Genomic DNA, 57,671 nt, shown 5'->3' with positions numbered 1-57,671 from the left:
GGCGTTGGAAAACTGTTGTTTGATCAGTTATTTGAAGAAGCGAAAGCACGAAAATATGCAGGCATCTCCTGGCAGGTATTGGATTGGAATGAGCCGGCTATTAATTTTTATAAAAAGCTGGATAACGTGTTATTAGATAATGGATGGGTGAATTGTGCCATTAAATTTTAATACGGCAGCTTATCTTTACAGTAATTCATATACATATCTTTAAAAACATATTATGGCAGCAAAAATCACCATGGGCAGTAACGGCAAACTCAATGTACCCAACGATCCAATCATTCCTTTTATTGAAGGCGATGGTATTGGACCCGAAATCTGGAAAGTGGCACAAGTGGTATTTGATACCGCTGTTGAAAGAGCTTACGGCAGCAACAGAAAAATTGAATGGAAAGAAATGCTGGCCGGCGAAAAGGCATTTAACCAAACAGGCGAATGGCTTCCGGCAGAAACATTACAGGTTGCAAAAGATTATATCATTTCTATAAAAGGCCCCTTAACGACACCCATTGGCGGTGGCATCCGTTCGTTGAACGTTGCCATGCGGCAGGACCTTGATCTGTTTGCCTGCGTGAGGCCGGTAAAATGGTTCAAAGGTGTGCCTTCACCGGTGGTACATCCTGAGCTGGTTGACATGACGATTTTCAGGGAGAATACAGAAGATATCTATGCTGGTATTGAATGGAAGGCTGGCAGCGCCGAAGCACAAAAATTTGAAAAATTTTTAATTGAAGAGATGGGTGTGAAAAATATACGCTTCCCCGGCGATTCCGGTTATGGCGTAAAACCCGTTTCATCGCAGGGGACCAAGCGCCTGATGCGTGCTGCAATTGACTATGCACTGGAACACAACCTGCCCTCTGTAAGCATTGTGCACAAAGGCAATATTATGAAGTTTACCGAAGGTGCATTTAAAAACTGGGCCTATGAAGTGGCCCGCCAGGAATATGGCGATAAAACTTTTACCTGGGATGAATGGGACCAACTGAAAAAAGAGCATGGCGAAGCACACGCCAACGAGGTACAGCGAAAAGCCCTGCACGATGGAAAACTATTAGTAAAAGACATTATTGCTGATAACTTTTTACAGCAAATACTGATTGCTCCCAAAGATTATTCTGTGGTAGCAACCTTAAACCTGAACGGTGATTATATTTCCGATGCACTGGCCGCAGAAGTTGGTGGGATTGGGATTGCGCCTGGTGCCAACATCAATTACAAAACCGGTTACGCCGTATTTGAAGCCACGCATGGCACGGCACCAAAGTTTGCCGGTACAGACAGCATGAACCCGTCCTCTGTAATTTTAAGCGGATGCATGATGCTGGAATATATGGGCTGGCATGAAGCTGCTGAACTGATTACTTCTGCATTGCAGGCAGCGATTATGCGCAAAAGAGTAACCATTGATTTCTACAATTTGATGAGTGGCGCCACCCTCTTAAAAACCAGTGAATTTGGAAAAGAAATTATTGCAAACATGGGCGTGGTAACGTCGGATGTGATGTTGAAGAAAAGCAGTAGTTTGTAGCAACCTGAGAATTCGGGCAGCGGCATCCAGATTCTTTCGATTAATGTACATTTGCAAAAAAAAAATCAAATCATGGCCAAAATTAAAGTTGCCAATCCGGTGGTTGAGCTGGATGGAGATGAGATGACAAGGATCATCTGGAAATTTATTAAAGACAAACTGATTGTTCCTTACCTGGAACTGGATATTAAATATTACGACCTTGGCATGGAGTACCGCGATGAAACCAACGACCAGGTTACCATTGATGCGGCCAATGCCATTAAAGAATTTGGCGTAGGTATCAAATGCGCTACCATTACACCTGACGAAGCAAGAGTAAAGGAATTCAGCCTGAAACAAATGTGGAAATCACCCAACGGTACTATCCGCAACATACTTGATGGTACTGTTTTTCGTGAGCCTATCGTAATGCAGAATGTTCCCCGCCTGGTAACCAACTGGACGGCGCCGATTATTGTCGGCCGTCACGCTTTTGGCGACCAGTACCGTGCTACCGATACCGTAATAAAAGGAAAAGGAAAATTAACCATGACCTTTACGCCAGAAGGCGGTGGCGAGGCGCAGACTTTTGAAGTATACAATTACAAAGGCGACGGTGTAGCCATGTGTATGTACAATACCGATGAAAGTATTTATGGTTTTGCAAGAAGCTGTTTCAATATGGCACTTACAAAAAAATGGCCTTTGTACCTGTCTACAAAAAATACAATTCTTAAAAAATACGATGGCCGTTTTAAAGATATTTTTGAAGAAGTTTACCAGGCTGAATTTAAAACGCAGTACGATGCTGCTGGTATTACATACGAACATCGCCTGATTGATGACATGGTAGCAAGTGCACTAAAATGGAATGGCAACTTTGTATGGGCTTGTAAAAATTATGATGGTGACGTGCAAAGCGATACAGTAGCGCAAGGATTTGGATCATTAGGGTTAATGACTTCCGTATTGGTTGCACCTGATGGAAAAACAATGGAAGCAGAAGCAGCCCACGGCACGGTAACCCGCCACTACCGCGATCACCAGGCTGGCAAACCTACATCTACCAACCCGATTGCATCTATTTTTGCCTGGACAAGGGGACTGGAGTTTCGTGGTAAAACAGATGGCAATCAGCCCTTGATTGATTTTTGCCAGGCACTTGAAAAAGTATGTATTGAAACAGTGGAAAGCGGTAAAATGACTAAGGATCTTGCTGTGTGCATACATGGCAACAAGGTTACACACGGCGAACATTATTTATACACCGAAGAATTTTTAGATGCCATTGATGAAAATCTGAAAAAGAAAATGGGTTTATAATTTCAAACGAATCTTCTTAATAAAAAAACGCTTCTCGTTTCCGGGAAGCGTTTTTTTATTGCATTCAATATGCCTATTACAGTATAAGAATCAACAGTAAGATGATAATGATGATGGCTCCAACTGAAAGATAAACACGGCTGTTCAATCCATCAGCTTTTTGCTTCATCGCAGTCAATTCTTTTTTAAGCGCTTTCCTTTCGGACATGCTTAAATTAGATTTATCCATGTTTTGAATTTCATTTACACGGGTTACAATTTCACTTAAAATACGGGTGTCTGTTGTACTGTCAGACACGGGCGCTTTTGTTGTAGCCATCGACTGGGAAGGAACTGCGAAAGAAATAAAAAGTGTAACTGCTGCGATTTTGAAAAGGTTTTTGATTGTCATTTTTTTTTAGTTTTAAAAGTTATAAAGGAGTTTAATACCGGTTAAAATTAATAAAGTTGAAATTTAATCGGCAAAGTATATTTGGTTTTTACGTTTTTTCCTTTGATTTTGCCGGGAGTCCAGGTGGGCATTTTTGCAAATACTCTTAATGCTTCCTTTTCAATTCCGTAACCGATAGCATCACTGGTTACCTTAGGTGCATAAACCTTACCTTTTTCATCCACTGCAAAATTCAGATCAACAGTTCCCTCTACCCCATTATCTGTTGCATCAGCAGGATATTCGATATTTTTTTCAAAAAAACTTTCCAATGCTTTTTGTCCGCCCGGAAATGCCGGCAGTACTTCTGTGTTGGCATAAAAGCCCTCCTTATCGGCTTCCATACTTCCGTTATTTTTAGTTTCGATGGTAACGATACTTACTTTACCTTTTTTTCCTTTTTTAGCCGGGTCTGGTTTCGCCATACCTGTTTTCACCATCGAGTCAGTTTTTTCGGCAGTCATTGGTCCAACGGTAATAGTATCTGCTCCCGGCTTTACAGGCAATGCCATATTGGTATCTGTTTTCGACATCATGGAACTGTCTGTTCCGCCAGTTATGGTATTGCCATCACCGTTATTGTTACTTTTCATATTACATGCGCAAAAAATACCTGCGGTAATAATGCATGCTGTTATATTGTATCGTTTTGTCATAAATTTTTTATAAAATTATATTTCTGTGATTTCAAATAGAATGCCTTCTTTTAAAAACCAGCAAATCAGCATTGCATAAAGCCTTCTCCGGTTAAAAATTGTATCCAAACCAAATTATGATTGCTCAAATTGAGGAATTAACGCAACGTTGGCTATCCAATTTGGAAAATCATTTTGGTTATCTATCTGTATCTTTGCATCGAAGAATTTCGATATGAGTAAAAAAGGTAAAGTTTTGATGGCCATGAGTGGCGGAATTGACAGCACAGTTGCTGCATTGATGCTGCACAAGGAAGGGTATGAAGTGGTGGGTATTACCATGAAAACATGGGATTACGCTACAAGTGTGGGCACTACCGGTAAAAAAGAAACCGGATGCTGTAACCTGGATAGTTTTAATGATGCAAGGCAGGCGGCAGTACAGCACGGCTTTCCACATTTTATACTGGACATAAGGGAAGAATTTGGTGATTTTGTGATTGATAATTTTGTTGAAGAATACATCGCAGGACGCACTCCCAATCCATGCGTAATGTGCAATACACATATTAAATGGCGGGCGCTTTTAAAAAGAGCCGATGCGCTTGGATGCGAATTTATTGCTACTGGCCACTACGCCCAGATTCACCAGCACACCAATGGACGTTATTTTATCCGCAAGGGCATTGACGAAACCAAGGACCAGAGTTATGTTTTATGGGGTCTTCAGCAGGACCTCCTGAGCCGTACCCTGCTACCCCTGGGCACTTATCATAAAACGGCTATCCGGCAGATGGCACATGATTTTGGCTATCCCGAACTGGCCAAGAAGGCAGAAAGCTATGAAATCTGTTTTGTGCCCGACAATGATTACCGGGGCTTTTTAAAACGCAATGTAGCAGGGCTGGAGGAAAGAGTTGCGGGTGGGAATTTTACAGATAAAGCCGGTAATATTTTAGGACATCACAAAGGTTATCCTTTTTATACCATCGGGCAAAGAAAAGGTCTTGATATTGCGCTTGGCAAACCCGCCTTCGTAACAGCCATCGATCCCGATACCAATACGATTGTGCTGGGCGAAGAAGATGATTTAAAAGGCAATGAAATGCAGGTAGCGAAAATTAACTGGATCAAGTACGAAGGGGTAACGGAAGGCATGGAATTAATAACTAAAATAAGATATAAAGATAAAGGCGCAAATAGCACCCTCCACACATACCAAAACGGGGTAACTGTTCGTTTTAGTGAATACGTAAAAGGTATTACTCCCGGGCAAAGTGCTGTTTTTTATGAAAACGACGACGTAGTTGGCGGCGGGATCATTCAACGGGCGGAGCAGCCTTTTACATAAAATCAGGGTCTGATTAATAACCTATCTGTTTTATGAAAAAAAATATTTTATTAGCCGGTTTGGCACTCGCCATCATTTGCAGCGCCTGCAAAAAAACCGAAGAGTTCAAAACAGACAGCATTAGTGATTACGCTCCGCTGGAAATAGGCAAATACATTACTTACCAGCTGGACTCTCTTATACTGGCCGACAATATTACCCCCAATGATACAGTGATGACTTACCAGGTAAAACATTTGGTGCAGGATACTGTAACCGATAACCTTGGCAGAAAAGGGTTTAGCATCAGGCGCTTTATAAGAAAAAAATCTACTGACGAATGGATTGCGGACAATACCTTTTTTGCCATCAATACAGGTGATTCATATGAATTTGTGGAAAATAATTTTCGCTTTATCAAATTAAAAATGCCCATTCAAAATGGTTTTACCTGGCGCGGAAATTCGTACATCGATGCTAACTCTTCTTACTCAGATTACAATTATTATGACGGATGGGATTATGCATATGACAGCCTGAATGCACCATTGCAGCTTGGCTCTTTAACAGTTGACAGTACTTTAAAAGTATTTGAAACTGACCAGGTAATTGGTAATCCCAATGACCCTGCAGTTTTAACTGAAACAGATTTCAGCGTATCCAATTATGGTAAGGGCATCGGTTTAATATATCACCGCTTTCTTCACCAGGAGTACCAGCCCGCAAGACCCGGCGTAGCTGCCTATAAATTAGGTTATGGTATTACACTCACCATGATTGACCACAATTAGCGGCCAACCGCTTTCAATAATTCTTTTTAAATTTGATACCTGATGAACAGGTTAATCAAAGTACAAATGAAGAAACTCCCGCTTTTTTTTTACGTCGTTTTAATCGCATTCCACACCGATAGTTTCGCCCAGTTTTCCCGTTACGTTATTCGGTTAAAAGATAAAAACGGGTCTTCGTTTTCAACCAGCAATCCGTCACAGTTTTTAACTCAACGGGCTATTGACAGAAGGACTAGATACAATATCAATATAGATGAAACAGATGTACCTGTTACGCCTGCCTATATCGACAGCATCCGCTTATCCGGCACTGTAACCATTCTCAGCGTAAGTAAATGGTTTAACCAGGTGTGTATACAAACCAGTGATAATGGGGCTTTAAACAAAATCAATGCTTTTTCTTTTGTAAAAAACACCAGCCCGGTTGCAGCAAGATTTTTGAGTTTACATCGTGATAAACAACCGGATAGTGTAGCAGCAACTATACCTGCTGGTGTAACCAACAGACCTCAAAGTCCGGCCGGTTTTTACAATTATGGCGTTGCTTACCCTCAGGTGCATTTACACAATGTTGAATTCTTACACAATCATGGCTTCAGGGGCGAAGGAATGCAAATGGCGATTATGGATGCCGGGTTTTATCATTATCAAAGCTTACCTACATTTGATAGCATTCGCAACAACAACCAGGTATTGGAAACATGGGATTTTGTCGCAGGTAATGCAAGTGTAAACGAAGACTTTGCGCATGGCATGAATTGCTTAAGTACCATTGCTGCCAATATGCCTGGTGTATTTGTAGGTACGGCGCCAAAAACATCTTTCTATCTATATCGTACAGAAGACATCAGCAGCGAATATCCGGTAGAAGAAGATAACTGGGTTTCGGCGGCAGAACGGGCGGATAGTTTAGGAGCAGATGTATTTTCTGTGTCGTTGGGCTATAGCACTTTTGATAATCCCATTTTTAATTACAACTATGCTAACATGGACGGCAATACCACTACAATTGCCGGGGCGGCAGACCTTGCCGCAAAAAAAGGAATTTTAATGGTTGCTGCTGCAGGCAACGAAGGTGCAAGCAACTGGCATTACATTACCACTCCTGCGGATGCTGATAGTGTGCTGGCTGTAGGGGCAGTTGATACAAGCAGGCAGGTTGCCGGCTTCAGCAGTTATGGCCCTTCCAGTGACGGCCAGGTAAAACCCACTGTTGCTGCAGTGGGCGTTCGTGCGGTAATAGCTGACGCTAACAGTGGTAACCCGGCTTATGGCTCCGGAACATCGTTTGCCTGCCCTATCATGGCTGGTATTACAACCTGTTTGTGGCAGGCTTTTCCGGAAGTAAACAATATGCAGGTTATTGATGCGCTCGGGCGCTCGGCAGATAAATTTACTACGCCCAACGATCGCACCGGTTATGGTGTGCCAGATGTAAAAAATGCGTTTGTGTTGCTGATAAAAAAATTATACGCCCAACAAATTACGCCAGGTAGCAATTGCGATATTAAGTTGCAACTGGATATTAAAACGGCTGCGGATATGTTTGTGGATATAGAAAGAAAACTGCCGGGCGAAACATCCTACACAACACTTTCAGTTTTAAAAACCAGTAACACCGACTTTACAAAAAAAACCTTCAGTTATACCGATGATTTGAGCGCCATAAAAAACAGTCTGGCAATAGAATATCGTTTCAAAATGACCATTGCTTCCGACACCAGCTTTTACCTGGATTCGACCTCTGTGAACTATACCCCCAATTGTAATACAGTAAATCTTACAGAAAAAATAAGCATCAATCCCAACCCTGCAGTTGAAAATATTTTTATTTCTGTAACAAGAAATACTGCTGTCAATACCTCAATAGAACTATATAATGGCAGCGGGCAAAAAGTGTACAGCCTGCTGAAACAGCCTGTAAGTGGAACGAAAATTTTTTCTATACCTGTAAAGCAGTTGAGCCGGGGGGTGTATTTTGTCACCGTTCTTATCAATGATAAAAAAGTCATTACAAAAAAAGTAATTGTACCCTAATCCGCCTTGTTTTTAAATACGGCTACAAACATGCTATCAGCTCTTCTACCGAAGCCTTCCAGTATTTCCTGGTGCAGTAAATCTAAATGCAGTGTATCTTGTATAAAACCGGCAATGGCTTCGTTCTCTTCCCTGAATACGGAACAGGTTATGTAAATAAATATGCCCCCTTTTTTAAGATGCGACACCACATTGCCTGCAATTCTTTTTTGTATGCCGCTGTATTTTTTGAGATCTTCTAAATCAAAAAAAGACAATTGTTCCGGCGTTCTGCTCCAGGTGCCGCTTCCCGTACAGGGTGCATCGCAAATGATCAGTTCATAATCCCTGGCGGGTGGTGAAAAATTGGTATCGCCCACATCTGCAATAAAATAATTGTATTGCTTAACACCGGCTTTTTTAAACCGCTGATGGAGGTTCATTACAATTCCCGGACGGATATCTGAAATAGTAAGATCTAGCTTATGTTTTAATGTATCCAATAACAGAATTGACTTACCGCCGCTTGCAGCACAGCAATCCCAGGTAATGATTCCCTTATTGCCGACTATGCTTCCCAATAACCCGTCCTCATTCACCTGCAAATAATTTAACACCCGCTGCGAATTGTAATCCTGCACCACCACTTCTTTATCAATAATAAAAAAATCATCCACATTCACAGCAGCCGGAAGCTGAATACACGCGGTACCAATCAACTGGTAATCGAGTTTGGATTTTTCCAGTTTTTTTGTGGTAGTGACTTTGCATTGTGGACGAATACGCAAAAAAAGAAGTGGCTGTACCAGCATTGACAGGCAGTATTTTTCAACAGTGATACCATCACTCAATTCCGAACTAAAAGGAAAAATGTTAGCTATCAAAAACTGATCTTTTACCAGTGCCAGCTTTTTTTCTAACGGCCAACTTATTTTGTCATGCCATTCAGGAATTATTTTTTCAGCAAAATCAGTGGATTCTTTTTCACATAAAAAAACAGCCAGTTTTATTTTTTGTTCCGCTGAATAATTGCGCATGGCAAAACCAAGGCGGAAGTAATTGTAACAAAGTGAAGCAATATGTTTACGGTCTTTTGAACCATACTTTTTTTCTTTGCTAAAAAAAGATTTGATGAAAATGGCAAAAGGCTGATCGCCTTTATACAACTCCACCAATTTTATTGTTGTGTTTATATAGGAGTGAAAACGGCTCATAATATACAAAATATACACGGCTGGAAAAACCAGCCGTGCTAATAAAATGTAAAATATTTATAGTTCAAGTAAACTTTTCACAGGATCTTTTCCGAATAAAAGCAAGGCAGGATTTTCGAGCAGTTCTTTTACCCTTACCAAAAAACTTACCGATTCCCGCCCATCTATGATACGGTGATCATAGCTCAAAGCCAGGTACATCATGGGTTTTATTACTACCTGCCCGTTGATCGCCATAGGCCTGTCCTGTATTTTATGCATTCCCAAAATAGCGCTTTGTGGAATATTGATGATTGGTGTGCTCATCAAAGATCCGAAAACTCCACCATTGGTAATGGTGAAAGTACCTCCGCTCATTTCTTCAATTGTTAACTTATTCTCTTTCGCTTTTGTTGCCAGTTCCACTACCTTTTTTTCTATTTCAGCCATGCTCAAACTTTCGGCATTCCTTATAACGGGTACCACCAGGCCTTTTGGAGCAGACACAGCAATTGAGATATCGCAATAATTATGGTACTGAATACCTTCCCCGTCTATCATGGCATTTACCGCAGGCCATTCCTGTAATGCAAAGCAACAGGCTTTAGTAAAAAAACTCATAAAGCCAAGATTTACTCCATGGCTTTCTTTAAATTTATCTTTATTTTTTGCCCTTATGTCCATGATGGCACTCATATCCACTTCATTAAAAGTGGTGAGCATCGCGGTGGTATTTTTAGCTTCCACCAGTCTGCGGCTGATTGTTTTGCGCAGGTTGCTCATTTTTTCTGTACGCTTCTCCCGGCCAAACAACTCCACGCCAGGCTTTCTGCCGGGATTATTGATGGCTTCAAGCACATCCTGTTTTACAATGCGGCCATTGCTGCCGCTGGGAACCACAGTTTTAACGTCTACTTTTTTATCCGCTATGATAGCCGCTGCTACCGGCGTTGCTTTTACATCTGCTTCAATTGCTTTAGGTGCTGCTACAGGCTCTGTTGCAGCTGCTTTTATTGGTGCTGCCACAATCTCAGCCGGCGCTGCTTTTCCTTCAGGTTTGGCTGCTTCCGTATCTATACTGCAGGCTATATCACCGATCTTCAATGTATCCCCTTCCGCCGCAATTGTTTTTAACACCCCAGCCTGTTCCGCATTGATTTCAAAAGTGGCTTTTTCACTTTCCAATTCTGCAATTACTTCATCCCTGTCAACATATTCACCGTCTTTTTTTAGCCACTTAACGAGCGTAACTTCCGTTATACTTTCTCCTACAGAAGGTACCTTTATTTCTATTGCCATTGTTATTATTTAATGTTGTGCGAATTTCGGTTAATCTTGTCAATAAAAAAACAGGAGCCATTTAAATTAATCCTTCTAGAACTGCTTTAGTTTCAGGATAAAAAAACCGGCAATGAGCCGGTTTTGAATTTTGTTTTTAGAGATAATTTAAATACTGAACGCTGTATCAATTATTTCAGCCTGTTCCTTAGCATGAATTTTAGCATAACCCGTAGCAGTTGATGCGCTTTGTACCCTGCTGATGATAAAGAAATTAATGTTCTTTAAATTCATGCGCAAAAAGCTGGCAGCACCCATGTTCAGCGGCTCTTCCTGCACCCAGTGCCAGATGGCTTTGCTGTATTTGCTATATAATTCATCCAGCTGTTTTTGTGGTATGGGATAAATTTGTTCCAGTCGCACAATGGCCACATCTTTACGGTTCTCTTTCTGCTGCCTTTCAGCAAGGTCAAAATATATTTTACCTGAACAGAATAATATTTTCTTTACTTCAGCGGCATCGTTTACAAACACATCGTCTATCACCTCTTTAAATTTTCCATTAGTAAAATCACTGGCTGAACTGTAGCTGCCTGGATGACGAAGATTTGCCTTGGGCGAAAAATTAATTAAAGGCTTTCTGAACGACCAGCAAAGCTGCCTGCGCAAGGCGTGGAAAAAATTGGCGGCCGTAGTGATATTGGTGATTACTATATTCAATTCGGCACACATTTGTAAAAAACGTTCCATCCTGGCGCTGCTGTGTTCTGGTCCCTGTCCTTCATAGCCATGCGGCAGCAGCATTACCACGCCATTCATACGTTGCCACTTGGTTTCAGCTGCAACAATAAACTGGTCAATCATAGTCTGTGCGCCATTACAGAAGTCGCCAAACTGCGCCTCCCAAATTACCAGTGCATTTGGGTTGGCCATAGAATAACCATATTCAAAACCCAGCACCGCATATTCACTCAGTAATGAATTATAAATGCGGAAAGGTGCCTGCATTTCTGTGAAATGATCCAGTCGGCTATATTCATTGTTATTATTTTCATCTCTCAAAATGGCATGCCGGTGACTAAAAGTTCCCCGTTGAACATCCTGACCACTCATACGCACATCCTTGCCTTCAATTAATAAACTGCCGTAGGCCATCAGTTCTGCTGTAGCCCAGTCTACTTTATGCTCATCGTTGTACAATTTTATTTTATCCTGCAGCAGCTTCTCTACTTTGCGCAAGGGTTTAAAATCTGCAGGCCATTTCATTAACCCATCAAACAATAATTTAAAATTGGTTTCGCTGATAGCGGTTACCGGGGACGTTTCAAAATCCAACGGCGCGGCTTTGCGTAAACTTTTCCACCACAGTTCGGGTTTTTGGAAAGTATAAGGCAATGGATGTTGTTTTACCTCATCCAGTCTTTCCTGCAGGTCTGCCAAAAACTTTTTCTCCATTTCCTTAGCCAGTTCCTGGGCGTCTGCCTCGCCATTTTGTATCAGGTACTGGGTGTATACTTCCCTTGGATTAAGGTGCTTATCAATTAACGCATATAACTGAGGCTGCGTAAACTTCGGTTCGTCGCCTTCGTTGTGACCATGCTTGCGGTAGCAAACCATATCCACGAAAATATCACTGTTAAATTCCTGCCTGTATTTAGTTGCAATTTGTACTGCCTTTACCACCATTTCTGGGTCATCGCCATTTACGTGTAATACCGGCGCTTTTACCATTGCGGCAATAGAAGTACAATAATCCGAACTGCGTGCGTCCTCAAAATCTGTAGTGAAGCCTATCTGGTTATTGATTACAAAGTGAATGGTTCCCCCTGTATAATATCCTTTCAGGTTGCACATCTGCAACACTTCATATACCACACCCTGCCCTGCAACGGATGCATCTCCATGAATCAATATCGGTAAGATTTTATCAAAATCACTATTGTACAATACATCTGCTTTACTCCTGGCAAAGCCCACTACAACAGGGTCCACCGCTTCAAGATGCGACGGGTTGGGACAAAGTTTTAAATTGATTTTATTCCCCAGGTCGGTTTCTACTTCACTGCTATAGCCAAGGTGATACTTTACGTCGCCAGATCCCATGGTAGTGTCAGGTGTTGCCGTGCCTTCAAATTCATTAAAAATATTTTCGTAGGTTTTGCCCATAATGTTGGCCAGGATATTCAACCTGCCGCGGTGGGCCATACCGATTACCACTTCCTGCACATTGTTGGCAGATGCAGTATTAATGATGGCGTCCAGTGCCGCAATGGTTGTTTCACCTCCTTCCAGCGAAAATCTTTTTTGACCGATGTATTTAGTATGAAGGAATTTTTCAAACATTACCCCCTCATTCAATTTCTGTAATATCCTCTTCTTTTGCTCCAGAGATAAGGGCTCCAGCATAGTATGCTCAACCGCGTTAATAATCCAGTCCCTTTTCCTCCGGCTGTTAATGGCACTGAACTCAACACCTACGTGTGTTGTATAGCATCGTTGTAAATGGCTAACAATATTTTTAAGGGACGTTTTACCCAGGCCTACAAATTTTCCAGATTCAAATTCTGTTGACAGGTCTGCTTCAGAGAATCCAAAATTTTCCAGGCCCAGGTTAGCCTTCCGATCCTTTCTCTCTCGAATGGGATTGGTGCTGGCTATTAAATGACCTTTTCGCCGGTAGGCTAAAATTAACTGGTATACATTAAATTCCTTGTCCAGCTGAACCGTATCTGTCTGCGCTTTATCTGCTGTTACCCCATTTGTTGCTGCAGGCTTTCCGTTACCATTGCCATTGTAGTTACTTACGGCAAAATCAAAGCCTTCAAAAAAGTTGCGCATCTCTGCATCAACACTTTCCGGATTTTTTATAAAGTCATTGTATAAATTTTCGATGTAGGCGGGATGGGCATTCGTGATGTATTGAAAATCCTTCATGGTAAATTAGAAAATTATTTATTTTATCGCTGCAAATTGTGTCTGCAAATATCGGTTTTTATAAACAGATAGTAAACGCATTTTAATTAAAATTGTTATAAACATCGCCCTTAAAAAGCATCTTTAAATACTTTTGGCAGGTCTCATAAAACATGAATTGTTTTAGGCTTTTAATTTGACAGAAACAGTGCCAATAAAAAATTAAACTCGTTAGTGAAACGGATATGGCATGAAAATACGCCAATTCAGTGCCGGGTTGCATGAAGTTACGTCATATAGAAAACCGATTTTTTCAAATAAAACAAGTTGATTTGCAGACTGTAAGCGTATTTTTGAAAATTACTACCGTTATATTGTTTGTTTCTTATTATATACCCTTATCTTTGCAGCCCAAAAATAGATTTAAAAATGGCAAATCACGCAGCAACCAAAAAAGATGTCCGTCAAAGCACCAAACGCAATGAGCGTAACCGTTATTACGGTAAAACAACGCGTAATGCAATACGTGATATCAGGGCAATAGATAATAAAGAAGGAGCCGCAGAAAAATTACCATCTGTTACCGCTATGATTGATAAACTGGCAAAACGTGGTACCATTCATAAAAACAAGGCTGCCAATTTAAAAAGCAAGCTGGCCAGAAAAGTGAATGCGCTTTCTGCAGTAAAATAATTTTTACTTTTAATAATATCATTTAAAAGCCTGTTGAATATCATTCGGCAGGTTTTTTTTATGGAACTATTTCTCTCCCGAAATCTTGTGGTCAATAAATTTGATGCAGGCAGGCAATACCCGGCATACCTGTATTGTGAATGATATATATTCGCATTTCAACAATTAACTACTGCATGAGCAACGAAGTGTACTCCATTCCGATAAAATATCGTAAAATGGAAAACCTGCACATTGTATTCTGGCTTTTGAAAGATATCAGCTGGTGCATGATCTGGAAGCCGCTGGGTATTGCCATGATTTTCCCCACCCTCATCATTGCTATTGTGATCGCCTTCCGTACAAGGCAATTCATGAGTGAAGTATGTCACAATGTGGCTATTGTGGTTTGGATTACCGCCAACTCTTACTGGATGATCAGCGAATTTTTACACTTTGACGGTAATCCACTATTTGGAGAATTTACCTACAAACATTTAGCAATTATTCCTTTTATGATAGGTTTAATAATTTTGGCCTATTATTATCTATGGTGGAAGCCAAAACATCCAATGGTATTGGAAACGATGTAAACATTTGCCCCCCTTAGTTTTACTTCAAAAAGATGAAACTATTCCAATGCATCACTTTTACTTATTATGGGCATTCCCACAAAACAACCTCCCTGCGCTAAAATCATTTACCTCTACACTTTCTATTTGTATATTTGCAGCCGCTTGATAAAAGCCTTATAGCAGTACCATACCTGAACGGAGCGTCGCCCATGCAGCTTCACCAAGGCTCAACTGCTGGTTCCAAAATAAAATTAACGCCCGGTTTTGTTTCAGCAATACGGACTAAAAAAAAACATATGTACAGATCGCATACCTGCGGTGAATTAAGAATTACCGATGTAAAAAAAGAAATTACCCTCAGTGGCTGGGTGCAAACCATCCGCAAGTTTGGCAGCATTACTTTTGTTGATCTCCGCGACCGGTACGGTATTACACAATTGTTGTTTGCCGAAAACCTGAATGCACAGTTGGACGCTAATCCACTGGGCCGTGAGTTTGTATTGCAAGTGAAAGGAACTGTGAATGAACGCAGCAATAAAAATGCAAACATTGCAACAGGTGAAATTGAAATTGCAGTAAGCGAGTTTACTATTTTAAATAAGTCGGCCGTGCCACCTTTTTCAATACAGGATGATACAGATGGTGGCGATGAACTGCGGATGAAATACCGCTTTTTGGATTTACGCAGAAACATGGTGAAGAAAAACCTGGAACTGCGCTATGCGGTTGGCCGCAGCACCCGCAATTACCTGCATGAAAATAATTTCATGGATATTGAAACACCCTTCCTGATAAAATCTACTCCGGAAGGTGCAAGAGATTTTGTGGTGCCAAGCAGGATGAACCCCGGCCAGTTTTATGCTTTGCCACAAAGTCCGCAAACGTTTAAACAATTACTGATGGTGAGTGGTTACGACCGTTACTACCAGATTGTAAAATGTTTCAGGGATGAGGATCTTAGAGCTGACCGCCAGCCCGAGTTTACACAAATAGATTGTGAAATGAGTTTTGTGGAGCAGGAAGATATTTTAAACATGTTTGAAGGCCTGGTAAAACGCATTTTTAAAGATGTAAAAAATATAGATTATACTGATGTGGTTGAACGTATGACCTGGGAAGAAGCGATGTGGAATTACGGCAATGATAAACCGGACATTCGTTTCGAAATAAAAATTGCCAACCTGAAATTTCCGCAGCATACTTTTCCGTCAAAAACATCCCAGGCTGCATTAATTGATGGTGTTGGCTTTGGTGTATTTGACGATGCCGAAACAGTTTTGGCTATTGCTATACCCGGCTGCGGCGAATACACACGCAAGCAAACGGATGAACTGACGGAGTGGGTAAAACGTCCGCAAATAGGCATGAAGGGATTAGTATTTATTAAATGCAATGCCGATGGTACTTACAAGAGCAGCGTAGATAAATTTTATAGCCCCGAAAAATTAAAAGCCATTGCAGATGCGGCCAATGCAAAAGCAGGCGATTTAATTTTAATACTGGCGGGCGCAGAAGAACGCACCAGGAAAGCCGCCAGCGACCTGCGCATGTACATGGCCGATAAGCTGGGCATGCGTAAAACAGATGAATTTAAATTATTGTGGGTACTGGATTTTCCGTTGTTTGAATATGCTGAAGATGATAACCGGTGGGTGGCAAGGCATCATCCGTTTACTTCACCCAAACCGGATCATATCAACGTTATGATCAACAACAACCCGGTGATTGAAGATGCCGCCAAATACCTGGAACATCCTTACGCCAGTATCAAAGCCAATGCGTATGACATGGTATTAAATGGCAATGAAATTGGTGGCGGAAGCATCCGTATTTTTCAACGGGCTTTGCAGGAAAAAATGTTTGCAGCACTGGGTATGGATGAAGCAGAACAACACCACAAATTTGGCTTTTTACTAGGCGCCTTTGAATATGGCGCACCGCCGCATGGCGGACTGGCATTTGGTTTCGACCGCTTATGTGCTATTCTTGGCGGCAGTGAAAGCATCCGTGACTTCATTGCTTTTCCAAAAAATAACAGTGGCCGGGATGTGATGCTGGATGCACCAAGCACCATCGATGAAAAGCAGTTTGATGAGTTGCAGATAAAGTTGAACTTAAAATAAAAACTGATAAAGAACTAAAAAGCTGTCAACCTGCTGACAGCTTTTTTTATGCCCATACGTTTCGGTATAATTTTTCCTTAACAATTTTGTAGCTAACTTTCTGGTTAATATTTACCTGCATGAAGTTTTTCAAATACGCTCCGTTAATACTTTTTTTCATTGTCCTGGCTTCCTGTAAAAAAGATGCATCTACGGCAAACACCATTGCAGCAGTCAATCAAACCAATATTGCTTATGGTACTGATCCGTTGCAAAAAATGGATATATTTCTGCCGGCTGACAGAACTGCCGCAACCACCAAAGTAATAGTAACCATACATGGCGGCTCCTGGACAAGTGGCGACAAAAAAGATCTGACCGGTTACGTAGATTCGTTGAAAAGAAGATTGCCGGCATATGCTATTTTCAATATCAATTATCGTTTGTCAGCCTATCCAAACAATATTTTTCCTGCGCAGGAAAATGACGTAAAAGCGGCGCTGGATTTTATTTACAGTAAATCGGCTGAATATTTAATTTCTGATAAATACGCATTGGTAGGTGTTAGCGCCGGTGCTCATTTGGCTATGTTGCAGGGCTTTAAATATACTTCCCCGGTAAAGCCCAAAGTGGTTGCTTCATTTTCCGGACCGGCTGACTTAATTGAAATGTACAATCATCCTGCTGGCGGAAATTCAATTATTTCCCTGGCCTTGGCGCAGGCAGTCGGCAATACGCCCACACAGGATTCTTTATTATATGCGACTTCCAGCCCGGTTAATTTTATTACCAGTTCATCGCCACCAACCATCCTTTTCCAGGGTGGTATTGATCCGCTGGTAAGTACAACGCAGGCAATAGAAGTACAAACAAAACTGGTAAATGCAGGCGTAACCAATCAATATGTTTTTTACCCAGGTACGGCCCATATTGGCTTTTGGGATAACGCTACCATGTTTGATGCCTTCAATAAATTACAGGCATTTATTGAAACAAATGTTTTGTAACAAAGCATTTAATTTTGCTGCAGATCGTGGCGTCACATCTTCATTCACTTTATCTCATGAAAAAAATTTATTGGTCTGTAATACTTCTATTGTTGTTTTGTAGTGGGTTTGCACAAACAGATTCCGCCGTCTATTCAAAATTTACCACGGAGCAAAACCGGACAAAATTTTATACCAACCTTATAAAAAACTCCATCAGTAAAAATTTATCGCTCCCGCTAAATGACAGTACGGAAGAAAATTGGGAAGACGCCTTTAGTGCCATGGAATTGATTTATTATCAGCAACCCTGGACCAATTTTAAATTGAAAACAGCCGCCGACAGTCTTCTGAAACGAAGTCCGGAATTTCAAAGAAGCTATATTGAACTACTGTATGCAACCGGTCAAACAACCTATGGCAAACAGGTAAATGAATTATTCAGAACCACTGCCAACGGCAAAATAATCGCCATGTGCGCTGAGTATTTATTGATTGCCGATACATCTGCAACCAACAAAAATTATGTTACCAAAATGGTAGCCCAAAGAATGAACCAGCTAAGCCAGGATGACAATTTTATGGTGGCGATGCATTTGCATAAACGGCTGGAAGATACTTATCAAACAAAAAAAATAGTTGCTTCATCTTTTAAGCCGTTGTTTAAACAAGGGTATTTAAAAGGCAATACAGTTGTGTATAGCATTCAAAGAAAAAACCGGGATTACACCGGCATGCTGGTTATTAAAGACACGGCCGGCAATTTTGTAACTGATTCCAGCGGACAAATTCTCACGCTGCCACAACTGGCAAGAAGCCTTAGTAACATGCCGTACTATTTAACCAATGGTAATACGCCACAAGGCATTTACCGGATGCATGGCTTTGACAAGAGCCGCAGCAACTTTATTGGCCCCACTGAAAACCTTCAACTCACTATGCCCGGCGAAACTTCTATCCGCCATTTTTTAAAAGACAGCAGCATTACTGATACGGCCTGGAAACCCGCCTGGTATCAAAAACTGCTGCCACCGGCATTGGTTAACTATAGCCCTTTATACGAAAGTTATTTTGCCGGTACTGCTGGCCGGACTGAAATTATTGCACATGGAACCGCTGTTGATACTGAATTTTACAAAGGGCAAAAATATTATCCATATACACCCACGGCTGGTTGCCTGTGCACAAAAGAACGCTGGAATGTAGACGGAAAACGCATTGTAAGCGATCAGCAAAAATTAGCCGATGCAGTAAAAGCAGCAGGTGGCGCAGATGGTTACCTGGTTGTGATAGAATTGAACGATGTACAAAAGCCCGTTAGCGCAGCAGATATTTTGCCATTATTGCAATAAGAAATCGTTTAGTAATTTTTTTGTACTGACTTTTGTACTGCTATCAAGCTTCATTGGCGTCGCACACTTGTACTTTTTATTTTTCTTGAACAATCTTCACTTGCCGGCAATCATTATTATGATCGCATTGATTAAAACGTGTACTTCAATAGTGAACTACTGAAGCGTCTAAAAATCTTCCCTGTCAGCAGTAAAATAAATTTTCAAACTTTATTAAGAAGGAAGGCTGAAAAAACAATTTACCTTTAGGGTATGAGTGTAGCTCCGTTAGCAGAAAGAATGCGGCCGCAAAATTTGGATGAACTGGCAGGTCAGCAACACCTTACTGGCAAAGGAAGTATTTTACGTACGGCCATCGAGCAGGGCAAGCTTCCTTCTATGATTTTATGGGGTCCGCCCGGCGTTGGTAAAACTACCATTGCCAACATCATCGCTCACACGTTGAAAGTTCCCTTTTATACGCTCAGTGCTATCTCCTCCGGTGTTAAAGAAGTACGGGAAGTAATTGAAGACGCTAAAACAAAACCCGGTGCCATTCTTTTTATTGATGAAATTCACCGCTTTAATAAAGGTCAGCAGGATGCGTTGCTGGGCGCCGTTGAAAAAGGGATTATCAGGCTGATTGGCGCCACAACAGAAAATCCTTCTTTTGAGGTAAACAGCGCTTTGCTTAGCCGCTGCCAGGTGTATGTTTTAAAAGCGCTTGATAAAAATGAGCTTGTTGGCCTTTTGAAAGATGTGCTGAAAAAAGATGAAGTCTTAAGCAAAAAAAATATTAACCTAAAAGAAACAGAGGCGTTGCTAACCATCAGCGGCGGTGATGCACGCAAACTGCTAAACCTGCTGGAACTGATAACTGACGTGCTGGATAATAATGCTGTAATTACGGATGAGGCCGTAATGGAAATTGCCCAGCAACGAATTGCGCTGTATGATAAAAAGGGCGAACAGCACTACGACATTATTTCTGCCTTTATAAAAAGTATGCGGGGCAGCGATCCCAATGGCGCAGTTTATTGGCTGGCAAGAATGATTGAAGGCGGTGAAGATGTAAAATTTATTGCACGCCGCATGGTGATATTTGCGAGTGAAGATATTGGCAATGCCAATCCAAATGCCTTGTTGCTGGCAACAAGTACTTTCCAGGCAGTGAGTATGATTGGTTATCCTGAAAGCCGGATTATCCTGTCGCAGTGTGCCACTTATTTAGCAGGCAGTACCAAAAGCAATGCTGCATATGCGGCTATCGGCGGGGCCTTGGCGGCAGTTGCACAAACGGGCGACCTGCCGGTACCACTTCATTTGCGCAATGCACCTACCAAATTAATGAAGGAAATGAATTATGGAAAAGAATATCAATATGCTCATCAATACCAGGATAATTTTATCTTGCAGGAATACTTACCCGATAAACTAAAAGGCACACCGTTTTATGTTCCGCAAAAAAATCCCCGTGAAGAAGAAATAAGAAAGTTTTTAAAAGAAAGATGGAAAACAAAATATGGGTACTAAAAAAGATATCACCTCACGGGGAGACATTGAACAACTGGTAGCAGCATTTTATGAGCAGGTAAAAAAAGATGATACCATCGGCTTTATTTTTACTGATGTTGCAAAAATTAACTGGGATCATCATATACCATTGATAGTGAATTTTTGGGAATCCATCTTATTGGATAATCCCGTGTATACAAAAAACGCAATGGAAGTGCATTATGTACTGAACAAAAAAATGCCGTTGCAAAAGGCCCATTTTGCTAAATGGGTATTGTTGTTTTGTACTGCTGTTGATGATTTGTTCGAGGGCAAAATAGCAGCCCTTGCTAAAACACGCGCCAAATCTATCGCTGCATTAATGCAGTTTAAAATGGCTGATGCAAATAAGTAATTCAAGCTCGCAGCGTTTTCTTGCCAGATCATGAAGGGACGCATTTAACATTAACCTTCCCACCTGCATTGTCACTTTTCGTTTACATAAACTGATTGTTTATACCACTTCCCGGGCTAAATAGGAGCACTTGCTGAGTTTTCCACAATAACTTTTCTTACAAGTGCACGGGTACAATAATTAAAGCAGGCTGGCGTTTTATTCATCAGATGCATTTTTTTATAGTTTATGTAACTATTTAAACGCGTATCCAACACCAATATCCAAAAATCCGGCAAGGCATGAAAAATCGTCTACACTATTTTATTTACAGGTTTTTTATAACGATTTGTCTTACTGCAATATTCACAAGGCCAACCTACGCTCAATCATTACTGCTGGGTAACCGCGTAGAAATTGGCTTAAACTTTGGCCCCACATTTTTCCTTGGCGATCTGGGAGGCCATCGTGGCTATGGAACTACTTTCGTGAAAGATTTAAATATTCCGCTGACAAAATTGATGAAGGGCGCCTTTATAAGTGTTTCTCCAAACGAATGGCTTGGTTTTAGGTTGGCTGCTCAATACACCTACCTTGCGGGAGAAGATAAGATCATTGCTACCAATGGAAGACCTGAATCATTCCGAAAAGGCCGCAATCTTGATTTCAGAAGTGATGTATGGGAAGCATATGGCGCGATCGAATTTTTTCCACTAATGTATTTACACCGGGGTGAAGAAGATTATGAACCCAAAATAAGGCCCTATATTTTTGGCGGGGCGGGTCTTTTTCATTTTAATCCCCAGGGATCACTCACGGATCAAAACGGCAACAAAACATGGCATTATTTACAACCACTGCATACCGAAGGAGAAGGCTTTGCCGAATACCCTGAAAGGAAAAATTATAAACTTACCCAGGTGAACATACCGGTAGGTGGAGGCTTGAAATATTTGCTGACAGACAATATCAATTTAAGTGGGGAGTTATTATACAGAAAAACCTTTACAGACTATATCGATGACGTAAGTACAACTTATATTGACTACCACTTATTTAATAAATATTTATCGGCTGCGGATGCCAATATTGCTACCGCAATTTCAGATAAATCAACCGGTGTTTTAACGAGGACAGACCCTGGTTTTCAGCGGGGTAATCCAAAAAATTATGATGCCTATTTTTCATTCTTACTAAAAGTGGGGATAAGAATTGGTGGCGGAAATGGCGACGATGCAAATGCGGTGGCGCACACAAGGTGCCCGGCAAGATTTTAAAATAAAATTAAAAAATCAGACCAATTAAATATGAAAAACAATTTACACTCCAATCCCCTTATTTTTAAGATGATTGTTTTGGTGACCTGTTTTATGCTGGTGATGCTTTACAACAAATCGAAGGGAGGTTAATCACCAATTTTATTTATTGTCAAAAAAAATAACGCATACTGGCCGGTTTGCCTGGTACGTGACCAATAAAATTTTGTTTACCCTCTAATGATCAAAATGAATTAAATGGCAAAGCGATAGAACGGAGATAACAGTAGCTTCTGCATATGCGTGCAAATGCTTACCCCTGAAACCACAATTCTAATTTCCTTACTATCCTTTGTCATTTTTTCAATTCTGCTTTTAGAAACTTTCCGGTAAAACTTTCTTTTACTTTTACCAGGTCTTCCGGAACACCTTCAAATAACACCAGTCCGCCACCATCGCCACCTTCAGGGCCAATATCAATGATGTGATCGGCCACTTTTATCACATCCATATTATGCTCAATTACCAACACACTATTACCTCTGTCAACCAGTTTATTTATCACTTCCAGCAAATGCTGTATGTCCTGAAAATGTAATCCAGTTGTTGGTTCATCTAATATATAGAATGTTTTTCCGGTATCTTTTTTACCCAGTTCGGTTGATAACTTCACCCGCTGTGCTTCGCCACCACTAAGGGTTACAGCGCTCTGGCCAAGCGTTATATAGCCCAATCCAACTTCCTTAAGCACTTTTATTTTTCGGTAGATAAAAGGCACCGCCTGGAAAAATTCTACTGCTTCATCCACCGTCATATCCAGCACATCACTAATTGATTTTCCCTTGTATCTTATTTCCAGTGTTTCCCTGTTGTACCGCTTGCCATTGCATTTTTCGCAATGCACATATACATCCGGTAAAAAGTTCATTTCTATCACCCGCATACCACCGCCTTCACACACTTCACAACGTCCGCTCTTGACGTTAAATGAAAAACGCCCCGCTGTATAGCCACGGATTTTAGCTTCCGGCACTGTCGCAAACAGGGTCCTTATATCAGTAAAAAATCCGCAATAGGTAGCAGGATTACTTCTTGGTGTACGGCCTATCGGACTTTGATCAATTTCAATTACCTTATCAATTTGCTCCAGCCCTCGAATGGATTTGTATTCAAGCGGATTGGCCTTGGAATTATAGCAATATTTGTTCAGCAAAGGATACAAGGTTTCGTTGATCAGGGTCGACTTGCCACTGCCACTTACACCAGTAACCACAATCAGTTTTCCCAGCGGAAACGTTACCGAAACATTTTTTAAATTATTTCCTTTTACTCCTGTCAATTCTATAAACTTGCCGTTGCCCTTTCTTCTTTCTTTTGGAATCTCAATACTTTTTTCGCCGCTTAAATATTTGGCTGTTTCTGATTTGGATAATAATACTTCATCCGGTGTTCCCATGGCAACAATTTCACCGCCATGCGTACCCGCCTTGGGACCAATATCCACCAGGTAATCACTTGCGAGCATAATGTCCTTGTCATGCTCTACCACCAGCACACTGTTGCCAATATCACGCAGGTTCTGCAATGCTGAAATCAGCCGCTGATTATCCCGCTGGTGCAAACCAATACTCGGTTCATCCAAAATATAGGTAATGCCCTGCAACTGGCTTCCAATCTGCGTTGCCAGTCTTATACGCTGGCTTTCGCCCCCGCTCAGTGTTTTTGAAGGACGGTACAAGGTGAGGTAGGTTAATCCAACGTCCAGTAAAAATTGCAATCTTTCCCTGATCTCTTTCAGCACATCTTTGGCAATGGCATTTTGTTTATTGCTCAGCCTTTTTTCAATGCTGGCGAACCAGGTAGCCAGCTTATCCAAATTCATATTGCTCAGTTCGGCGATGTTCTTTTCATCTACTTTAAACCAAAGACTTTCTTTTCTTAGCCTGCTGCCATTACAGGTGCCGCATTCTTTCAGCTGCATAAATTTTTCCACCCAATCCCGCAACGCTTCTCCACTATTAGGCGATGCAAACCATCTTTTCAACATCGGAATTATGCCTTCGTAACTGCCGGTATATTCCAAAGGAACAGTTTCATCACTCAGGTCAAGCTCCAGCGCAGGATTGATTTGCTGGTCGCCATAAAGCAGCAAATTTAATTGCTCCGGCGGAAGGTCCTTCAGCGGTTTATCTAAATTGATCTTATATTTCCTGGCAAATATCAGCACCTGCTGAAACACACTGGCATCCCGCTCTTCACCCAATGGTACGATGGCTCCATCTTTTACACTTTTTGTTTTGTCAGGAAGCACTTCATCCATATCAATTGTATAAACCGTCCCCAGGCCTTTACAGGTAGGGCAGGCACCATACGGGCTATTAAAAGAAAAGGCATTGGGGCTGGGTTCTTCATAACTGATACCAGTTTCTTCGCACATTAACTGCTTGCTGTACTGCACCGTTTTATTATCATCGTTGATCAATAAAAACATCAGGTCTTTACCAACCTGTAAAGTCTTTTGCACACTCTGGCTCAGCCTTACCTTCATGTCATCCGTTACAGCCAGCCGGTCAACAACCACTTCTATGTCGTGAATTTTATACCGGTCGATTTGCATTTTTGCCACCAGGTCTTTTACTTCGCCATCTATGCGAACCTTTAAATATCCCTTCTTGCGAATATCTTCAAACAACTCCCTGTAATGGCCTTTGCGTCCACGCACCAATGGCGCAAGCAGACTGATCTTTTTATTTTTAAATTTTGCAAAGATGTTACTTACGATTTCTTCTTCACTAAACTTCACCATTTTTTTCCCAGTGTTGTAACTGTAAGCTTCGCCCACTCTTGCGTACAACAAGCGCAGGAAATCATAGATCTCTGTGATGGTGCCTACAGTACTCCTGGGATTTTTATTGGTGGTTTTTTGTTCAATTGAAATTACTGGAGACAGTCCGGTAATCTTATCCACATCCGGACGCTCCATATCGCCTACAAACTGCCTTGCATAAGCGCTGAAACTTTCCATGTACCTGCGCTGACCTTCATTGTAAATGGTATCAAAGGCAAGCGATGACTTACCACTTCCACTAACGCCGGTAAACACCACCAATTGATTTTTAGGGATTTTTATATCGATGTCCTTGAGGTTGTGCTCCCGGGCACCAAACACTTCAATAAATTCGTTGGGGATGATATCTTCTGAGAGCCCTTTTTTAACTTTCGCCATGTAATATTTTCCTGAGTTGCAAAGATACAAAACAAAAAGAGCAGGGCTTAGTTGACTCCCTTATTGTTTTATTAATTTGCGGCATAACAATCAGCCAATGCTATCAAACCTTTTCGGTAAAAAAGAAGGCAACGTATCCGAAGCCATATTTAAAGACAAAGTCTTTCTCAACTCAACCGGTAAAATAGTAGCCTGCCTGCAACTGGCTACCACCAATAATAATAGTATTTTTATTGCCTGGTTTGCAGAAACTGCCGCGACTTTTGAAAAGTTTTTTAACCAGTATAACATCGATGTTAAAAGATTAATCCTTGCAGCCCACCTGGATCAATCGCTGCTTCAAAATTACCAGCCGGTATTTGTAGAGCATTACCCGTTACATGCAAAAGAATTGGATTTGGTAAAAGACTGGCAGCTGACAAACATCCCGGTTTACAGCGCTATGGATGAGCCGTTGTTTAAACATTTCGGCAGCGATAAAATGGTTCCATTGATTAAGCTACTGGGTTTTAAAGAAAACGAATCCATTGAACATTCCTATGTAACAGAATCAATCATTAAAGGACAAAATAAAATTGCGGCAAAAGTATTGGTTGAACAAACGGCTGCTTCGCAGGGTGATTGGATGAAAAAAAATATGCAGGATTAATCAGGCTTCACTCATCCTTCTCAGATAATTCATTACGGCAGTAATTTCACCGTAACTAAAACCATCACCCAATTTTTGTTTAATGGGCGCTATAGCCAGGCTGCGATTATTTTCTTCAATGGTTTTGCTGATAATTTGTAGTTTTTCTGCACTTACCATTTCATTGATCTTCAGTTCACCGGAAAAAATAAAATGCGCCAGGTGGCCTTCAACAGTGCCGGTTGACAATCCTCTTTCAAAAGCAATTTCCTCCACCGATCTGCCCAGTTGAAACAGTTGCAAGCTTTGCTTTTTTGTATCATTCGTCTTTTCAACTGACGGGCTTTTACGCTGCCGTTTGGGTTGCTTGGAATCTATTTTTGTGGTAAGGTTGTTTTCCCTGCAATAGTCAATGATGGCGTCTAAAAAATAGTCGCCATACTTCTCCAGTTTAATGGTACCAAAGCCAGAAATCTTTGCCAGCGCTGGTTTGGTGAGCGGAAGGTAAGTTGCCAGTTCAACCAGCGTGGCATCACTAAATACCTGGAAGGCCGCTACATTTTCTTCTTTGGCAAGCCCGAGGCGGATAGTTTTTAAAGTCTTAAATAAATCAGCATTCACTGACTCCGGCGCCGCATTTTTTTGCACAAGCTCTTTATTTACCGTAACAGATTTTACCAGCATCACTTTCAGCTCTCCTTTCAATATCTGTTTACTCAATTCAGTCAATTGCAACACGGGGTATTCCGTATCACTCTGTTGTAAATACCCCAGTTGCAGCATATCTCTTACATACATTTTCCATTGGTCTTTGGTGATATCTTTTCCAATGCCAAATGTTTTAATTCCCTGATGCTCATGTTTTGTAGTACTGCTTCCACGCAAAAAATCAATCACGTAATTGATGCCAAATCTTTCCTGCAATCTTGTAACTGCACTTAATAGTTTTTGCGCTTCAATGGTAGCATCTGTCTTTTCTTCCTGGCTTAAACACACGTCGCAACTGCCGCAAAAGTTGGCCGCCGGTTCATCAAAATAATTCAACAAAAATTTACGGCGGCATTGTCTTGTCTCACAAAAAGCCGCCATCTGGTCCAGCTTTTTCAGCATCACTTTACTTTGTGCTTCGTTGCCTTCTACCCTTGCGAAATTCTTCAGTTTAAATACATCCGCGGCACTGTAAAACAAAATAGCTTCGCTGGGCAATCCATCTCTGCCTGCCCGGCCAGTTTCCTGGTAATAGCCTTCAATATTTTTTGGTAAATCCACATGCACGACAAAGCGAACATTGCTTTTATTGATGCCCATTCCAAAAGCGATGGTGGCTACAATAATCTTGATATCGTCTTTTAAAAACAAGTCCTGATTTTGCTCTTTTAAACTTTTGTCAAGCCCTGCATGGTAAGCTGCCGCTGCATATCCCTCTTCTCTTAAATCTTCTGCCAGCTTATCAACCGAGCTGCGGCTGAGACAATAAATGATACCGCTGTCCTCTTTATGTTCCGCTAAAAAATCAGTGAGCTGATCAAAATAATTGCGCTTCTGCTTTACATAGTAACTGATGTTGGGTCGGTTAAAGGAATTTTCATACACCGTATAATCAGTTACTTCCAGCTTCTGAATAATATCCTTTTTTGTGAGCGAATCGGCTGTGGCAGTTAAGGCAATAATAGGCACAGCAGGAAACTGTTTTTTCAGTTCCCCCAGCACCAAATATTCCGGGCGAAAATCGTGTCCCCAGTGGCTGATGCAATGTGCTTCGTCAATTGCAAAGAGTGACACATTAATGTCTTTTAAATAATTGAGTAAGTTGTTTTGTCCCAGTAAACGTTCTGGCGCTACATACAATAATTTCAGCCGGTTATTTTTCAACTGCTGAATGATAGTAGCCTGTTCTGAAGAAGATTGGGAAGAGTTTAGAAAAGCCGCTGCAACACCATTTAATTTTAACGCATCTACCTGGTCTTTCATCAAAGCAATTAATGGCGACACAACAATAGTCACCCCATCCAGCACCAAAGCAGGTACCTGGTAACACAAAGATTTCCCCCCTCCTGTCGGCATCAAAACAATGCTGTCTTTTTTCGCCAGCACGTTTTCAATTATTTCTTCCTGATTGTGACGAAAGGAATTATAGCCAAAGTATTGCTGTAAAGTCTGCTGAATATTGTACATATCGGGTCGGTTAATTTTATCCCGCCAACAAGATAAAAATCTTTTACCCATTCTGCTATGAAAAAAGAATTTGCAAACTGGGGATAAAAAATATATTCACCTGTAATGCAATACAGGTAAAGCTTTTAAAGACTCCTTAACATTTTATTAAAATTTTTATTTGGAATTTTAAACTTCGTGGTTATACCTTTGTACCAGTTCTTTAGTTTTATCGCTTATCAAGAAAGGCAGAGGGTTATGGCCCTGTGAAGCCTTGACAACCTATCTTTTGTCTCCGCAGGAAATAAAAGAAAAGGTGCCAATTCCATCCCGATGGTTATCGGGACAGATAAGTCAGATCCACAGCTCAAAATATCTGCACAAAATATTAAAAGCTCATCTGATTTATCGGGTGAGCTTTTTTGTTGCCCCTTACGTAAGGGAAATAAAAAAACCTACCCGGTATATTTCAATCTTCTTGAAAGGCATGAAAGAAATTATTATTCACTTCCGGTTTAAATAAAACCCGGAACTAAAAATTTTTTATCATGAGCAACGCAACAGATTTATTACACTGCATCCCGGTTGATCCGCTTACAGGCGCCATCAGTGTACCCATTTATCAAACCAGCACTTTTGTGCAGGAAGCCCCCGGCGTAAACAAAGGCTACGATTATGCAAGAAGCAACAACCCAACAAGGACAGCTTTAGAAGGCATCATCGCCAAACTGGAAAAAGGTAGTACAGCAGCCGCTTTCAGCAGCGGACTGGCAGCTATTGACGCAGTAATCAAACTATTAAAAACGGGTGATGAAATTATTGCGGTAGATGATATTTATGGCGGAGCCTTTCGCTTATTCACCCAGGTATATGAAAAATTTGGCATCAAAATAACTTATGTTGATACCACGGATGCCGCCAATGTTTTTAACGCCATCACACCCAATACAAAACTCATCTGGTTGGAAACACCTACCAACCCAACATTAAAAATCAGCGATATTGAAGCTATCGCCAAAATCGCCAAAGTCAGCAACTGCCTGCTTTGTGTGGATAGCACGTTTGCATCTCCGGCGTTGCAGCAACCCATTAATTTGGGAGCTGATATAGTAGTACATTCTGCCACCAAATACCTGGGCGGTCACAGTGATTTAATCGCTGGTCTCGTAATTTGTAAAGACAGAGCCGTTGGCGAAAAAATAAAATTTCTACAGAATGCCTGCGGTGCGATCCTTTCTCCCTTCGATAGCTGGCTGCTGATACGGGGCCTGGAAACCCTGCACCTGCGGGTAAAACAACACTGCATCAATGCAGGCGAAGTGGCTAACTGGCTTGCAACACATCCGCTGGTTGACAAAATTTATTACCCCGGTCTTGCAACACATCACAATCATGATATTGCAACAAAACAATCCAAAGGTTTTGGTGGCATTATCTCTTTTTCTTTAAAAGAAGATACAGAAGCCGCGGCAATAGCATTCGTTACAAGCACAAAATATTTTTTGCTGGCAGAAAGTTTGGGTGGCATCAAAAGCCTGATCAGTCACCCGGCGAACATGACGCATAAAAGTATTCCTGCAGCCATCCGCAGGGCCAATGGTGTTAGCGATAGCCTTATCCGCTTGAGTGTAGGCCTGGAAGAAGCAGAAGATCTGATCGCCGATCTGGAACAGGCATTTGAAAAAATCACCGCAAATAATTCAACGACAGCATTGTCGTCCCTTCAAACAGCATAAAAAATAACAACATGTCAACTAATAAACTCTGTATCGGCCTGTTTGGTTTTGGCGTTGTAGGCAAAGGCTTACACGATGTATTGCATAGCACACCCACCTTACAGGCATCCATCAAAAAAATATGTATTAAAAATAACAGCAAGCCAAGAAGCATTGCCTCAGAAAATTTTACAACTGATGCCAACGTTTTACTGGATGATGAAAACATCAACGTAATTGTTGAACTGATTGATGATGCAGACGCCGCCTACCTGATTGTAAAAAAAGCATTGGAAAATGGTAAGGCCGTGGTAAGCGCCAATAAAAAAATGATTGCAGAACATTTTGAAGAACTCTATGCCCTGCAACAAAAATACAATACGCCATTTTTATACGAAGCCGCCTGCTGCGCCAGCATGCCCATCATCCGCAACCTGGAAGAATATTACGACAATGACTTGCTGCAATCCTTCCGCGGTATCATCAACGGCTCGACCAATTTTATACTTACCAAAATATTCCAGGAGCAGGTAGAATTTAATGAAGCCTTGCTACTGGCCAAACAGCTTGGTTTTGCAGAAAGCAATCCCACACTGGATATCGGCGGCTTTGATGCCGCTAATAAACTCAGTATTTTACTGGCACACAGCTTTGGCATCATCGCAAAAACAGACCGCTTTATTTTCAATGGCATCACCAATATCTCCTTGCAGGATGCCACCGTGGCCAAAGAAAAAAAGTACAGTATTAAACTGGTGGCCAATGCACAAAAGCTTGCTGATGGAAAATTAGCCGCCTTTGTTTTGCCGCAATTTGTAACCGAAGCGGATGACTTATACCATGTGCACAACGAGTTCAACGCCATCACAACCGAAAGCAGTTTCGCAGACAAACATTTTTTTAAAGGCAAAGGTGCCGGTGCATTTCCTACCGCCTCTGCGGTACTAAGTGATATCTCTGCCTTGCGCTATGATTATAAATACGAGTACAAAAAAATTGCACATCAAACCGATACGGTGCTGAACAACGACTATTATTTAAAAGTTTTTGTGAGCGTTGACAACATTGAAAAGCTCAATAAAAAAGATTTTGAGTGGATAGAAGAATGGCACAATGAGTTTAATTACAGCTGGCTTATCGGCGTGGTGCATGCAGCGAATTTATTTAAATCTGACTGGTGGAAAAAGGCAGGCATTTCCTTGATAGCTTGCCCCGATGCGGTGATAGAAAATATTGATTATAAAAAAATAAGCAAGCGAAGCCTTGAACTGGCGGGAGTTGTGTAAAATCATTTTTGTTTTTTTGTTTATTATAGCCTGCTGATTGTAGCAGGCTTTTATATTTTAAATCCATGCACAAAAATTTGGGTCCGGGCTAACAACCTTTGTGGATCATCGTTGCGTCGCCCTCTTTTACGGCATACCTTTGTTGGACTTTGTCCAAAGCGAAAGTCTCAATATCACCGTTTTTCATTTAACTATGACCTCCGCATACCGGACCTTTAAAATTGATCGTACAAAAATAAATAGTCTATTAATTTGGTAGACTAATATTTACCCCTTAGTTTTGCAATAAAAAAATCACGGGTACAACTGCGGTATATAGATTATTTAATGAAGGTGCGCAAGCATCCAAACAGTCACGTGGCCGAGTGGTTAGGTTTAAGTCTGCAAAACTTTTTACGATGGTTCGAATCCATCCGTGACGTCCATTTTTTCATATGGCAAGCAATCGTTAACAAGGCGGTAGTTCTATACTGCCCTTCTTATTTTCCTGATTGCATTTTCAACATTTATCTGATAAAAAATTTTTTGGTGGCAAAGTGCATTGCTATTTTTTATATGTTTACCGAACATTAATTATTTACCCTTAAAAAATTTATGAAAAAAATCCCTTTATTTACTACACTCGCCGTATCGCTATTCATTATTTCATGTAAAAAAGAAGACAGCACCGCAGGCAATAATACTGATCCGTTAAAAGGCCACTGGAAATTTTTAACGATGAAAGCTAATACGAAGGCAACGATGGCGTACGATTTTGGTGGAACAACCATGGTCAGCATTACCACGTCAGATTACACAACAACAAATGGAGTGGGTTCTTTTTCTTTTGCTAACGGTACTGCCACAACCCTGGGAATTGGTTATTCTTTGGAAACAAATGTATTCACCGCGTCTTATGAAAATGGGCAACTGACAGACACAATGAGTATGCCCATGTCGTTTACAGCATCGCCAACCAATTCGTCCGGACAATATAAAATAATAGGCAATGATTCTGTGTACTTCCCCGCTGGCGGAATCATCTCCGGCAATGTTCCGGGTAGTAATAATTCAGCAACAATGGCAAGCGGATATAAATTTACAATTGCCGGCGACACCTTGCTTACAATGACAGGCCACCTTGTAAAAGACAGCATTGCGAATATGAGTGGCGTTATAGCATCGCTACGTGAAGAAGTCAATTATATCTCCAGTGGAGAAAACAATAATTTGACTACCATATCGTCGTTGTATATCCAGGATGATTTCCTTTTTTTTCTTGGCTATTGCTTATAGAGGTATCATTTTTTTTTACTTTGTAAATCAAGAATTCTATTCAAAAATCGTCAACACATGTTGGTAAAATATCCCTCTTACTTATTAACTTATAGCATTAATTAACTGTTATAATATTTTGATATGGAATACAAGAATTTAAACGATACAAATTTTAAATTATCCGCAATTACATTTGGCGCCTGGGCTGCGGGCGGATGGATGTGGGGCAAAACCGACCGCAACGATGCAATTGAAGCCATAAGGTCATCATACAACGAAGGTGTTACTTCTATTGATACAGCGCCCATCTACGGGCAGGGCGATAGTGAATCGATCGTTGGTGAAGCCATCAAAGATTTTCCACGAGATAAAATTCAGCTGCTAACCAAATTTGGTATGCGCTGGGATCTTGCAAAAGGAACACTGGCGTTTAAAAGCAAAAACAACCAGGGAGAGGACATCGATATTTATAAATATGCCGGCAAAGAAAGCATTATCAAAGAATGTGAGGACAGCCTGAAACGTTTGGGCACAGATTACATCGACCTGTACCAGATTCACTGGCCGGATATTACTACGCCCATTCATGAAACGATGGAAGCTGTGGATGCATTGATAAAACAGGGAAAGGTAAGGTATGCAGGCGTTTGCAATTACAATGCAGTACAAATGGCAGAAGCTGAGCAAACGATACAACTGGTAAGCAACCAGGTTCCGTTTAGTATGGTAAACCGGGGTATAGAAGTGGAGACTGTTCCATATTGCATAGCAAATCACAAGTCTATCCTGGCTTATAGCCCTATAGAGCGTGGCTTACTTTCAGGCAAAATAACACCAGGTTATAAATTTGCCGAAGGTGATCACCGGGCAGCCAATAAATATTTTACAGAGGAAAGTATTATAAAAACCAATGCCTTCCTGGCAAAAATAAAACCCATAGCCGACAGCAAAGATGCTACCCTTGCGCAATTGGTTATTAAATGGACGTTGCAAAGGCCCGGCATTACGATCGCTTTAGTTGGAGCAAGGAATAAAGAGCAGGCAGTTCAAAATGCCAGGGCAATCCACGTGTCGTTAACCCAAGACGAGATTGATTTTATAAATAGACTTGTACTTCAATTGTAAACATCACCGTGCTCACAAAAGCTCACTTTATAATAATGCAAGTAATTGGCGCAGACATTCAACTTCTCTTCCGGTTACAATCTCTTTATATTTTCAATGCGAATAGGAACCGTAAAATACTCTCCGCGACTGGGATTATTTTGAATTTGTCTTACCACATCCATTCCTTCCACCACTTTTCCAAACGCTGCAAAGCCCAGGCTATCGGCAGACTGGTTGCTGTCGAATTGCGTTTGATCTCCTATACAAATAAAAAATTCTGTGCTGGCGGTTCCGGGAGTTGTTCTTGCCAATGAAATAGTTCCATTGGTATGAGATAAATGAGTGACGGAAGTAGGTTCATGAGCAATACCAGGAATACGATCCAGCAGGGCCTGGTTGTAAGTGAATAGCCCTCCCTGGATTAAGCCGGTATTATATTGCTTAGGTACATTATCATTGCTCAATACCCTGTAAAAAGATCCGTTTTTGTAAAACCCTGAGTCTACATAAGATAAAAAAGCTGCAACAGATATGGGTGCATTAACAGGCATCAGCTCCACTACCAAATCTCCATAGCTGGTGTTGATCAGCACATGTGGTGTGCTGTATTTTTTTTGCGTACAATTACATAAAAAAAAGATGGCAAATACAAATGTTAAACATTGTTTCATAGAGGCAAATTACGCTGTTATTCTGTTATTTTTTCATCACAAAATTAAACAGGTATTTTTTCCCCAACCGGGAAGAAGATAGGTAAAAAATTGACCGTAAATATTGTTAATACAACCGGTAATTTGAATGGCACCATTTTGGTTTCTAACTAATTCTAAATTTATATTTTATGCAAACAGATGAAAAAATTGTAGAGGTTTTAAATGACCTTATCGAAATTAATAATGACCGTGTCAGAGGTTATGAAAGAGCACTTGAAGAGACTAAAGATTTGGATGTAGATTTAAAGTCTATATTTCAAAGTTTGGCAAATGACAGCCGGAAATACGCTGCAGAATTAACACAGGAAGTGAATAAATTTGGTGGTGAAGCAACAACAGACACCACAACAAGTGGTAAGTTATACCGTGCATGGATGGATGTGAAAGCAACCTTCACTGGTCATGATCGTCAGTCTGTTTTAGAATCATGCGAATTTGGCGAAGATGCTGCTCAGAAAGCGTACAATGGTGCTTTGGCTTCAGATGCTGAAATGAGTACAGAAACAAGGCAGTTGATTACAAATCAACAGTCAACATTAAGAACTGCCCATAACCTGATTAAAAAATACAGGGATCTTCACCAGGCTGTAAATGCCTGATAGCAAAGTAAATTATCAAAAAGCCACGCGAAAATGCGTGGCTTTTTGCTTTGGGCTATCGACTGTTATCACTTACCCTTATAGACGATCCCGCTATTCTTTAAAGGCATTAAAAAAGCAGCCTGTACCTTGCATCCTAAGATTTATCTGTCATCACCCAGGGAGTTGTAATTATTTCCCCGCCCGTTTTATGAAGTCGCCAGAACATAAATAAAGTCTTATTTGCTATGTATCCAAAAAATAAAATATTATTTTAGTACCCCATTTACATCCAGTTATCCTGCTGTTTTTATTGTTTAAAATTGAAAACTTTTCTTTATGCAAACCATCTCTTTGAACAAAACAGCCATCGGCCTGCAACACCTGGCAAAAAACGCATCGGCACTCTTTTCCGCCGGTCTTCCTGTAATACGCTTTGAAGAAAAAAAAGAAAAATATTTCTGGGCACGGCCGGAACATATTTGTTTTGTTGTAAGTGCCGATCATTATGTAAAAGCCCTTATCAGCTATGGAAAACAAAAAAAATGGATGAGCAGGCATTGTACTATAAAAGATCTGTTGGGTATACTGCCTGGTGGGGACTTTATCCGGTTAAATAAATTTTATCTTTTAAACCGCTCACATTTTGCAGGCATTAATGAAGCTGATAAAATTCTTTTTATTGACGATAATTTCCCTGTTCCTGTACCCCATTGCATTTCAAAATATATGTTGGATGCTGTAAAAAAATAACCTTCCCTGTACGTGAAATGTTTTTGGCGAAATAGTTTTGGACTTCGGTCAACTCTGCGTTTATTTTTGTCACAGGCATCCATATTCTCATCTGCTACTTGCCAAAAGACTCTTTTCAGCCGTCGGATTATACATTTTGCATTTGAGATATTCATAGCCTGAATTTCCCTGACACATCCCCAAATACCCGATTCAATTGTCATTGAAAAAGGGCTGACAGCAACCGTTTTTTTATTTCTTATTTAAATCTGAAAAATTAAACATTATGCAAACAAAACCCAAAGTAACAAAACACGATCTGCTCGCATCAGAACAGCTGATCATCAAATCGCTGATGTCTCCGCTAGCTGTTTTGGATGATGAAAACAAAAAGGCGCCAACCGCTCCTGCTGCAGCCAATAATTTATTAGGTCTTTGCAGCATCCAGGATTTTTCCGGTGTTTTCGGCAACCACAATTCTGATTTGCATGCAACCCATGCAGATGCAAGAGGCTTTTACACTTACCTGAATAACTGGTACACAGCCAATTACTGGTATGGTGACGGCGCTGTAAAAACCTGGCTGTACGAAGAGCCTTACGATCACTGGCAAAATATTTATGGCGTAGATGCGGTATGTATTTTTTATCATTCAGGCCATGGCAACATGACGTCTGGTGGTGTTTTTCAGGCACCCATGGGAGGTAAATGGAATAATGAAAGCTGGTTCTTCTCCAATAACAAAGCCTTTTTTGGCAACCAGCGGGTGCGCTATGTTTTCTGGTCAACCTGTCTTTCCTGCAGGGTCGGTGGTGGCTTAACCCCTATCAGCACCTGGTGGGCAGATGACAGCAACCCTGGCTTTAGAATGCTGTTTGGTTTTGAAACAACCAGTATTGACAGTGGCAACTATGGTTCAAATTTTTGGAACCACTGGAAAAGCGGTGAATCATTTTCGACGGCATGGCTAAATGCCAGCTGGGATATTTACCATAACCAATCTCCCAGCGTTGTAGCATCTGGCGCCAATGCCACAGAAGCCTCCAACATTTTGTACAACGAACGCTTCTTCAACTGGTCTGCAGTTGCACGCAACTGGTACCAGTGGCGCTGGTATTACGCGGCTTCTGTTGCCGCACGTAACAGGATGGTTCCTGAAAAGTTAATGGTAGCGGAACTGGCCCATGTAACCTTTGAACAGGATGAAGTAAACATGATAGCAAAAACACTGGGACTTCAAAACCCGGTTGCCGGATTAAGCAAGGATGGTGTTTTTTCCGTTCAGTCAAAAGATAAAATCGTCAGCATGAATGAACAGGGCCATCTCAATATCAAACTGGCCAACATCAACTATAAGAATAAAAAAAGACTGGATGAAAAAGAAGCGATCAAAATTGCAGAAAATCACATTAAAAAACACGACCTGGATCATGGCCAAAAATTAAAATTTGATATGATCCGGCTGGGAGTTACTGCAGGTGGCGATACAAAAGATATCAAACAAAAAGGAGAAGAATATATTACCGATACTACAGTGCAGTTTAAACAGGAAATCAATGGTGTACCAACAGTAAATCACGATCAGGGTATTGTGAGAGTTACTATTGATAATGACGGTACCGTTACCCACATGCACAGCTCTGTTAAGAAAGTAGTGCGGCTTAGTAATTTTGCAAAAAATATGGACCTCGATCCAAAAAATGACGGCAATCCACAAGCACATTTAATGACAAAACAAGCCATTGACAAGAGTTTCAAAGAAAAATTGAGTGGCTTTCAGTCAGTAAAACTGGTGGAAGGATCGGAAGAAACCGGTTACGATATTTCCGGAATGCATGGCAGGCTGGTAGAACAACGGGTGTATGAAGTTACTTACGAACAGAACTTTAAAAAACTGATTAAAGTTATTGTTCCTCTTTTTGAATAGGTACGGGCACAGTAAAAAATTTGGACGGTCAGGCAGGCTATTTTTTAAAATAAAAATGATGGCCTGGGATTGCTGAAATATGAATGATGTTCAGATTTTTATACAGAACTATAAATCCCGCATTTGCGGGGTTTATTATTTAAGGCAACTATTTTTAAAAAGCAGTATAATTTACTGTACATAAGCATCTGCAATGCTGATTGCTTCACTTATAATGTCAAGACCTTCATCGATCTGTTCTTTGGTAACACAAAGGGGTGGTGCAATAAAAATATAACTCCAGCGGGTAAAGGTATACATCCCCAGCGCCTTGATTTTGGCAGCCACTTTATTCATTACCTCCATTTGTGCCGGGGCGGCATTAAAAGGTGCCATTGGTTCTTTGGTTACCCTGTTTTTTACCAGTTCAATACAACCTAGCAAACCGGTATTTCTAAAGTCGCCTATTGACGGATGCTTTAATTTCAGCAATTCCACCCGTTGTTCCATATACCTGCCCATTTCGGCGGCGTTTTCTATAAGGTTGTCAGTCTCATAAATCTGCAGTGTTTCCAATGCGGCGGCACAGGCAACAGGATGTGCTGAATACGTCAATCCCAGTGGTAACATATTGTCATCGTATTTTGCTGCAATCGTATCGCTCACCATCAGGCAACCGAAAGGCAAGTAGCCGCACGTTAAACCTTTGGCCATCGCAATCATATCCGGTACAATACCATGATGTTCAAATCCAAACCATTTTCCGGTCCGGCCAAAACCGCTCATCACTTCATCCATTATCAGCAAAATGCCATGCTGTTTACACAGTGCGCTCAGTTTTGCCAAATAACCTTCAGGATACTTCAGGCAACCTGAAGAACCTGATTCTCCTTCCAGTAAAATAGCCGCGATGTTGGAAGGTCCTTCATAGGCAATGATGCGCTCAAGCGAAACCACAGCTTCTTTCAATAAATTTTCTTCGCCGTACTCCCATCGGTAAGCATTGGGTAAATCAAAGTGCACAAAATTGGGTGCCTGCTGGGCATCTGATAACAATTTTCTTGGGTCACCACTAGCCGTCATCGCACCGTTGCTGGAACCATGATATGATTGGTAGCGGGTTAAAATTTTATGCCGCCCCGTGTACAACCTGGCGAGCTTAATGGCATTCTCGATGGAGGTTGCGCCGCACAGTGTAAAGAAGGCTTTGTTTAAATTACCGGGACAAATGGAAGCCAGCTTTTTTCCAAGCTCACCTCTTGCTTTGGTAACACAACTGGGTGTAACATAACTGATCTGCTGCATCTGCCGCACAACAGCATCAGTAATGCGCTGGTCGCCATGACCAATATTTACATTCATCAATCCCGATGAAAAATCGATGTAGCGTTTATCATCATAATCATACAGGTAGACGCCTTCACCATATTTTACCGCAATGGGGTCAATGCCCTTTTGTTTGCTCCAGGAAAACAATGTGTAGTCGAGATTATCCTGTATAATTTCCCGCGTTTGTGAAACTGTTTGCGTTTGCATACAATTATATTATGTTTAAAATTTAAAGTGTGGTTTTATGGCGATTGACTCAAATTAAAACCGTCTCACAATAGCGTTTCAACTCATCCAGTTCACGCCGGCTTCTGCATTCCATTTCACCGTGCTTTTCTTCAGCTTCGTCCAGAATTGAATAGAACTTTTGCCGGTGATATCACCTACACCAAATTTGCTGTCATTCCATCCGCCAAAACTAAACGGTTCTCTCGGAACAGGCACGCCCACATTAACTCCCGTCATGCCCGCACTGGCCCTGTCAATAATATAGCGGGCCATACCCCCGTTTTGTGTAAATACGCTGGCTGCGTTGCCATAAGGATTGGCGTTTTCAATAGCCAATGCTTCATCTACCGTATTGGCACGCATGATAGAGATTACAGGACCAAAAACTTCTTCCGTTGCCACGCCCATGTTAGGTGTAACAAAATCAATTACTGTCGGGCCTACGTAACTGCCATTTTCTTTGCCAGCCACTTTTGCATTCCGGCCATCAACCAACACTTTTGCACCCTGCGCTTCCGCTTCGCTAATCAATCTTTCTATTCTTTCCTGTGATGCTTTATTGATTACTGCACCTAAATTTTCTCCGGGAGTAATCTTACGGGCTTCGTCACAAATTCTATCAATGATATGATCCACATTTCCAACGCCAATCATAGCACCTGCAGCCATACAACGCTGGCCGGCACAGCCGCTCATGCTGGCGACTACATTCTGCGCCGTCATACCGGCAACCGCATCCGGCAAGACAAGCAAATGATTTTTTGCGCCACCGAGTGCCAGGCATCGTTTTAAATTACCGGTAGCCCGCTGATATACCAGCTTCGCAACTTTGGTAGATCCAACAAAAGAAACGGCTTCAATGCCGGCATGATCGCAGATTGCATTCACCATTGTCTCATCGCCGTGCACAATATTCAACACACCGTCGGGTAATCCTGCTTCTTTCAATAACTGCGCTATTCTTCCACAAGTCAGCGGCACTTTTTCTGAAGGTTTTAATATCATACAATTACCCAAAGCAATGGCATTGGGTATCGTCCAGTTGGGTACCATTGCCGGAAAATTAAATGGCACGATAGAAGCCACCACGCCAACGGCAACATACTCTGTTCTGCATTCTACTCCCCTGCTTACTTCCAGTACTTCGCCCGTTACCAGTTGCGGTAGTGAGGTAGCAAATTCTGTGAGCTCGATGCATTTTTCTATTTCAGCAACAGACTCACCATAGGTTTTGCCATTTTCTTCACTGCACAATCTGGCCAGTTCGTCCAGATGTTTTTCCAATAACGATTTGTATTTAAAAAACACCTGCACTCTTTCTTTGATGGGCGTTTTGCTCCAGCCCGGGAAAGCTTTTTTTGCAGCGGTTACTGCATCGTCCAGGTCTGATTGTGTTGATACTGGAACGACTGATAAGTGCGTTCCATCCAACGGAGAAATTACCGGTAGCTGACGGGATGATGCGGCAGCAACAAACTGGCCATTAATAAAATTTTGAACAGGGGCGTATTTCATATTTTGTGTTAACTATAAATTTTGCAGCAATAAAATGGTAATTTAAAAATATTTTAGTGAATGGCAAAATTGCTGACATATTTATATTTAATAGGCAGATATTTGTACGTAGCAAATAATGTACTATGGAAAAAAAGAACACAGCTTCATTGGACGAACTGGATTTCGCTATTTTATCCTGCCTGCAAAAAGATGGCAGGATGTCGTTTACTGTAATGGCAGAAACATTAAAGGTCTCCATCGGAACCATTCGCACCCGTTGCAATAAATTGATTGAAGACGGCACGGTCAATATCATTGGCAGGGTAAACCCTGACAAAGTGGGTTTTAACTCTTATGCACAAATTGCCGTGTTTGTAAGGCCTGCCACTCTGATTGACAAAGTTGCAAAGAAGATCAGCGCCATGCCCGAAGTAAGTTTCCTTGCAGGTACATCAGGTGATCATGACCTTGAAGTGGATGTGATGTGTCGTAACAACGAACACCTGGTGGATTTTATCAACCGTATTTCCAAGTTAGCCGGCGTAAATCAAACAAAAACAACCCTGTATTTTAAAGTATATAAATATGCACAACCAGGGCTTGGTTTATTAAAATATTAATAAGGTCCGCAGTTCGTTTAACAACAGTTTTATTTACATTGGGGTATGAAATTATATTGCTTACTGATCCTGCTTTTTCCCCTTACTGTTACTGCGCAAATAAATCCATCTAACATTACCATTGCAAGAGACAGTTTTGGTGTGCCGCATATTTTTGCACCCACGGATGCGGAGGTTGCTTATGGCCTGGCATGGGCGCATGCTGAAGATGATTTTGAAACTTTACAGCTGGTGGTACTTTCGGGCAAAGCCATGCTGGGCAGCGCTTTAGGCAAAAAAGGTGCACAGGCAGATTATGTTGTACAACTGCTCAGGTGCAGGCAATTGGTAATTGAACAATGGAACACTTTAAGCCCGGATTTTGTGGCACTTGTAAAAGGTTACGTTAGTGGATTGAATGCTTATGCTGCGGCATTTCCAAATCAGGTTAAGTATAAAAAAGCATTTCCTTTTAATGAAAAAGAATACCTGACAGCCGTAGTTTTTTCCATCAGTATTTTTTGCGGCGTTGATCATGTATTGCCGCAAATATTGTCGGGCAAAATTGCAACCGTTGGCTTTACTTCACAGGGCTCCAACGCGTTTGCGTTTCATCCATCCCGTACAACAACCGGCGAGGCTTTTTTAGCCATCAACGCACACCAGCCTGTTGAAGGACCTACCGCATTTTACGAAGCGCATGTGCAAAGTGAAGAGGGCTGGAATATGCTCGGTGGTTTGTTCCCCGGCGGATGTCTTATTTTTCATGGCACCAATGAAAATTTAGGCTGGGCGCATACGGTAAACAACCAGGATAAAATTGATGTATTTCAATTACAGATGAATCCTGAAAACAGCAACCAGTACAAATTTGATAATGACTGGATTGACTTGGAAGTGAGCAAGGCAAAATTGCATGTAAAAGGTATTCCAATAGCCATAGGTAAAAAATTATACTGGAGTAAATATGGTGCAACGATTAAGACAAAGCAAGGCGCATTCAGTATAAGGCTCGGTGCCAATATGGATTGCAAAGCATTGGAAGAATGGTATCGCATGAACAAAGCAAAAAACTTTACTGAGTTTTATAAAGCCGTTAGCATGGTAAGTTTGCCCATGTTTAACATTATGTACGCTGACCGGTATGATACCATTTTTTACATCAGCAATGGCAAAATACCTGTCCGCAATTCCGACCCAAAATACAACTGGCATAGCACCCTTCCCGGCAATACAAGCGCTACTTTGTGGAATGAATTTAAACCGGTGACAGCCTTGCCGCAATACATTAATCCCCCTTCGGGATATTTATTCAATACGAACCATTCACCTTTTCTAGCAACAGATGGTGCATATAACCTGAAGCCGTCAATGTACGATTCCAAAGATGGATACGAATTATTTGATAACAACCGGAGCAAGCGTTTTGAAGAACTAATGACGGATGTTGGCAAAATGGATTATGAACATTTTAAGCGAATCAAATTTGATCAGCAGTATCCCGCAACGTTGCAATTTGCCTATGCTATCGACAGCATGATCCAGCTGGATGCCAATGCTTATCCGCTTATGAAAGATGTGATAAAAAACCTGCAGCAATGGGATCACAGCGGTTCCGCTGGCAGTAAAGGGGCAGCGGTATTTTTATTGGTGTACGACTACTTCGCAAAAAGATTACCAGGTGCATCACCCAGGCCAGTTACACATGCAGAAAGCGTTGCAGCTTACCAATATGTATACAATTATATGATGCAGCATTTCAAGCGCACCGATCTTGTACTGGGAGATATTCAGAAACTGGTACGGGGGGAAGATGCCCGGCCGGCAAGCGGTTTACCGGATGTACTGGCGGCAGCATACACTTCACCTTATAAAAATGGCATTGTAAAAATAACTATTGGAGATGCCTATATTTGTTTTGTTAGATATCCTAAAACCGGGTTGCCGGTAATAGAATCAGTCAATACTTTCGGAGCTTCCAGCCATGCTGACTCACCTCATTACAAAGACCAGATGCAGCTATTTCAAAATCATCAAACCAAACGTATGACGCTTGATAAAAACGAAGTGCTGCAGCATGCAGTTAAAACTTATCACCCGGTAAGATAACAGCATTAATCATCTTCCATATTTTCTGTAGCACCAAAGGCGCCGCCAGAGCCATCGGATTCCTGCTCATCTTTTTCTGCCGCTCTTTTATTTACTTTTTCACCGTCGGTAATATTTACAGCGGCTACTTTTTTCTCTTCCCTAGTAGATGGGTTGATCATTTTTTCAGCAGCTGCTCCGTGTGGAAAACCATTAAAATCCTGGTCTATTTTATTATCCGGATTATTAGCAACTTCTTCGTGCTCCGTTATGGGGTTTGGTTCTTTGTTCATACAATGTTTTTAATGAATAAGAGAATGGCATGCCAAACTCCTGTATAAGCATAGGTACATAAAAAAACGTGCAAACCATGTTGCACGTTGTAAAACTTATTTTTAATATTTTCAGATACAAAATTACTCCACCTTGAAAGTTACCTGGTGGTCGCCCCAAAGCAATGTAACTAATCCATCTTTACCAATTGTAAAAGTCATTTTTTCCGCAAAGGCCGCAGCTTTTGTAGCAGTTGCCTTTACTCGCAAAGCATCGTCTGCCATTTTATAATCAAAGGCACCCCATTGCTTCCATGTTTTATTAAAAATGATCGTCCATTCTCCGCTTCCGGCAATACTGAATAGTCCGTATTTACCTGCTGGCAAAGCTTGTCCATTTACCTTCACTGCTTTACTTGTCTCAAATACGGTGGCTTCATTGGCTCCCGTGCGCCAAACCGCGTCGCCCTTTGGTTCAAGGTCTTTACCAATGGTACGGCCTTTTACAGAAGGCTGGCTATAATCTATACTAATTACGGCCCCTGACGCAAGTGTTTGTGTAACCTTTGCTGGTGGACTGGGTCTTTTACTTTTATCTTCTTTTTTATCCTGCGCAGATAAAGCGTTTGTTGCAAGCAGCAAACCTGCCATGGAAAGAATTGTGAATACTTTTTTCATAACCTTTTTATTTTTTACATGAATGAATACTACAAAAATGTGCCAATTAAACCATTAAGTATTTACCGCTGATAAAGCGGAACTTACGGTTTGAAATAAATCTTTCATTTCAAAGGGTTTACCCAGGAAATAATCAGCACCCGATTCGATGCAACTGGCAGCTGCATCCGGCAGGGCCGAGATCATTATAACAGGCACATGAGATATTTGTTTGTTGATTTTAAAATTTTTACACACTTCCCGGCCATCAGCTCCAGACAGGAGCATGTCCATCAGTATCAGGTCGGGTTTAATCGTTTCTATAAAAATTTCAATGTTTTCGGGACTATCTTTTGCAGTTATTTTATATCCCTTCATTTCCAACATGGCTTTTATCATAAACAGAATGTCTGCATTATCATCTATTACCAAAATGTGATACTGTTCGTTTTGCATTGTTAATTAATGGTTTTATTATTTAGAGTCAAAGGAAGCGAAAAATAAAAAACGGACCCTTTACCGGGCTCACTCTCGACGCCAATTTTCCCCTGGTGGCGTTGAATAATCTCAGCAGCAATAAACAATCCAATTCCAAATCCCGGAAACGTTTTCTCGTCCTTTCCTGCTACCCGGTAAAAGCGTTGAAATATTTTTTGTTGGTCCGTTTTACTGATGCCGATGCCTGAATCTGCAACATAGACCTTTAATTCAGTGGCTGTTATTTTTGTACTTACCCTTATGTCTTTACAAGTGGGTGAATATTTGGTAGCATTAGTTAAAAAATTAATCAATACCTGGCCGATGCGGCCCCGGTCGGCATAAACGCCGGTATTTTTTTCCGGACTGAAATGAATTACGCAACCTGGTTCAATAACCTGTATCTCTTTTACAATTTCGGTGATAAGCTCGTTTAAACAAAAGTGCTCCATATTCAACTGCAGGGTTCCGGATTTAATCTTTGATAAATCCAGCAAATCTACAATCAGCGTGGTTAGGGTTAAAATTTGCTTATTGACTGTTTTCAACGAATTATTTAAAAACTCATCATCTTTGTCCCTGTACATGCTCATTAAAATCTGTACATACCCCTTAATAGATGTAATGGGAGTTTTCAGTTCGTGACTGGCCATGCTGATAAAAAAATCTTTTTGGTGTTCACTTTCTTTTATCTCATGAATATCGGTACTGGTACCTACCCATATCTGTATGTTACCATTGCTGTCTTTTTGCGGAAGCGCCCGGCTTAACTGCCACCTAAACGTGCCGTCGTATTTTTTAAACCGGTGTTCAAAAATAAAATCTTCTCCGGTAGCGATTGAGTGCTGCCATCTCCGGATATTTTCAGCCCGGTCGTCGGGATGTATCATTTGCAACCAGCCGTCGGTTTGCAATTCTTCAAAAATCATTCCTGAAAATTCGTACACCGCCTGGTTAAAATAATTCAGGTTTCCTTCAGTATCTCCCGTCCAGATGAGCTGTGCCATGGAATTGGCCAGCAGGCGAAACCTTTCTTCACTGGCAACAATTTTTGTTTCAATTTGCTTTTGTTTAGTGATATCCCGGGCAATTTTTGAAGCGCCGATAATATTGCCATGCGGATCTCTTATGGGAGAAATGGTTAAAGAAATATCAATCGGCGTGTGATCTTTTTTTATCCGCCTGGTTTCAAGCGAGTACACTCCTAACCCCTGCCCGATTTTTTTTAATATCTCTGCTTCTTCATCCAGGTAATCCGGGGGTATGATGGTATTGAGTGACCGGCCAATCATTTCAGCGGCCTTGTAACCAAACATTTTTTCAGCGGCTTCATTCCAACTCGTGATCGTGCCATCCAGTTTTTTACTAATAATAGCGTCTGCAGAAGATTGCACCACAGCAGCCAGTCTTGCTACTTCTTCCTGGTTCGCTTTTTCTTCTGTAAAATCTAACAGCGTGCCAATCATTCGCTGCGGCTTTCCATCTTCTGTATAAAATACCTTCCCTTTGGTTCTTATCCAGTGAACAGTTTTGTCGGGCCAAATTATCCGGGCTTCGTAATTGTAGATACTGGTTTTTACTGCCTCATCAAAAGCTGGTTGTACTACAGCATACAAATCATCGGGATGAAGCTGGCTGCGCATTTGGCTGTGTAATAATATCGTAGATGCCGGGTGCCCAAATATTTCGGCAAGCCTGGGGGAATGCACAATTTCCCCTGTTTGCAGGTTAAGGTCCCATGTAGCCAGCTTTGTGCCTTCTGTAGCCAGCCGCAGCCGATCTTCTTCCTCTTCCAGCTTTTTCCGGGTTTCTACCTTTTCAGTTACATCGTTTAGAGTAACCATTACACCCGATACGGTGTTATCCGACTGGAACAACGGCGCATATTCATAGTCCAGGTAAAACTTTTTTGTTCCTTCGTTCCAGTTTAGCCAGGCCGCGGCCTCATTTTCCCTATGGGTGATTCCATTCTCAAAAACACTCCTAAGCAAAGCTGGAAATTTCTGATCTTTCAGTTCAGGAAAAACATCCAGTAGTCTTTTGCCTACTACGTCTTCTTCTTTTTTGCGCCAGAAGTTTTCGTACATAGCTGTATTGGCAATCTCAATAATAAAATCCGGACCACGAAAAATTGACACTGCAATGGGCGATTGCATGACCAGCTTCCTAAAGTGCTGCTCGCTTTCACGCAGTTTATATTTTGCTGTAACCAGCGATGTTACTTCTGTGGCCACTACAATAATGCCTGATATGGTGCCATCTGGTTCTTTAAGTGGTTCAAAAATGGCGTTAAAATAAGCGTCATCTATTCCCCCAAACCTATTGATGGGAACTGAGTATTCCAGGAGGCTCGCTGAAATTCCAGTGGTTAAAACATCCGTCATCAGTGAACTTACCGCTTGTCTTACCTCTGGTAATACTTCAAATAACTGTTTCCCTATCAGTTCATTTTCTGCCTTTCCTACCACCTGCAGATACAGCGAATTAGCCGTTTCAATAATAAATAAAGGCCCGCGAAAAACCGCAATGGCTACCGGCGCCTGCATAACAGTATTGCGGAATTTCTTTTCGCTTTCATTAAATAGGTTAACAAAATCCAGTTGAGCCTGCTTTTCTTTATCTACCAGTCTTTTATCTAATAGCCCTGGTTGAATACCTTTTATTTTTTGGGTAGTTTCGGTACACATAACCAGTACCCCGCCCGGCTTTCCTGTTTCATCCGTTACCGGACTGTAACTGAATGTCCAGTAAACATCCTCCATATGGCCGTTACGAAAAATTGGTATCAGCTGGTCTTCCCGCCAAACCACAGAGCCGGTTTGCAATACTTCATCAATCAGGGGTTTTATAATAGTCCATATTTCACTCCAGGCTGTTGCGGCATCCAATCCAAGTATGCCGGGATGTTTACCATCAACACCTAAAAAAAGACGGAAGGCATCATTGTAAAAGCAGGTAAGCTTTGATCCCCAAAATAAAAACATTGGAAATTTTGAATTTAAAACTATACTAAGTGTAGTACGGAGACTTTGTGGCCAATACGCCGGATCACCCAATGGCGTATCCTTCCAGTCTTTCAACCGGGTTAAATTGGCCATTTCACCGTTACCGGAAAGAAAAGGGTGCTCTGTTTGGACAGATGCTGAATTGTTTAATTCCGGCATTTTTTATAGAATCTAAAAAATAAAAGTACTGCGGACATTTAATAATAAAAAAGCAAATATCGCAATGCCGGTTACATTTAACTAAAATATTAAATTCAACCCAACCTGCATTTATTTGATGAAACAAATTATGTGCTGATTTTATCGCAATTACGAGGCATGATATTAGCAGCCGGTATTTTACAACTTGAAACACCTGTGTTCCCTGGCAGGTATATGTAAAATAAAATCCCTGTTTATAAAGATGAGTAATCAAAGAAAAAATCCGACAACTGATCTCTTTGAAATGTTGCCCCAGGCTATTGCCGCATTGAGAAAAAATATAATAGAACCCATTTTCGGAGACGGACGGTACGATAAATATGCAAATGAGCGCCCACCCCTCAGGTCGGAATTGTTTACTGAACAGCAACTGGAACAACATGCCAGTGCACTTTCCAAAAAACACCAGTTAATTACAAGCCATCCATCCGAACAATTATTAAAACGACTGGCAGAGAACGAAAATATTTTGCTGGAAGTGCACGCGGCTTTAACTGAAGCGATTAAAACAAATACAAGAATAGTACCGGCGGGTGAATGGCTGCTGGATAATTTTTACCTCATCGAGGAACAGATTTATACCGGGAAAAAACATTTACCCAAAGGATACAGCAAGGGATTACCCCAACTTTTAAAGGGCGAATCGGCAGGTTTACCCCGCGTGTATGATATAGCTGTAGAAATTATTTCCCACAGTGATGGACATGTTGACTTAAACAGCCTCGTTGGTTTTGTAAATGCCTATCAAACCAATACTTATTTAAAGCTGGGCGAATTATGGGCCATTCCAATTATGCTTCGGCTGGCACTGATTGAAAATCTGCGTCGCCTTTCGATACAAATAGCAAGTGACATCATTGACAAAGCCCTGGCTAATAAATGGGCGGATAATATGATTGAAGCTGCTGAAAATGACCCTAAAACCCTGGTGCTGGTAATTGCCGATATGGCCAGGAGTGAGCCTCCGATGGACAGCGCATTTGTGGCGGAACTCACCAGGCGCCTGCAGGAAAAAGGCAATGCCCTTTCTTTACCGCTGAACTGGATAGAACAACGGTTGTCTGAAGATAGCCTTAGCAGCAATGAACTAATACACCAGGAAAACCAGAAACAAGCTGCTGACCAGGTGTCCATCAGCAATAGCATCAGCAGCCTTCGCTTTTTAAGTACTACCGACTGGCGGGAGTTTGTTGAAAACACCAGCGTTGTAGAGCAGGTTTTGCGGCAGGATATCAACGGAGTATATCAACAAATGGATTTTTTCACCCGGGACAGTTACCGCCACGTGGTAGAAAAAATTGCTAAAAATAGTGACCTTACGGAAAAAAAAGTTGCAGAATTGGCAATAGAGCTGGCCAAAAGAAATGCAGCAAAAACCAATGAGCCAAGGCTGATACATGCCGGTTATTTTTTTACCGGCGATGGACGGGCGGAATTGATGCAGCTCGCAAAAATGCGCTCGTCCACCATTGATCATTGCAAAAAAATATTTAATAAAATTCCCCTGTTCGTTTATGCCGGCGGCATTGTAATAATGTCGGCGCTTGTTTCCTGGTACCTCGTGTATATCATGTACAAAGAAGGCTTGGTAAGATGGCAGCTGGCCATTGCAGCGATTTTAATTATGCTGGCTACAAGTCGTTTGTCAGTAGCCATCATTAACTGGGTGGCAAATATGATTGCAAGGCCATATTTATTGCCACGGATGGATTTTTCGAAGGGCATTCCGCAACAGCAGCGTAGCATGGTAGTGGTACCCACCATCCTTAGTTCGGTGAATGCCATCAGTGATTTGATAGAAGGATTGGAAGTACGCTTCCTGGCTAACCGGGATGAAAACCTGCAGTATGCATTGCTGACAGATTTTAAAGATGCTGCCACCGAAAGTTTACCCGAAGATGAGTTGCTGGCAGATACTGCACGGAATAAAATCATTGAATTAAACAGAAAATATGACCGGCCGGGCAATGATACATTTTTCCTTTTTCACCGTAACAGAAAATACAATGCGAAGGACAAAATCTGGATGGGCTTTGAAAGGAAAAGAGGAAAATTATCAGAATTAAACGCCTTGATATTGGGCAGGGATCAAAATTTCTTTTCAATTATTGTTGGTGATGAAATGGTGTACCGGCAGGTAAAATACATCATTACACTCGATACCGATACCGAATTACCAAGGGATGCAGCCTGGAAAATGGTAGCAACAATGTCTCATCCTTTGAATACCGCCGTGTATTCTCAAAAGAAAAAAAGAGTCGTTAACGGATACACTATTTTGCAACCCCGGGTTAGTAATAGTTTACCGCAAAGCAACAGTTCCATCTATACAAAAATACACGGCAACGAACCCGGTACCGACCCCTACACAAGAGCTATATCAGATGTTTACCAGGATCTTTTTCAGGAAGGATCATTCATTGGTAAAGGCATTTATGATGTGGCCGCATTTGAGCAAGTACTGCACAATGTGTTGCCTGATAATTCTATCCTGAGTCATGATTTGCTGGAAGGTTGTTATTCCCGCTCCGGGCTCATAACAGATATTCAATTGTACGAAGATTACCCGGCACGTTACTTTACAGATATGCAGCGCAGGCACCGCTGGATAAGAGGAGACTGGCAGATTGCCAACTGGATTTTGCCCTTTGTACCAGGTCCGAATAAAAAAATCGTAAAAAATCCGTTGTCACTGCTTTCCAAATGGAAAATTTTTGACAACATACGCCGCAGCTTGGTACCACAGGCATTGCTATTGCTGCTTTTATACGGGTGGGTATTGTCGCCTGCTCCCCTGTTTTGGACGGTTGCTGTTTCACTTATAGTTGTACTGCCTTCTATCATCAGTTTTTGTTGGTCATTATTTTCAAAACCTGCCGATGTTATTTTTTCGCAGCATTTTATATTTTCCTTCCGTTCGGCCAGCGACCAGTTTTACCAATATGTAATTGAGCTTTTTTGCTTACCGTACGAAGCATTTTCAAATACAGATGCCATCCTGCGTACTTTATGGCGCATGTTCATCAGCCATAAACATTTATTGCAGTGGAACCCCTATCACAGCACACTGAACAATCAAAAAAAACTGCTATCTGCTTATGCAAAAATGTGGTTTGGCCCCTTCCTGGCCGTTGCGCTGGTTGTTTATTTATCGGTATATGTGCCGGGATCGCTAATTTTTGCAGTGCCGTTTGTTCTTATATGGATATCAGGCCCGTTTGCAGCCTGGTTTATAAGCAGGGAGGTAACAGATAAAAAAGAAATTGTTTCTGCCGACCAAACCATTTTTTTACGCCTTCTGGGCAGAAAAATCTGGAACTTTTTTGAAACGTTTGTTTCAGAAAAAGACAATTGGCTACCACCGGATAACTACCAGGAAGATCCGGTAAAAAGAATTGCCCACCGCACGTCGCCAACCAATGTCGGGCTTAGTTTGCTATCTATTTTAACCGCCCACGATTTTGGCTACATTGGTATTGAAGAAGTGATAACCCGCACTACCAATACACTTGGAACAATGCAGCAAATGGAAAGGTTCCGCGGCCATTTTTATAACTGGTACGATACGGAGAGCCTCTGGCCCCTGTCCCCCCGTTATATATCTACTGTTGATAGTGGTAACCTTACCGGTCACCTGATTACCATGCAGCAAGGCCTGATGATGCTGGCAGATAAAAAAATATTTACGCCCCGCACATATGAAGGCATATTGGATGCATTGGGAGTACTGCTTGAAAAAACTGACAATGCAGAACCAATAAAAAATCTGTATGAAAAAATAGAGCTGGAATATGAAGATAAATGTGCTTCCATAGCAGATGCCAAAGATTACCTGGACCAAACAGAAACGGCGTTTACAAAAATTATTATTGAGCTTGATTTTGAGCCAGACAATGAAGATGACGAGTGGGCACAGAAAGTGATGGCGCAGATAACAAATGCAAAAAGGGAATTGCATTCTTTTGTTCCCTGGCTGTTAATACCGGCAGTGCCTGAAAAGTTCAGCTACCTGCTGGAAGAGCTTCCGGCAATCCCTACCGTTAGAGAAGTATCTAAAGTTGAACAGCATTTACTACAAACCATTTTTGCAGCTTATACGACCGCTAACACACCGGAAGAAAACGAATGGCTTACCAGTTTCAGGCAGTATGTTACAGAAGCAGGCCGGCGGGCAAAGGAAATTTTATTAACCCTTGACAGGCTGGCCATGAAGTGCATGACCCTGTCTGTTGTGGAATACGATTTCCTGTACGACAGGTCGCAACACCTGCTAACAATTGGCTACAATGTAGATGAACACCGGAGAGACAACAGCTACTATGACCTGCTGGCTTCGGAAGCAAGGTTAACTACTTTTATGGCCATCGCACAGGGCAAGTTACCGCAGGAAAGCTGGTTTTCTTTAGGTCGCCAGCTTACCAACCTGGGTACCAGCCCGATTCTTTTATCCTGGAGCGGTTCAATGTTTGAATACCTGATGCCTCTGCTTGTAATGCCTACTTATGAAAATACCTTACTCGATCAAACCTATAAAGCGGTTATCCAAAAACAAATTGATTACGGTAAAAAAAGAGGTGTACCATGGGGAATTTCGGAAAGTGGTTACAATATGGTGGATGCGCATTTAAACTACCAGTACCGGGCTTTCGGCGTGCCAGGCCTTGGCTTTAAACGCGGACTGGCAGAAGACCTCGTTATTTCGCCCTATTCCACTATTATGAGTTTAATGGTAGCCCCCCAGGACTCCTGCGATAACCTGCAGGTATTAAAAGAAGCGGGCTTCGAGGGGCAATATGGTTATTATGAAGCCATTGACTATACTGCTTCCAGGTTATTAAGGCGGCAAACTAATTCTATAGTAAAATCTTTTATGGCACATCACCAGGGCATGAGTTTTTTATCACTGGCGTATGTGTTATTTGACAAACCAATGCAACAGCGTTTTGAAAACGATGTTCAGGTAAAAGCTACCTTGCTATTGCTTCAGGAAAGAATACCAAGAATTACTACCTTCTATTCACCAAGTGTACACGTTGGCGATACAGCTGTCAACCCATCTGCAGATACTACCATGCGGGTGATTAATACACCGCACACGCCCATTCCGGAAGTGCAGTTGTTATCCAATGGCCGTTATAATGTAATGGTAACCAATGCCGGCGGTGGCTATAGCCGCTGGAAAAACATAGCGCTTACCCGCTGGCGTGAAGACTGCACGGCTGATAACTGGGGCACTTTCTGCTACATCCGCGACCTGGAAAGCGATACTTTCTGGTCTTCTTCTTTTCAACCTTCGTTGCAGGAAGGGGATAATTATGAAGCCGTATTTTCACAGGGAAGGGCAGAATTCCGCCGCCGTGATTTCTCCCTGGAAACGCACACAGAAATTGTGGTATCCCCGGAAGATGACATTGAACTGCGCCGGTTGCACATTACCAACAGGTCCCGCAAAAGAAGAATACTGGAAATAACCAGTTATGCGGAAGTAGTGCTGACATCGGCCGCGGCAGATGAAGCTCATCCTGCATTTAGTAACCTGTTTGTTCAAACAGAAATTAACCAGGCACGCAATGCCATACTATGCACAAGAAGAGCCAGGTCTTTAGATGAGCAGCCACCCTGGATGTTTCACCTGATGAAAGTGCATGATGCCCCTATTGAAAATATTGCGTATGAAACAGACCGGGACCAGTTCATCGGCCGGGGCAATACCATTAACGCACCTAAAGCACTAAAGCAAAAAGCTGGCTTATCCAATAGCAGCGGCTCTGTGCTGGACCCTGTTATTTCTATACAGTACCGTATTGTAATTGAACCGCAGGAAACTGCCATTGTAGATATGATTTTTGGCGTTGCCGAAACAAAAGAAACGTGCGATATACTGATTGATAAATACCAGGACAGGCATCTGACCAACAGGGTACTTGAATTGGTTTGGACGCATAGCCAGGTTATTTTACGACAGATCAATGCTTCGGAAGCGGATGCACAATTGTTCAGTAAACTGGCCAGTTCTGTTATTTTCTCAAATCCTTCTTTACGTACAGACCCTTCCATCATCATAAAAAACCAGCGTGGCCAATCGGGTTTGTGGGGTTATTCTATCTCCGGAGATATTCCGATTGTACTGCTGCAGATTGAAGATGCAGCTAATATCGGCCTGGTAAAACAAATGGTACAGGCGCATACCTACTGGCGCTTAAAAGGGCTGATGGTAGACCTGGTGATATGGAATGAGGATCATGGAGGTTACAGGCAAGTATTGCACAACGATATTCAGAGTCTTGTTGCGCCGGGGCATGCCGGCGATTCCCGGGAACAACCAGGTGGCATTTTTATCCGTTCGGCAGATCAGATAGCCAATGAAGACCGGATTCTTTTTCAAACGGTTGCCCATATTGTCATTTCAGATACACTCGGCACCCTAGAAGAACAAATGAACAGGCGCAATAAATTAAAAACAAGCATCCCTTATTTCAGTCCCAGCAAATTTCACGCATCTCTTTATACGGCTGTTAAACCCGCCACCAACCTGCAGTTTTATAATGGTACCGGGGGCTTTTCTGCAGATGGTAAAGAATATGTGATCACAACAACACCGTCAAAAGCAACGCCGGCTCCCTGGGTAAATATTCTGGCCAACCCCGATTTTGGTACGGTGATATCAGAAAGCGGACAATCGTATACCTGGACCGAAAATGCACATGAATTAAGGCTTACTCCCTGGAACAATGATCCCATCGGTGATTTAAAAGGCGAAGCCTTTTACCTGCGGGATGAAGAAAGTGGCAAATTCTGGTCGCCGTCACCCCTGCCTGTCCGCGGCCAATCACCCTATATCACCAGACATGGTTTTGGGTACAGCATATTCGAACACAGCGAGGATGGAATAGAAAGCAACATGTGTGTATATGTGGATGTTGATTCACCCGTTAAGTTTGTAGTAATTAAAGTACGCAATGGCTCTACCCGGGCACGCCGCATTTCTGCAACGGGTTATGTTGAATGGGTGCTTGGTGACCTTCGTGCAAAAACGCTGATGCATACGATTACTGAAATAGATGCGCAGAGCGGAGCTATACTAGCCAGGAATGCATACAACACTGAGTTTGGAAGCAGAGTTGCTTTTTTTGATGTAGATGACATCAATAAAACGCACACTACTGACCGGTACGAATTTATTGGCCGCAATGGAACGCTGCAAAATCCGGATGCACTAAACAGGGCAAAGCTGTCCGGCAAAACGGGCGCTGCGCTGGATCCATGTGCAGCAATACAGGTTGTTTTTGACCTGGCAGAAGACCAGGAAAGAGAAATTATTTTCAGGCTGGGTGCTGGTAAATCGATGGAGGATGCTACTAACATCATCCGCAATTTTGAAGGTGCTCCTGCTGCCCGCCATGCCCTGGAACGGGTACACAAGTACTGGCAAACTACCCTGGGCACTTTACAAATTGAAACGCCTGACAGGGCGGTAAATATTTTAGCCAACGGTTGGCTGAATTACCAAACACTCGCCTGCCGTATATGGGCAAGAAGTGGCTTCTATCAATCCGGTGGCGCTTTCGGTTTCCGCGATCAGTTACAGGACACTTTATCGCTGATATATGCCAAACCGGAAATTTTACGGGCACAATTATTACTATGTGCATCCCGTCAATTTAAAGAAGGAGATGTACAGCACTGGTGGCATCCTCCGATTGGCCGTGGTGTGCGTACTACCTGTTCGGATGATTATTTATGGCTGCCTTATGCTGCTGCCAGGTATGTTACAGCAACAGGCGATACGGCCATTTTGGATGAGCCTGTTAACTACCTGGAAGGACGACTGCTAAATGAAGGGGAAGAATCTTATTTTGACTTGCCTATTAAATCAGATATTACTGCAACCCTTTACCAGCACTGTGTACAAGCTATCGAACATGGGCTGATTTTTGGCGTACACGGCCTGCCACTAATGGGTACCGGCGACTGGAATGATGGTATGGATAAAGTAGGTAATCATGGAAAAGGTGAAAGTGTATGGCTGGCATTTTTTCTGTATGATATCCTGATTAATTTTAAAAAGCTGGCATCTATAAAAAATGACCCTGATTTTGTAACCAGGTGCACTCAGGAGGCTGAAAAACTGAAGTTGAATATTGATACCAATGCCTGGGATGGAGACTGGTACCGGCGTGCTTATTTTGATGATGGTACTCCTTTGGGATCGCATGAAAATGAAGAATGCCGTATAGACTCTATTGCGCAAAGTTGGTCTGTACTGTCTGGCGGTGGTGATAAAAAGAAATCTTTATCAGGGATGCATTTTGCTGATAAATACCTGGTGCAGCAGGAAGACGGTTTGATACAATTGTTTACTCCACCGTTTGACAAATCCTCCATGAACCCGGGTTATATAAAAGGTTATGTACCGGGCGTGCGGGAGAATGGCGGGCAGTATACGCACGCTGCCATATGGCTTGTAATGGCATTTGCCGCGTTGGAAGATAAAAAAAGAACATGGGAATTATTGCAGATGATTAACCCGGTAAACCGCGGCAATACTGCTGATAAAATTGAAGTGTATAAAACTGAACCGTATGTAATTGCTGCCGATGTGTATGCAGAGCCGCTGCACAAAGGCCGGGGCGGCTGGACATGGTATACAGGCTCTGCAGGGTGGATGTACCAGCTGATGATACAGTCTTTCATTGGTTTCAAAAAAGAAGGCGATAAATTCTTAATAAATCCGTGCTTTCCGGAAACATGGCAGGCAGTTACGCTAACCTATACCTACAAAGATGTACCACTGGTAATTGAAATTAAATATCAAAAAGTAAATGAAGGACAGGTTAGCAAGTTGATCGTAAATGGCGAGGAGCAACCGGATATGTTCTTTAGTTTGGAAGATATCGTACAACCGGCCAATGAAACTGTTGTATCCGGCTAATATTTTAAATAACAGGAAATAAATGTTGACTCAACAAGTTCAACATTTATTTCCTGTTATTTAATTGTTCTTCTTTTTCTGCAATATCAATTTTTTCTTTTTTAATTTCCATTCGGACACGGGCATATAAACTCATGTAAATATTAGCAATCCAAACCAAAGAAAAGCCTGCGATTATATACCCTCTCCAGTCTGGAAGTAATAACTTAAAGTTGGTTAATAAAAGCATCGCCGCGGTTACATAATGGCTAAAGCAATACTCACACGTAAAAAGGTAAAAGAACTTTTTCTTCAGCAACGATCCTTCCTTGCTGCATTGTACACAAAATTCCCGGGGCTCCTTAAATATTTCTTCGTGCGTTACTGTCCAGGCAATACAGGCAATGGGTACAGGTAACAGAAAAAGCCATGCAATCTGTAAAGAGAGTGTCATGCTGTATGTTTTATTTTTTCAACAATCCAACTTTATGTTACACAAAATCTATGGGGCAATCAGTCAACTGATGTTTAAACGCCAATACCCAAAAGACCTAAAAAAACAGCATACATAATTTAAGGAATTAAATTCTGCATGCTGTCGTAAAGCTATTCACTTTTTTACGCCCTGGGCGATTACTCCACGGGTGTTAAATTTTCCGGCTTATCCTCAAAAATAATTTGCTCATCCCTTTCTTCCATTTGAATCTTGCGAATGAAATCATCATAACCATCATCTTCATGATCACTGTATGCGCCATAGGCATCCAGGCTATAACCAATTAATCCATTATCTGCTTCAATTAAGTAAATAATAGAAGAATCTGAAGGATCAGAATCTCCCTCGAACCGATATGTTTTAATGATCTTTAG

Annotated in this window: 41 protein-coding genes, 1 tRNA gene and 1 riboswitch (2 of these 43 cut by a window edge); of the genes, 26 read left to right on the top strand and 16 right to left on the bottom strand. The window is 41.6% G+C overall.

All coding sequences use genetic code 11. The annotated features are described in order from the left end of the window. From QWZ08_RS02460 to QWZ08_RS02450, 3 genes are all read left to right on the top strand, one after another. Nucleotides 1-171, top strand: partial view of a GNAT family N-acetyltransferase gene (locus QWZ08_RS02460; protein WP_290335606.1) — the 3' end only. The gene continues 297 nt to the left of window position 1, outside the view; 171 of the gene's 468 nt are visible here — the last part of the coding sequence; its start codon lies beyond the left edge, outside the window; it ends in the stop codon at nucleotides 169-171. A 52-nt stretch (nucleotides 172-223) separates the two neighbouring features. Beyond that, nucleotides 224-1,534, top strand: coding sequence for an NADP-dependent isocitrate dehydrogenase (gene icd, locus QWZ08_RS02455; RefSeq protein ID WP_290335605.1), 1,311 nt, complete (start codon nucleotides 224-226; stop codon nucleotides 1,532-1,534). Nucleotides 1,535-1,606: 72 nt separating this feature from the next. After that, nucleotides 1,607-2,839, top strand: a complete 1,233-nt coding sequence (locus tag QWZ08_RS02450) for an isocitrate dehydrogenase (NADP(+)) (RefSeq protein ID WP_290335604.1) — start codon at nucleotides 1,607-1,609, stop codon at nucleotides 2,837-2,839. 76 nt (nucleotides 2,840-2,915) lie between these two features. Here QWZ08_RS02450 and QWZ08_RS02445 read toward each other — a convergent pair whose 3' ends face one another. After that, nucleotides 2,916-3,230, bottom strand: a complete 315-nt coding sequence (locus QWZ08_RS02445) for a hypothetical protein (RefSeq protein WP_290335603.1) — start codon at nucleotides 3,228-3,230, stop codon at nucleotides 2,916-2,918. 47 nt (nucleotides 3,231-3,277) lie between these two features. Next, complete coding sequence (locus QWZ08_RS02440) at nucleotides 3,278-3,925, bottom strand: energy transducer TonB (RefSeq protein WP_290335602.1); 648 nt, start codon at nucleotides 3,923-3,925, stop codon at nucleotides 3,278-3,280. Nucleotides 3,926-4,139: 214 nt separating this feature from the next. On the opposite strand from QWZ08_RS02440, the gene mnmA reads away from it, so the two are divergent. The 3 genes from mnmA to QWZ08_RS02425 are packed head-to-tail and all read left to right on the top strand — an operon-like array spanning nucleotide 4,140 to nucleotide 8,062. Beyond that, nucleotides 4,140-5,255, top strand: coding sequence for a tRNA 2-thiouridine(34) synthase MnmA (gene mnmA / locus QWZ08_RS02435; protein ID WP_290335601.1), 1,116 nt, complete (start codon nucleotides 4,140-4,142; stop codon nucleotides 5,253-5,255). A gap of 32 nt (nucleotides 5,256-5,287) precedes the next feature. After that, on the top strand, nucleotides 5,288-6,025 hold the full coding sequence (locus QWZ08_RS02430) for a hypothetical protein (protein ID WP_290335600.1): 738 nt from the start codon (nucleotides 5,288-5,290) through the stop codon (nucleotides 6,023-6,025). Between the two features lie 42 nt (nucleotides 6,026-6,067). Then, nucleotides 6,068-8,062, top strand: coding sequence for a S8 family serine peptidase (locus QWZ08_RS02425; RefSeq protein ID WP_290335598.1), 1,995 nt, complete (start codon nucleotides 6,068-6,070; stop codon nucleotides 8,060-8,062). Here QWZ08_RS02425 and QWZ08_RS02420 read toward each other — a convergent pair. The 3 genes from QWZ08_RS02420 to QWZ08_RS02410 form a co-directional block, all read right to left on the bottom strand. Continuing rightward, entirely contained in the window at nucleotides 8,059-9,255 is a 1,197-nt protein-coding gene (locus QWZ08_RS02420) for an RsmB/NOP family class I SAM-dependent RNA methyltransferase (protein ID WP_290335597.1), read from the bottom strand. The genes QWZ08_RS02425 and QWZ08_RS02420 overlap by 4 nt on opposite strands. 57 nt (nucleotides 9,256-9,312) lie before the next feature. Beyond that, nucleotides 9,313-10,533: a 2-oxoglutarate dehydrogenase complex dihydrolipoyllysine-residue succinyltransferase gene (gene odhB, locus QWZ08_RS02415; RefSeq protein ID WP_290335596.1), complete on the bottom strand. Its 1,221-nt coding sequence runs from the start codon at nucleotides 10,531-10,533 to the stop codon at nucleotides 9,313-9,315. Nucleotides 10,534-10,680: 147 nt separating this feature from the next. Next, nucleotides 10,681-13,446 (bottom strand): 2-oxoglutarate dehydrogenase E1 component, encoded by a 2,766-nt coding sequence (locus QWZ08_RS02410; protein WP_290335595.1) that lies wholly within the window; start codon nucleotides 13,444-13,446, stop codon nucleotides 10,681-10,683. 408 nt (nucleotides 13,447-13,854) lie between these two features. On the opposite strand from QWZ08_RS02410, the gene rpsT reads away from it, so the two are divergent. From rpsT to QWZ08_RS02370, 8 genes are all read left to right on the top strand, one after another. Next, nucleotides 13,855-14,118 carry a 30S ribosomal protein S20 gene (gene rpsT, locus QWZ08_RS02405; protein WP_290335594.1) on the top strand — a complete coding sequence of 88 codons (264 nt, stop codon included), beginning with the start codon at nucleotides 13,855-13,857 and terminating at the stop codon, nucleotides 14,116-14,118. Nucleotides 14,119-14,294: 176 nt separating this feature from the next. Then, on the top strand, nucleotides 14,295-14,690 hold the full coding sequence (locus tag QWZ08_RS02400) for a hypothetical protein (RefSeq protein ID WP_290335593.1): 396 nt from the start codon (nucleotides 14,295-14,297) through the stop codon (nucleotides 14,688-14,690). Nucleotides 14,691-14,968: 278 nt separating this feature from the next. Further along, complete coding sequence (gene aspS / locus QWZ08_RS02395) at nucleotides 14,969-16,795, top strand: aspartate--tRNA ligase (RefSeq protein ID WP_290335592.1); 1,827 nt, start codon at nucleotides 14,969-14,971, stop codon at nucleotides 16,793-16,795. Between the two features lie 119 nt (nucleotides 16,796-16,914). Next, complete coding sequence (locus QWZ08_RS02390; RefSeq protein ID WP_290335591.1) at nucleotides 16,915-17,781, top strand: alpha/beta hydrolase; 867 nt, start codon at nucleotides 16,915-16,917, stop codon at nucleotides 17,779-17,781. 56 nt (nucleotides 17,782-17,837) lie between these two features. Continuing rightward, nucleotides 17,838-19,112 (top strand): hypothetical protein, encoded by a 1,275-nt coding sequence (locus QWZ08_RS02385; protein WP_290335590.1) that lies wholly within the window; start codon nucleotides 17,838-17,840, stop codon nucleotides 19,110-19,112. A gap of 252 nt (nucleotides 19,113-19,364) precedes the next feature. Beyond that, nucleotides 19,365-20,624, top strand: coding sequence for a replication-associated recombination protein A (locus QWZ08_RS02380; RefSeq protein WP_290335589.1), 1,260 nt, complete (start codon nucleotides 19,365-19,367; stop codon nucleotides 20,622-20,624). Further along, nucleotides 20,614-21,000, top strand: coding sequence for a group III truncated hemoglobin (locus QWZ08_RS02375; protein WP_290335588.1), 387 nt, complete (start codon nucleotides 20,614-20,616; stop codon nucleotides 20,998-21,000). The genes QWZ08_RS02380 and QWZ08_RS02375 overlap by 11 nt, the downstream gene beginning before the upstream one ends. 281 nt (nucleotides 21,001-21,281) lie before the next feature. Further along, complete coding sequence (locus QWZ08_RS02370; protein ID WP_290335587.1) at nucleotides 21,282-22,256, top strand: hypothetical protein; 975 nt, start codon at nucleotides 21,282-21,284, stop codon at nucleotides 22,254-22,256. A 334-nt stretch (nucleotides 22,257-22,590) separates the two neighbouring features. On the opposite strand, the gene uvrA is transcribed toward QWZ08_RS02370, so the two are convergent. After that, nucleotides 22,591-25,461, bottom strand: a complete 2,871-nt coding sequence (gene uvrA, locus QWZ08_RS02365; protein ID WP_290335586.1) for an excinuclease ABC subunit UvrA — start codon at nucleotides 25,459-25,461, stop codon at nucleotides 22,591-22,593. Between the two features lie 97 nt (nucleotides 25,462-25,558). On the opposite strand from uvrA, the gene QWZ08_RS02360 reads away from it, so the two are divergent. Further along, nucleotides 25,559-26,110 carry a hypothetical protein gene (locus tag QWZ08_RS02360; protein WP_290335585.1) on the top strand — a complete coding sequence of 184 codons (552 nt, stop codon included), beginning with the start codon at nucleotides 25,559-25,561 and terminating at the stop codon, nucleotides 26,108-26,110. On the opposite strand, the gene recQ is transcribed toward QWZ08_RS02360, so the two are convergent. Continuing rightward, complete coding sequence (gene recQ, locus QWZ08_RS02355; RefSeq protein WP_290335584.1) at nucleotides 26,111-28,264, bottom strand: DNA helicase RecQ; 2,154 nt, start codon at nucleotides 28,262-28,264, stop codon at nucleotides 26,111-26,113. A 212-nt stretch (nucleotides 28,265-28,476) separates the two neighbouring features. Continuing rightward, a riboswitch (SAM riboswitch) is annotated at nucleotides 28,477-28,599 on the top strand. Between the two features lie 192 nt (nucleotides 28,600-28,791). Between recQ and QWZ08_RS02350 the strand changes: the two genes are divergently transcribed. The 5 genes from QWZ08_RS02350 (at nucleotide 28,792) to QWZ08_RS02330 (ending at nucleotide 33,626) form a co-directional block, all read left to right on the top strand. Beyond that, nucleotides 28,792-29,979, top strand: coding sequence for a trans-sulfuration enzyme family protein (locus QWZ08_RS02350; protein WP_290335583.1), 1,188 nt, complete (start codon nucleotides 28,792-28,794; stop codon nucleotides 29,977-29,979). Between the two features lie 11 nt (nucleotides 29,980-29,990). Beyond that, nucleotides 29,991-31,244 carry a homoserine dehydrogenase gene (locus QWZ08_RS02345; protein ID WP_290335582.1) on the top strand — a complete coding sequence of 418 codons (1,254 nt, stop codon included), beginning with the start codon at nucleotides 29,991-29,993 and terminating at the stop codon, nucleotides 31,242-31,244. Between the two features lie 351 nt (nucleotides 31,245-31,595). Then, nucleotides 31,596-31,669 (top strand) — tRNA-Cys (locus QWZ08_RS02340). 169 nt (nucleotides 31,670-31,838) lie between these two features. Beyond that, the gene (locus QWZ08_RS02335; RefSeq protein WP_290335581.1) at nucleotides 31,839-32,519 is read left to right on the top strand and encodes a hypothetical protein; all 681 of its coding nucleotides are present in this window, start codon (nucleotides 31,839-31,841) and stop codon (nucleotides 32,517-32,519) included. Between the two features lie 123 nt (nucleotides 32,520-32,642). After that, nucleotides 32,643-33,626 carry an aldo/keto reductase gene (locus tag QWZ08_RS02330; protein WP_290335580.1) on the top strand — a complete coding sequence of 328 codons (984 nt, stop codon included), beginning with the start codon at nucleotides 32,643-32,645 and terminating at the stop codon, nucleotides 33,624-33,626. Between the two features lie 74 nt (nucleotides 33,627-33,700). Here the strand turns inward: QWZ08_RS02330 and QWZ08_RS02325 are convergent, their stop codons facing one another. Beyond that, nucleotides 33,701-34,279, bottom strand: a complete 579-nt coding sequence (locus tag QWZ08_RS02325) for a peptidylprolyl isomerase (RefSeq protein ID WP_290335579.1) — start codon at nucleotides 34,277-34,279, stop codon at nucleotides 33,701-33,703. 170 nt (nucleotides 34,280-34,449) lie between these two features. Here QWZ08_RS02325 and QWZ08_RS02320 point away from each other — a divergent pair, with 170 nt between their 5' ends. From QWZ08_RS02320 to QWZ08_RS02310, 3 genes are all read left to right on the top strand, one after another. Further along, nucleotides 34,450-34,920, top strand: coding sequence for a ferritin-like domain-containing protein (locus QWZ08_RS02320; RefSeq protein ID WP_290335578.1), 471 nt, complete (start codon nucleotides 34,450-34,452; stop codon nucleotides 34,918-34,920). Between the two features lie 318 nt (nucleotides 34,921-35,238). Further along, nucleotides 35,239-35,652, top strand: a complete 414-nt coding sequence (locus tag QWZ08_RS02315) for a LytTR family DNA-binding domain-containing protein (RefSeq protein ID WP_290335577.1) — start codon at nucleotides 35,239-35,241, stop codon at nucleotides 35,650-35,652. 265 nt (nucleotides 35,653-35,917) lie between these two features. Beyond that, complete coding sequence (locus QWZ08_RS02310) at nucleotides 35,918-37,558, top strand: DUF6345 domain-containing protein (RefSeq protein WP_290335576.1); 1,641 nt, start codon at nucleotides 35,918-35,920, stop codon at nucleotides 37,556-37,558. A gap of 171 nt (nucleotides 37,559-37,729) precedes the next feature. On the opposite strand, the gene QWZ08_RS02305 is transcribed toward QWZ08_RS02310, so the two are convergent. Beyond that, nucleotides 37,730-39,073 carry an aminotransferase class III-fold pyridoxal phosphate-dependent enzyme gene (locus QWZ08_RS02305; RefSeq protein WP_290335575.1) on the bottom strand — a complete coding sequence of 448 codons (1,344 nt, stop codon included), beginning with the start codon at nucleotides 39,071-39,073 and terminating at the stop codon, nucleotides 37,730-37,732. 78 nt (nucleotides 39,074-39,151) lie between these two features. Continuing rightward, nucleotides 39,152-40,609, bottom strand: coding sequence for a CoA-acylating methylmalonate-semialdehyde dehydrogenase (locus tag QWZ08_RS02300; protein WP_290335574.1), 1,458 nt, complete (start codon nucleotides 40,607-40,609; stop codon nucleotides 39,152-39,154). A gap of 125 nt (nucleotides 40,610-40,734) precedes the next feature. Here QWZ08_RS02300 and QWZ08_RS02295 point away from each other — a divergent pair, with 125 nt between their 5' ends. Together QWZ08_RS02295 and QWZ08_RS02290 are read left to right on the top strand one after the other, a co-directional pair. Continuing rightward, nucleotides 40,735-41,211, top strand: a complete 477-nt coding sequence (locus QWZ08_RS02295; protein WP_290335573.1) for an Lrp/AsnC family transcriptional regulator — start codon at nucleotides 40,735-40,737, stop codon at nucleotides 41,209-41,211. 45 nt (nucleotides 41,212-41,256) lie between these two features. Continuing rightward, complete coding sequence (locus QWZ08_RS02290) at nucleotides 41,257-43,299, top strand: penicillin acylase family protein (RefSeq protein WP_290335572.1); 2,043 nt, start codon at nucleotides 41,257-41,259, stop codon at nucleotides 43,297-43,299. Nucleotides 43,300-43,304: 5 nt separating this feature from the next. Here QWZ08_RS02290 and QWZ08_RS02285 read toward each other — a convergent pair whose 3' ends face one another. The 4 genes from QWZ08_RS02285 to QWZ08_RS02270 all read right to left on the bottom strand — a co-directional run bounded on the left by QWZ08_RS02285 (nucleotide 43,305) and on the right by QWZ08_RS02270 (nucleotide 47,848). Next, nucleotides 43,305-43,571, bottom strand: a complete 267-nt coding sequence (locus QWZ08_RS02285; protein ID WP_290335571.1) for a hypothetical protein — start codon at nucleotides 43,569-43,571, stop codon at nucleotides 43,305-43,307. A 123-nt stretch (nucleotides 43,572-43,694) separates the two neighbouring features. Beyond that, on the bottom strand, nucleotides 43,695-44,228 hold the full coding sequence (locus QWZ08_RS02280) for a DUF2911 domain-containing protein (RefSeq protein ID WP_290335570.1): 534 nt from the start codon (nucleotides 44,226-44,228) through the stop codon (nucleotides 43,695-43,697). 54 nt (nucleotides 44,229-44,282) lie between these two features. Continuing rightward, nucleotides 44,283-44,663, bottom strand: a complete 381-nt coding sequence (locus tag QWZ08_RS02275; protein WP_290335569.1) for a response regulator — start codon at nucleotides 44,661-44,663, stop codon at nucleotides 44,283-44,285. A 2-nt stretch (nucleotides 44,664-44,665) separates the two neighbouring features. Beyond that, entirely contained in the window at nucleotides 44,666-47,848 is a 3,183-nt protein-coding gene (locus QWZ08_RS02270; RefSeq protein ID WP_290335568.1) for a PAS domain S-box protein, read from the bottom strand. A gap of 244 nt (nucleotides 47,849-48,092) precedes the next feature. Between QWZ08_RS02270 and QWZ08_RS02265 the strand changes: the two genes are divergently transcribed. Beyond that, nucleotides 48,093-56,822 (top strand): glycoside hydrolase family 94 protein, encoded by an 8,730-nt coding sequence (locus tag QWZ08_RS02265; protein ID WP_290335567.1) that lies wholly within the window; start codon nucleotides 48,093-48,095, stop codon nucleotides 56,820-56,822. A 46-nt stretch (nucleotides 56,823-56,868) separates the two neighbouring features. Here QWZ08_RS02265 and QWZ08_RS02260 read toward each other — a convergent pair whose 3' ends face one another. Further along, on the bottom strand, nucleotides 56,869-57,255 hold the full coding sequence (locus tag QWZ08_RS02260; protein WP_290335566.1) for a hypothetical protein: 387 nt from the start codon (nucleotides 57,253-57,255) through the stop codon (nucleotides 56,869-56,871). 179 nt (nucleotides 57,256-57,434) lie between these two features. Next, nucleotides 57,435-57,671, bottom strand: the 3' portion of a protein-coding gene (locus QWZ08_RS02255) for a hypothetical protein (protein ID WP_290335565.1). It continues 138 nt past the right edge of the window; 237 of the gene's 375 nt are visible here — the last part of the coding sequence; the start codon falls outside the window, past its right edge; it ends in the stop codon at nucleotides 57,435-57,437.

It is taken from the genome of Ferruginibacter paludis (genome assembly GCF_030409685.1).
GTDB classification, from domain to species: Bacteria; Bacteroidota; Bacteroidia; order Chitinophagales; family Chitinophagaceae; genus Ferruginibacter; species Ferruginibacter paludis.
This window is presented reverse-complemented; position numbering and strand designations above follow the sequence as displayed.

What these genes read in the sequence shown, in the direction of transcription:
- icd (WP_290335605.1), top strand. Translation starts at nt 224, where the DNA reads ATGGCAGCAAAAATCACCATGGGCAGTAACGGCAAACTCAATGTACCC.
- QWZ08_RS02450 (WP_290335604.1), top strand. Translation starts at nt 1,607, where the DNA reads ATGGCCAAAATTAAAGTTGCCAATCCGGTGGTTGAGCTGGATGGAGAT.
- QWZ08_RS02445 (WP_290335603.1), bottom strand. Translation starts at nt 3,230, where the DNA reads ATGACAATCAAAAACCTTTTCAAAATCGCAGCAGTTACACTTTTTATT.
- QWZ08_RS02440 (WP_290335602.1), bottom strand. Translation starts at nt 3,925, where the DNA reads ATGACAAAACGATACAATATAACAGCATGCATTATTACCGCAGGTATT.
- mnmA (WP_290335601.1), top strand. Translation starts at nt 4,140, where the DNA reads ATGAGTAAAAAAGGTAAAGTTTTGATGGCCATGAGTGGCGGAATTGAC.
- QWZ08_RS02430 (WP_290335600.1), top strand. Translation starts at nt 5,288, where the DNA reads ATGAAAAAAAATATTTTATTAGCCGGTTTGGCACTCGCCATCATTTGC.
- QWZ08_RS02425 (WP_290335598.1), top strand. Translation starts at nt 6,068, where the DNA reads ATGAACAGGTTAATCAAAGTACAAATGAAGAAACTCCCGCTTTTTTTT.
- QWZ08_RS02420 (WP_290335597.1), bottom strand. Translation starts at nt 9,255, where the DNA reads ATGAGCCGTTTTCACTCCTATATAAACACAACAATAAAATTGGTGGAG.
- odhB (WP_290335596.1), bottom strand. Translation starts at nt 10,533, where the DNA reads ATGGCAATAGAAATAAAGGTACCTTCTGTAGGAGAAAGTATAACGGAA.
- QWZ08_RS02410 (WP_290335595.1), bottom strand. Translation starts at nt 13,446, where the DNA reads ATGAAGGATTTTCAATACATCACGAATGCCCATCCCGCCTACATCGAA.
- rpsT (WP_290335594.1), top strand. Translation starts at nt 13,855, where the DNA reads ATGGCAAATCACGCAGCAACCAAAAAAGATGTCCGTCAAAGCACCAAA.
- QWZ08_RS02400 (WP_290335593.1), top strand. Translation starts at nt 14,295, where the DNA reads ATGAGCAACGAAGTGTACTCCATTCCGATAAAATATCGTAAAATGGAA.
- aspS (WP_290335592.1), top strand. Translation starts at nt 14,969, where the DNA reads ATGTACAGATCGCATACCTGCGGTGAATTAAGAATTACCGATGTAAAA.
- QWZ08_RS02390 (WP_290335591.1), top strand. Translation starts at nt 16,915, where the DNA reads ATGAAGTTTTTCAAATACGCTCCGTTAATACTTTTTTTCATTGTCCTG.
- QWZ08_RS02385 (WP_290335590.1), top strand. Translation starts at nt 17,838, where the DNA reads ATGAAAAAAATTTATTGGTCTGTAATACTTCTATTGTTGTTTTGTAGT.
- QWZ08_RS02380 (WP_290335589.1), top strand. Translation starts at nt 19,365, where the DNA reads ATGAGTGTAGCTCCGTTAGCAGAAAGAATGCGGCCGCAAAATTTGGAT.
- QWZ08_RS02375 (WP_290335588.1), top strand. Translation starts at nt 20,614, where the DNA reads ATGGGTACTAAAAAAGATATCACCTCACGGGGAGACATTGAACAACTG.
- QWZ08_RS02370 (WP_290335587.1), top strand. Translation starts at nt 21,282, where the DNA reads ATGAAAAATCGTCTACACTATTTTATTTACAGGTTTTTTATAACGATT.
- uvrA (WP_290335586.1), bottom strand. Translation starts at nt 25,461, where the DNA reads ATGGCGAAAGTTAAAAAAGGGCTCTCAGAAGATATCATCCCCAACGAA.
- QWZ08_RS02360 (WP_290335585.1), top strand. Translation starts at nt 25,559, where the DNA reads ATGCTATCAAACCTTTTCGGTAAAAAAGAAGGCAACGTATCCGAAGCC.
- recQ (WP_290335584.1), bottom strand. Translation starts at nt 28,264, where the DNA reads ATGTACAATATTCAGCAGACTTTACAGCAATACTTTGGCTATAATTCC.
- QWZ08_RS02350 (WP_290335583.1), top strand. Translation starts at nt 28,792, where the DNA reads ATGAGCAACGCAACAGATTTATTACACTGCATCCCGGTTGATCCGCTT.
- QWZ08_RS02345 (WP_290335582.1), top strand. Translation starts at nt 29,991, where the DNA reads ATGTCAACTAATAAACTCTGTATCGGCCTGTTTGGTTTTGGCGTTGTA.
- QWZ08_RS02335 (WP_290335581.1), top strand. Translation starts at nt 31,839, where the DNA reads ATGAAAAAAATCCCTTTATTTACTACACTCGCCGTATCGCTATTCATT.
- QWZ08_RS02330 (WP_290335580.1), top strand. Translation starts at nt 32,643, where the DNA reads ATGGAATACAAGAATTTAAACGATACAAATTTTAAATTATCCGCAATT.
- QWZ08_RS02325 (WP_290335579.1), bottom strand. Translation starts at nt 34,279, where the DNA reads ATGAAACAATGTTTAACATTTGTATTTGCCATCTTTTTTTTATGTAAT.
- QWZ08_RS02320 (WP_290335578.1), top strand. Translation starts at nt 34,450, where the DNA reads ATGCAAACAGATGAAAAAATTGTAGAGGTTTTAAATGACCTTATCGAA.
- QWZ08_RS02315 (WP_290335577.1), top strand. Translation starts at nt 35,239, where the DNA reads ATGCAAACCATCTCTTTGAACAAAACAGCCATCGGCCTGCAACACCTG.
- QWZ08_RS02310 (WP_290335576.1), top strand. Translation starts at nt 35,918, where the DNA reads ATGCAAACAAAACCCAAAGTAACAAAACACGATCTGCTCGCATCAGAA.
- QWZ08_RS02305 (WP_290335575.1), bottom strand. Translation starts at nt 39,073, where the DNA reads ATGCAAACGCAAACAGTTTCACAAACGCGGGAAATTATACAGGATAAT.
- QWZ08_RS02300 (WP_290335574.1), bottom strand. Translation starts at nt 40,609, where the DNA reads ATGAAATACGCCCCTGTTCAAAATTTTATTAATGGCCAGTTTGTTGCT.
- QWZ08_RS02295 (WP_290335573.1), top strand. Translation starts at nt 40,735, where the DNA reads ATGGAAAAAAAGAACACAGCTTCATTGGACGAACTGGATTTCGCTATT.
- QWZ08_RS02290 (WP_290335572.1), top strand. Translation starts at nt 41,257, where the DNA reads ATGAAATTATATTGCTTACTGATCCTGCTTTTTCCCCTTACTGTTACT.
- QWZ08_RS02285 (WP_290335571.1), bottom strand. Translation starts at nt 43,571, where the DNA reads ATGAACAAAGAACCAAACCCCATAACGGAGCACGAAGAAGTTGCTAAT.
- QWZ08_RS02280 (WP_290335570.1), bottom strand. Translation starts at nt 44,228, where the DNA reads ATGAAAAAAGTATTCACAATTCTTTCCATGGCAGGTTTGCTGCTTGCA.
- QWZ08_RS02275 (WP_290335569.1), bottom strand. Translation starts at nt 44,663, where the DNA reads ATGCAAAACGAACAGTATCACATTTTGGTAATAGATGATAATGCAGAC.
- QWZ08_RS02270 (WP_290335568.1), bottom strand. Translation starts at nt 47,848, where the DNA reads ATGCCGGAATTAAACAATTCAGCATCTGTCCAAACAGAGCACCCTTTT.
- QWZ08_RS02265 (WP_290335567.1), top strand. Translation starts at nt 48,093, where the DNA reads ATGAGTAATCAAAGAAAAAATCCGACAACTGATCTCTTTGAAATGTTG.
- QWZ08_RS02260 (WP_290335566.1), bottom strand. Translation starts at nt 57,255, where the DNA reads ATGACACTCTCTTTACAGATTGCATGGCTTTTTCTGTTACCTGTACCC.